The 57,671-nt window shown below is 61.9% G+C and carries 50 protein-coding genes and 1 pseudogene (2 of these 51 cut by a window edge); 32 read left to right on the forward strand and 19 right to left on the reverse strand.

All coding sequences use genetic code 11. The annotated features are described in order from the left end of the window. Window positions 1-206 carry the 5' portion of a 1,4-dihydroxy-2-naphthoyl-CoA synthase gene (locus H290_RS0116215; protein ID WP_020107874.1) on the reverse strand. The gene continues 730 nt to the left of window position 1, outside the view, so the window shows 206 of its 936 coding nt (coding positions 1-206); its start codon is at window positions 204-206; its stop codon lies off the left edge, out of view. Between the two features lie 87 nt (window positions 207-293). Here H290_RS0116215 and H290_RS0116220 point away from each other — a divergent pair, with 87 nt between their 5' ends. From H290_RS0116220 to H290_RS28775, 6 genes are all read left to right on the forward strand, one after another. After that, a complete protein-coding gene (locus tag H290_RS0116220; RefSeq protein WP_051122089.1) occupies window positions 294-965 on the forward strand; it encodes a PaaI family thioesterase in 672 nt (223 codons plus the stop codon). Window positions 966-1,139: 174 nt separating this feature from the next. Continuing rightward, on the forward strand, window positions 1,140-2,579 hold the full coding sequence (locus tag H290_RS28770; protein WP_155976874.1) for an O-antigen ligase: 1,440 nt from the start codon (window positions 1,140-1,142) through the stop codon (window positions 2,577-2,579). Beyond that, window positions 2,576-3,328: a hypothetical protein gene (locus tag H290_RS0116230; protein ID WP_020107877.1), complete on the forward strand. Its 753-nt coding sequence runs from the start codon at window positions 2,576-2,578 to the stop codon at window positions 3,326-3,328. The genes H290_RS28770 and H290_RS0116230 overlap by 4 nt, the downstream gene beginning before the upstream one ends. A gap of 9 nt (window positions 3,329-3,337) precedes the next feature. After that, window positions 3,338-4,810, forward strand: coding sequence for an oligosaccharide flippase family protein (locus H290_RS0116235; RefSeq protein WP_196809554.1), 1,473 nt, complete (start codon window positions 3,338-3,340; stop codon window positions 4,808-4,810). Beyond that, window positions 4,807-6,075 (forward strand): glycosyltransferase, encoded by a 1,269-nt coding sequence (locus tag H290_RS0116240; RefSeq protein WP_028463282.1) that lies wholly within the window; start codon window positions 4,807-4,809, stop codon window positions 6,073-6,075. The genes H290_RS0116235 and H290_RS0116240 overlap by 4 nt, the downstream gene beginning before the upstream one ends. Continuing rightward, window positions 6,072-7,244, forward strand: coding sequence for a glycosyltransferase (locus tag H290_RS28775; RefSeq protein WP_020107880.1), 1,173 nt, complete (start codon window positions 6,072-6,074; stop codon window positions 7,242-7,244). The genes H290_RS0116240 and H290_RS28775 overlap by 4 nt, the downstream gene beginning before the upstream one ends. 5 nt (window positions 7,245-7,249) lie before the next feature. Here H290_RS28775 and H290_RS0116250 read toward each other — a convergent pair whose 3' ends face one another. After that, window positions 7,250-7,516 (reverse strand): hypothetical protein, encoded by a 267-nt coding sequence (locus H290_RS0116250; RefSeq protein ID WP_020107881.1) that lies wholly within the window; start codon window positions 7,514-7,516, stop codon window positions 7,250-7,252. Between the two features lie 138 nt (window positions 7,517-7,654). Here H290_RS0116250 and H290_RS0116255 point away from each other — a divergent pair, with 138 nt between their 5' ends. After that, complete coding sequence (locus H290_RS0116255; protein ID WP_020107882.1) at window positions 7,655-8,728, forward strand: enoyl-CoA hydratase/isomerase family protein; 1,074 nt, start codon at window positions 7,655-7,657, stop codon at window positions 8,726-8,728. Next, on the forward strand, window positions 8,725-9,501 hold the full coding sequence (locus H290_RS0116260) for an enoyl-CoA hydratase (RefSeq protein ID WP_020107883.1): 777 nt from the start codon (window positions 8,725-8,727) through the stop codon (window positions 9,499-9,501). The genes H290_RS0116255 and H290_RS0116260 overlap by 4 nt, the downstream gene beginning before the upstream one ends. A 22-nt stretch (window positions 9,502-9,523) precedes the next feature. Here the strand turns inward: H290_RS0116260 and H290_RS0116265 are convergent, their stop codons facing one another. The 7 genes from H290_RS0116265 to H290_RS0116295 form a co-directional block, all read right to left on the reverse strand. After that, window positions 9,524-10,894, reverse strand: coding sequence for a cytochrome P450 (locus H290_RS0116265; RefSeq protein ID WP_020107884.1), 1,371 nt, complete (start codon window positions 10,892-10,894; stop codon window positions 9,524-9,526). A gap of 270 nt (window positions 10,895-11,164) precedes the next feature. After that, entirely contained in the window at window positions 11,165-11,431 is a 267-nt protein-coding gene (locus tag H290_RS30230; RefSeq protein ID WP_081631603.1) for a LuxR C-terminal-related transcriptional regulator, read from the reverse strand. A 112-nt stretch (window positions 11,432-11,543) separates the two neighbouring features. Further along, window positions 11,544-12,539 (reverse strand): hypothetical protein, encoded by a 996-nt coding sequence (locus H290_RS28785; RefSeq protein ID WP_155976876.1) that lies wholly within the window; start codon window positions 12,537-12,539, stop codon window positions 11,544-11,546. Then, a complete protein-coding gene (locus H290_RS0116280; protein ID WP_020107887.1) occupies window positions 12,536-13,741 on the reverse strand; it encodes a sensor histidine kinase in 1,206 nt (401 codons plus the stop codon). Before H290_RS0116280 ends, H290_RS28785 begins: the two co-directional genes overlap by 4 nt. Beyond that, window positions 13,708-14,370, reverse strand: coding sequence for a response regulator transcription factor (locus H290_RS0116285; RefSeq protein ID WP_020107888.1), 663 nt, complete (start codon window positions 14,368-14,370; stop codon window positions 13,708-13,710). The genes H290_RS0116280 and H290_RS0116285 overlap by 34 nt, the downstream gene beginning before the upstream one ends. Window positions 14,371-14,605: 235 nt before the next feature. Further along, a complete protein-coding gene (locus tag H290_RS28790; protein ID WP_020107889.1) occupies window positions 14,606-15,499 on the reverse strand; it encodes a WecB/TagA/CpsF family glycosyltransferase in 894 nt (297 codons plus the stop codon). 56 nt (window positions 15,500-15,555) lie between these two features. After that, entirely contained in the window at window positions 15,556-17,181 is a 1,626-nt protein-coding gene (locus H290_RS0116295; protein WP_369758828.1) for a sugar transferase, read from the reverse strand. Between the two features lie 427 nt (window positions 17,182-17,608). Between H290_RS0116295 and H290_RS0116300 the strand changes: the two genes are divergently transcribed. The 11 genes from H290_RS0116300 (at window position 17,609) to H290_RS30235 (ending at window position 30,287) form a co-directional block, all read left to right on the forward strand. After that, on the forward strand, window positions 17,609-18,676 hold the full coding sequence (locus H290_RS0116300) for a Gfo/Idh/MocA family protein (protein WP_020107891.1): 1,068 nt from the start codon (window positions 17,609-17,611) through the stop codon (window positions 18,674-18,676). After that, the gene (locus tag H290_RS0116305; protein WP_020107892.1) at window positions 18,673-19,665 is read left to right on the forward strand and encodes an NAD-dependent epimerase/dehydratase family protein; all 993 of its coding nucleotides are present in this window, start codon (window positions 18,673-18,675) and stop codon (window positions 19,663-19,665) included. Before H290_RS0116300 ends, H290_RS0116305 begins: the two co-directional genes overlap by 4 nt. After that, window positions 19,662-20,795, forward strand: coding sequence for a DegT/DnrJ/EryC1/StrS aminotransferase family protein (locus H290_RS0116310; protein ID WP_020107893.1), 1,134 nt, complete (start codon window positions 19,662-19,664; stop codon window positions 20,793-20,795). Before H290_RS0116305 ends, H290_RS0116310 begins: the two co-directional genes overlap by 4 nt. After that, entirely contained in the window at window positions 20,795-21,442 is a 648-nt protein-coding gene (locus H290_RS0116315; RefSeq protein WP_020107894.1) for a NeuD/PglB/VioB family sugar acetyltransferase, read from the forward strand. Before H290_RS0116310 ends, H290_RS0116315 begins: the two co-directional genes overlap by 1 nt. Continuing rightward, window positions 21,439-22,575, forward strand: coding sequence for a DegT/DnrJ/EryC1/StrS aminotransferase family protein (locus H290_RS0116320; protein WP_020107895.1), 1,137 nt, complete (start codon window positions 21,439-21,441; stop codon window positions 22,573-22,575). Before H290_RS0116315 ends, H290_RS0116320 begins: the two co-directional genes overlap by 4 nt. 52 nt (window positions 22,576-22,627) lie before the next feature. Then, the gene (locus H290_RS0116325) at window positions 22,628-23,905 is read left to right on the forward strand and encodes a glycosyltransferase family 4 protein (protein WP_036519240.1); all 1,278 of its coding nucleotides are present in this window, start codon (window positions 22,628-22,630) and stop codon (window positions 23,903-23,905) included. Next, window positions 23,902-24,507 carry an acyltransferase gene (locus H290_RS0116330; RefSeq protein WP_020107897.1) on the forward strand — a complete coding sequence of 202 codons (606 nt, stop codon included), beginning with the start codon at window positions 23,902-23,904 and terminating at the stop codon, window positions 24,505-24,507. Before H290_RS0116325 ends, H290_RS0116330 begins: the two co-directional genes overlap by 4 nt. Next, window positions 24,504-26,408, forward strand: coding sequence for a glycosyltransferase family 2 protein (locus H290_RS30705; RefSeq protein ID WP_020107898.1), 1,905 nt, complete (start codon window positions 24,504-24,506; stop codon window positions 26,406-26,408). Before H290_RS0116330 ends, H290_RS30705 begins: the two co-directional genes overlap by 4 nt. A gap of 57 nt (window positions 26,409-26,465) precedes the next feature. Next, window positions 26,466-27,707, forward strand: a complete 1,242-nt coding sequence (locus tag H290_RS0116340; RefSeq protein ID WP_155976879.1) for a hypothetical protein — start codon at window positions 26,466-26,468, stop codon at window positions 27,705-27,707. Window positions 27,708-27,764: 57 nt separating this feature from the next. Next, the gene (locus H290_RS0116345) at window positions 27,765-28,484 is read left to right on the forward strand and encodes a class I SAM-dependent methyltransferase (protein ID WP_231373718.1); all 720 of its coding nucleotides are present in this window, start codon (window positions 27,765-27,767) and stop codon (window positions 28,482-28,484) included. A 615-nt stretch (window positions 28,485-29,099) separates the two neighbouring features. Next, window positions 29,100-30,287, forward strand: coding sequence for an acyltransferase family protein (locus tag H290_RS30235; protein ID WP_020107901.1), 1,188 nt, complete (start codon window positions 29,100-29,102; stop codon window positions 30,285-30,287). Window positions 30,288-31,761: 1,474 nt separating this feature from the next. Here H290_RS30235 and H290_RS28810 read toward each other — a convergent pair. The 6 genes from H290_RS28810 to H290_RS0116400 form a co-directional block, all read right to left on the reverse strand. Then, window positions 31,762-33,390, reverse strand: coding sequence for a polysaccharide deacetylase family protein (locus H290_RS28810; RefSeq protein WP_020107903.1), 1,629 nt, complete (start codon window positions 33,388-33,390; stop codon window positions 31,762-31,764). A 100-nt stretch (window positions 33,391-33,490) separates the two neighbouring features. After that, a complete protein-coding gene (locus tag H290_RS28815; RefSeq protein WP_020107905.1) occupies window positions 33,491-34,147 on the reverse strand; it encodes a glycosyltransferase in 657 nt (218 codons plus the stop codon). 810 nt (window positions 34,148-34,957) lie between these two features. Then, entirely contained in the window at window positions 34,958-35,383 is a 426-nt protein-coding gene (locus H290_RS0116380) for a DUF4190 domain-containing protein (protein WP_020107907.1), read from the reverse strand. 176 nt (window positions 35,384-35,559) lie between these two features. After that, window positions 35,560-36,351 carry a glycoside hydrolase family 16 protein gene (locus tag H290_RS0116385; protein ID WP_020107908.1) on the reverse strand — a complete coding sequence of 264 codons (792 nt, stop codon included), beginning with the start codon at window positions 36,349-36,351 and terminating at the stop codon, window positions 35,560-35,562. A gap of 186 nt (window positions 36,352-36,537) precedes the next feature. After that, window positions 36,538-36,720, reverse strand: a complete 183-nt coding sequence (locus H290_RS31180; protein ID WP_155976880.1) for a hypothetical protein — start codon at window positions 36,718-36,720, stop codon at window positions 36,538-36,540. 3 nt (window positions 36,721-36,723) lie between these two features. Continuing rightward, window positions 36,724-37,887 (reverse strand): glycosyltransferase family 2 protein, encoded by a 1,164-nt coding sequence (locus H290_RS0116400; RefSeq protein ID WP_020107911.1) that lies wholly within the window; start codon window positions 37,885-37,887, stop codon window positions 36,724-36,726. Between the two features lie 1,067 nt (window positions 37,888-38,954). On the opposite strand from H290_RS0116400, the gene H290_RS31475 reads away from it, so the two are divergent. The 4 genes from H290_RS31475 (at window position 38,955) to H290_RS0116420 (ending at window position 40,834) form a co-directional block, all read left to right on the forward strand. Next, window positions 38,955-39,173, forward strand: a complete 219-nt coding sequence (locus H290_RS31475) for an ABC transporter permease (RefSeq protein ID WP_196809555.1) — start codon at window positions 38,955-38,957, stop codon at window positions 39,171-39,173. Further along, window positions 39,149-39,523 (forward strand): ABC transporter permease, encoded by a 375-nt coding sequence (locus H290_RS32035; RefSeq protein WP_081631605.1) that lies wholly within the window; start codon window positions 39,149-39,151, stop codon window positions 39,521-39,523. The genes H290_RS31475 and H290_RS32035 overlap by 25 nt, the downstream gene beginning before the upstream one ends. Before the next feature lie 53 nt (window positions 39,524-39,576). After that, window positions 39,577-39,744: a hypothetical protein gene (locus H290_RS31185; protein WP_020107913.1), complete on the forward strand. Its 168-nt coding sequence runs from the start codon at window positions 39,577-39,579 to the stop codon at window positions 39,742-39,744. A 199-nt stretch (window positions 39,745-39,943) separates the two neighbouring features. Continuing rightward, complete coding sequence (locus tag H290_RS0116420; RefSeq protein ID WP_020107914.1) at window positions 39,944-40,834, forward strand: sensor domain-containing diguanylate cyclase; 891 nt, start codon at window positions 39,944-39,946, stop codon at window positions 40,832-40,834. Between the two features lie 18 nt (window positions 40,835-40,852). Here the strand turns inward: H290_RS0116420 and H290_RS28835 are convergent, their stop codons facing one another. Next, complete coding sequence (locus tag H290_RS28835) at window positions 40,853-42,100, reverse strand: GGDEF domain-containing phosphodiesterase (RefSeq protein ID WP_081631607.1); 1,248 nt, start codon at window positions 42,098-42,100, stop codon at window positions 40,853-40,855. 400 nt (window positions 42,101-42,500) lie between these two features. On the opposite strand from H290_RS28835, the gene H290_RS0116430 reads away from it, so the two are divergent. Continuing rightward, complete coding sequence (locus H290_RS0116430; RefSeq protein ID WP_155976882.1) at window positions 42,501-43,559, forward strand: GGDEF domain-containing protein; 1,059 nt, start codon at window positions 42,501-42,503, stop codon at window positions 43,557-43,559. Here the strand turns inward: H290_RS0116430 and H290_RS0116435 are convergent. Beyond that, window positions 43,520-44,275 (reverse strand): hypothetical protein, encoded by a 756-nt coding sequence (locus H290_RS0116435; RefSeq protein WP_020107917.1) that lies wholly within the window; start codon window positions 44,273-44,275, stop codon window positions 43,520-43,522. The genes H290_RS0116430 and H290_RS0116435 overlap by 40 nt on opposite strands. A 357-nt stretch (window positions 44,276-44,632) precedes the next feature. Between H290_RS0116435 and H290_RS0116440 the strand changes: the two genes are divergently transcribed. Beyond that, entirely contained in the window at window positions 44,633-46,744 is a 2,112-nt protein-coding gene (locus H290_RS0116440; protein WP_028463286.1) for an Rv1355c family protein, read from the forward strand. An 8-nt stretch (window positions 46,745-46,752) separates the two neighbouring features. Here the strand turns inward: H290_RS0116440 and H290_RS0116445 are convergent, their stop codons facing one another. Further along, window positions 46,753-48,003: a trans-acting enoyl reductase family protein gene (locus H290_RS0116445; protein WP_020107920.1), complete on the reverse strand. Its 1,251-nt coding sequence runs from the start codon at window positions 48,001-48,003 to the stop codon at window positions 46,753-46,755. A gap of 43 nt (window positions 48,004-48,046) precedes the next feature. After that, on the reverse strand, window positions 48,047-49,141 hold the full coding sequence (locus tag H290_RS28840) for an AbrB family transcriptional regulator (protein WP_020107921.1): 1,095 nt from the start codon (window positions 49,139-49,141) through the stop codon (window positions 48,047-48,049). Window positions 49,142-49,219: 78 nt separating this feature from the next. Between H290_RS28840 and H290_RS0116455 the strand changes: the two genes are divergently transcribed. The 7 genes and pseudogenes from H290_RS0116455 to H290_RS0116490 all read left to right on the forward strand — a co-directional run. Further along, window positions 49,220-49,687, forward strand: coding sequence for a MarR family transcriptional regulator (locus tag H290_RS0116455; protein ID WP_020107922.1), 468 nt, complete (start codon window positions 49,220-49,222; stop codon window positions 49,685-49,687). 111 nt (window positions 49,688-49,798) lie between these two features. Continuing rightward, a pseudogene (locus tag H290_RS28845) lies at window positions 49,799-50,631 on the forward strand (type IV toxin-antitoxin system AbiEi family antitoxin domain-containing protein). A gap of 109 nt (window positions 50,632-50,740) precedes the next feature. Beyond that, window positions 50,741-52,378: a 2-succinyl-5-enolpyruvyl-6-hydroxy-3-cyclohexene-1-carboxylic-acid synthase gene (gene menD / locus H290_RS0116465; RefSeq protein ID WP_020107923.1), complete on the forward strand. Its 1,638-nt coding sequence runs from the start codon at window positions 50,741-50,743 to the stop codon at window positions 52,376-52,378. 208 nt (window positions 52,379-52,586) lie between these two features. Then, window positions 52,587-53,057, forward strand: a complete 471-nt coding sequence (locus tag H290_RS28850; protein ID WP_020107925.1) for a DUF3592 domain-containing protein — start codon at window positions 52,587-52,589, stop codon at window positions 53,055-53,057. A 25-nt stretch (window positions 53,058-53,082) separates the two neighbouring features. After that, on the forward strand, window positions 53,083-54,243 hold the full coding sequence (locus H290_RS0116480) for a glycosyltransferase family 1 protein (RefSeq protein ID WP_028463287.1): 1,161 nt from the start codon (window positions 53,083-53,085) through the stop codon (window positions 54,241-54,243). 24 nt (window positions 54,244-54,267) lie between these two features. Further along, window positions 54,268-54,957: a demethylmenaquinone methyltransferase gene (locus H290_RS0116485; RefSeq protein ID WP_020107927.1), complete on the forward strand. Its 690-nt coding sequence runs from the start codon at window positions 54,268-54,270 to the stop codon at window positions 54,955-54,957. Between the two features lie 87 nt (window positions 54,958-55,044). Further along, window positions 55,045-57,671: the 5' portion of a DEAD/DEAH box helicase gene (locus H290_RS0116490; protein ID WP_020107928.1), read on the forward strand. Its footprint extends 601 nt past the window's final position; 2,627 of the gene's 3,228 nt are visible here — the first part of the coding sequence; its start codon is at window positions 55,045-55,047; its stop codon lies beyond the right edge, outside the window.

A 57,671-nucleotide genomic window follows, 5' to 3' on the forward strand; every position in this document is an offset into this window, starting at 1 on the left:
GCGTGGTCGAAGACGCGGTACAACTCATCGACGGTGTGGGGCCGGAAGGCGTTGCGCACCTCAGGGCGGTCGAATGCGATCCGCACGATGCCGTGTGCGCGACCCTCGCCTGCGTGGCGGTGATAGGTGATGTCGGTGAGGTTGTCGAAACCTTCGACCGATTTCCACTGCGTTGGATCGAAGGGCTGATCTGGTGAGGCGCTCATGGATTCTGAGCGTAGTAGGGCAAATCCCGGACGCTGGTCCGGAGGTCGGGTCGCGCCAGGTCGACACTGGTCGATACTGTCGTGACCATGACTGAGGGAAACCCACTCGAAGCGACCGCCACGGCCTTTGGCGACGCCGAACCTCTCGAAGAGCGTCACGAGGGTGGATTTCGCCCCGATTTCGACTTGGACCTGACCCGCGGTGGCCCGCGATACGGGGAGTTCATCGAGCAGGTGCGGACGTTCATGGACCGCGTCAAGGCAGCCTGCCCACCGGAAGATCTCGTCGACGAGCTGATCGATGAGCTGAAGGTGATGAACGACCGGCTCGACGCCGTGGCCATCGACGAATGGCGTGCTCCCTCGGGTGGGCGAATCGACCTGCCGGCACGCGGCAACATCACGCTTCCGCCCTATGAGGTCGACGAGGCCACAGCCGAGATGGTGAAGGCGCGGATCACGTTCCGGCGCTACCACCTGGGCGGCAACAAGGCGGCCCACGGCGGTCAGATCGCGGTGGCGTTCGACGATCTGCTGGGGATGTCCGGTGCACTCGGATCCGGCGGGATCACCCGCACCGCCTATCTGACGGTCACCTATCGCGCGATCACCCCGCTCGACAAAGAACTCATCTTCAGGTCATGGGTCGACCGTATCGAAGGCCGCAAGGTGTTCCTGAAGGGCAGCCTGCACGACGGCGACACTCTGTGCGCAGAGGCCGACGGGCTGTTCATCAAACTGAAGCCCGGCCAGCCGTAGCAGTCGATGTAAGTCACTTTCGATCGTGACAATCATTTTGAATCCGCCTCGGGATGAATTTCTGATCGTCACGATCGAATATTTCCCTTTTGTCTGTTAACGAATTATGAGTCGGGTGTTTGGACTACTCGAAGTCGAGTAGTTATTTCGGACAGTAGTCCGAACAGATTCAGTTTGCTTTTCGGGTTCTTATTCACACGTGAATTGCCGGATACTCGACTCGTGATCGATACCAGTACGTCGCCTTCGGTCGCCCCCCGACTAGCGGCTCATCGACGGGGCGAAGCGCCGTGGCTGCTTCGCGCTGTCGCGGTAACCGTCTTTGTGTTCCCCGCCAATATCATCTTTGATCCGTTGGGTGCCAACGGGTTTGTGGCCATGGTGTTGGCGCTGATCCTTGTTGGAGTGTGGGTGGCATCGGCTCTCTGGGGTCTGCACGACCCAGTGATTCAGCGGCACCCGGCCCGTCTTGGATTAGGAATCCTGTGGCTTGTGACCGTTGCATCGTTTGTTGCAATGGGCGGCGGCCCGGCAACCGTCCAGGGAAAGTTGAGTGCCGAGCGCTGGGTTATCACGCTTCTCGCAATTACCGGAATCGTGTGCGTGACTGCGGACTTTGTCCGTACCCGAGAGCAACTGGCATCGCTCGTCCGTGCATTGGTGCTCGGCGCGACCTTCTGTGCGGCTGTCGGTATCTACCAATTCTTTCTGCACACTGATCCGGTCCACTACTGGACCGACCTGATGGTCGGTATGACGGATAACGGTGGGCGGACGACGTTTCAGCAGCGGTCCCAGTTTGTTCGTGTTGCTGGTACGACGTTTACGCCCATCGAGCTCGGTGTCGTGATGGTCATGGTCTTTCCGCTGGCGGTCTGGAGATGCATCTACGACCCCTCTCGGCGTCGATGGGTCGCTTGGGCGCAGTGCCTGGTGATCCTCGCCGCAGCCGTATTCACGGTGTCCCGTTCGATGATCCTGAGTCTTCTCGCGGTGACGATCGTCATGGTGCCGTTCCTTCCGGTCGTCGCTCGGAGGTGGGCGTACATTCTTGTCCCGACAGGCGTGGTAGCAGTGTTCGCCCTGGTTCCCGGAATGGTTGCCACGATGCTTGCGACCATTACGATCACCACAACGTCCAACGATCCGTCGATCACTACTCGGCTGAACAACTACCCGCGTGTGGAGGCCATGGTCCACGACCGTCCGCTGCTCGGCAGCGGACCCGGTACCTATCTGCCCGTCAATGCTCTGAAGATTTTGGACAATGAGTACCTCAAGGTGGCGGTCGAGATGGGGTTGCTGGGTGTTTTCGCGTTGATTGCATTCTTGGTGTTGCCGACGTATGCAGCGTTCTTCGCCGCATGCAATCTCCGTGACCCTGCGATGAAGGCGCTTGCCGGCGGCGTTGCTGGAGCGGGATTAGCCTCTGTTCTGGTGTCGGCGACTTTTGATTCGTTGTCCTTTCCCACCTTCACCATCGTATTCGCATTTGTTGCCGGCCTGTCTGGATCGGTCTGGCTGGTCGCGCGAAATCAACCGGAAGAATCAGAGATCGATCTGGAATCTGATCAGTACCGGACCAAAGGAACTGAGCGAGAGTCAATTTCATGAATCCACTATCCCTCTTCAAGACGCTGTGGGCCCACAAGCTCATCGCCATTCCGATGGTCCTACTGATTGTGGGCGCCTGCGGATACGCGCTGTTCTTCGGACCAAGGTCGTACGAGTCGTCGGCGTCCTACGTTCTAATTACGCCGGGTATGCCGTCTGAAAGTCAGATGGAGGCAGACCCAAGCCTCGCCCAAAAGGCCGACAATCCTTATCTGCGGGCTGTTGATCCGTCGCTTGCTGCGCAGGTTGTTGTCGCTCGTCTCGGTGCTGCAGATATCGGGGACGCTCTTGTCGGTGCCAACTTGTCCGCCGATTACGCGGTATTGCCTGCAAGCGAGTTCGGCAGCGGGCAGATCATCCGGGTGTCGTCGAGTGCTGATACCCCAGAGAAGGCGGAGGCCACCACCGCCAGACTCGGAGAGATGCTGGAGAGCGAGTTGCGATCGATTCAGGTCAAAAATGGGGGTGATCCGTCCTATTACTTGACGGCTCAAGCGATTACCAGTCCGGCTGCTGCAGTTGAACGTGTATCCAGTCGCCTGAGGACTGTCGCGTTTATCGGGATCGCCGGGGTGGTGCTGCTGTTCGGAGCTGTCAGCTTTGCTCGTGCTCTCGACGATCGCAGGCGGCGCGACGACGGACGTCACGAAATGGATCTCCCGAACCGCGATCGCTTGAACGGTGACCGAGGACCCCTAACCACTGACGTTGATATGTTTCCGGTCGGCGCCGAGATGCGCGGCGACTGAAGTGGCATCGTGACTTTGCGTGATTCACAGGTTGCTGATCACGGTGAGCTGGGGCAGCGCACATCGCGCGCGCTGATCTGGAGTTTCGCCAATACTGCGTTGGCCAGATTGGGCACTGTCGGAATCGGGATCGCGCTCGCGCGACTGCTCGGTCCTGAAGAGTTCGGCACATTTGCCATAGCGACGGTTGCCTTGCTGGCGGTGTTGTCGTTCAACGAGTTCGGGGTCAGCCTGGCGATCGTCAGGTGGTCCGGTGACCCACAGTTGCTCGCACCGACCGTCGCGACCCTGTCCACCGTTACGAGCTGCTTGCTTTATGTTGGAACCTTTTTCGCAGCACCGGTATTCGCCGGTGCCATGGGGGACCCGGATTCCACCGGCGTGATCCGCCTCATGTGTCTCTGCATCGTCGTCAACGGGATAGTCGCGGCGCCCGCCGCATTGATGCAACGGGCATTCGCCCAACGGGAACGCTTTGTGATTGATCAGGTGAACATCTGGGTCGGGGCTGTGGTGTCGATCGGATTGGCCATCATCGGGTGCGGTGCGATGAGCCTGGCGATCGGTCGGGTCACCGGGACCGTTCTCTCCGGATTGATGTTCATCCGCTGGGCCCCAGGCGGATTGAGATTTGGCTGGGACGCCCACTTGCTGCCTTCATTGTTGAGGTTCGGTTTACCGCTGGCCGGAGCGAGCGCCATTGTGTTCGCGGCCGGTAACGCCGACCAGCTTGTGGTCGGCACCATGCTCGGACCGACGGAACTGGGATTTTATGTGCTGGCTTTCAACCTTGCATCGTGGCCGGTTGCGTTGTTCTCCGCGCCGCTCCGATCGGTTGCCCCTGCGACACTTTCGCGTCTCCAGCACATACCGGAAGCAATGAACGATGCGTTCACGGACCTCACGCGTGTACTGGCGGCCCTGTCGATCCCGGTATGTTTCCTCTTGGCTGGCGCCGCCGAGCCGATTGTGGCCCTCGCCTATGGTTCGGAGTGGGCCCCGGCCGCAGATGCACTGCGCTGGCTGGCACTACTTGCAGCCCTGCGGATCATGTTCGAGCTCGCCTACGACTATCTCGTTGTGGTGCGTCGTACCGGGTCAATTCTGGTGATACAAAGCAGTTGGCTGGTCGTTTCCGTTCCGGCGCTACTGATCGGAGCAACCCAGTGGGGAATCGGTGGCGTCGCAGGTACGCAGGTAGTTGTCGCAGCGGTGGTTGCCCTTCCGTTGTACGTCGGGGTGCTGGGCAGATCGGGTGTAGATATCAAAATGGTCGGACGCGCGATGCTGTTACCTGTCCTGATCGGTGTGGCAGTAGGAACAGTGTCGCTGTGGGTGTCCTCCGGAGTTCAGATGGCCTTTGTTGCCTGCCTGGTGGCAGGTGCCCTCGCCTGTCTTGGGGTGGCGCTGGCGAGCTACCGACAGCGTGATGTAGTAGCGCGATTGCGGAATCTGCGAGCCGATGAAGTTGGAGCATCGTGAAAATACTTGTGTACCCACATGATCTGGCCATCGGTGGCAGCCAGATCAATGCGATCGAATTGGCGGCAGCGGTATCGCGGCTCGGCCATGAAGTGATCGTATTCGGTGTGCCGGGGCCCTTGGTAGGCCGGATTCGCGATTTGGGTCTGGAGTTCATTGCGTCTCCGCAGCCACGTCGGCGGCCGTCATTTGCTGTCTTGCGGGCCCTGACGCACGTGATTCGCGAGCGTGAGATCGAGGTGATCCACGGTTACGAGTGGCCGCCGGCCCTCGAATCATATTTGGTGGCAGCTCGAATGGGCGCGCGGGTGTCGAGTGTGTCAACGGTGATGTCGATGGCGGTGGCGCCATTTCTGCCACGAACCGCGCCATTGCTGGTTGGTACCGAGCAAATTGCCTGCGTGGAACGTTCGGCCGGCCGACACCTGATCGGTGTGTTGGAGCCACCCGTCGATCTTGACCAGAATCGCCTGGTGGATGGGCAGCAGACAGACGATTTTCGAAGTCGCTGGCAGCTGGACAACGACGCGACAGTAATTGTCACCGTCACCAGGTTGGCGCATGAACTCAAACTCGAAGGCCTGCTCACGGCCATAAGCACCATCGGCGAGCTGGTCTCCAAAGGTCGACCGGTGCAGTTGGTCATCGTCGGTGCGGGACCGGCAGGAGAGGAAGTCGCCAGGCACGCATCGGTCATCAATCAACAGCACGGCGATCGGACGGTTGTGCTCACGGGCGAACTCGACGATCCTCGCCCGGCGTATGCCGTGGCCGACATCGTGCTTGGTATGGGAGGCTCGGTCCTTCGTGCGATGGCCTTTGGCAAACCGGTTGTGGTGCAGGGTGAGAACGGGTTCTGGAAGGCGCTCAATGAAGACACGGTCGGCCAGTTCAGGTGGACAGGCTGGTATGGCGTCGGAACGGGTCCCTCCGACGGACCTCGGGCACTGCTGGAGGCCCTCACTCCTTTGGTCGACAGTGAGACGCTCCGTGGCTCTCGAGGTGACTACGCGCGACAAATCGTTGAGGACTACTCGCTCGACATTGCTGCCGTCGCACAGCTTGGCGCCTACGTCACCGCCACCCGAAACTTCCCGGGACGGCGGAGAGCCTTCCTGGAAGGGGTCCGGGTATCCGTGTTGTACGCGACGTTCGCAGTGCGTGAACGTTGGAATCGGTTGCGTGGCAGGCGTGTGAGCGACGATTTCAACAGCAAACCCGTAGCAGCCAAAGGAGTTTCGCGTCCCGAGATGAGTCGATCATGAACGACGGCGTGATCTATCTCGCGGGTGTTGCGTGGGACGAGATTCCAGGAACGGACCGGAAGCTGGCTTCAGCATTGGCTCCGGAGCTAGAGGTCCTCTGGGTTGACCCACCGGTCTCGGCGGTGCGGTACGCACGTGGGCTCCGGGCCGGGAAGTCCTGGGACCTCGGCGTCACGGGCGTTGCTCCGGGTATTGCGCGACTGCAGGTTCTTGTTCCACCGGGCACCACGCGCTTGTTCGCACGTGACGTCATATCGCGCTACCTGTCATGGAAGATCACCACCACGGTATCGGCCATGTCCGAGACGTTCCGTGCCACAGCGATCATCAACGCATCGCCTGAAGCGGTGTTCCCAGCAGGTGTGAAGGCCCGACGACTGTTTTACATCACCGACGACTGGGTAGCCGGTGCATCGCTCATGGGGATGAGTGCGGACCGCGTCCGGGAGCGCATGCGCCGCAACGCTGACGACGCCGATGTCACAGCCGCGGTATCGGCCGGACTTGCAGAAAAGTTCGGCCGTGTGGACCTCGACGTGGCGGTGCTCCCCAACGGTTGCACGCCATTCGAACTGACCGAATCAACGGCAGCGAGTCCCCAGCCCGGGGATCTCCCCTCGGGACCTCTGGCCGGCCTTGTGGGCCAAGTCAATGAGCGCATCGACGTATCGCTGGTTCGAGCAGTTGCCGATGCCGGCACGACGGTTGTTGTCATCGGCCCCCGCACAGAGCGAGCCCCCGACGCGACGATTGCACTCGATTCGCTGTTTGCGCACCCACAGGTGCATTGGCTCGGTAGCAAGGTCCCAGATGTGTTACCGGACTATCTATCGGCTTTTGCGGTGGGGATGACGCCATATGTCGACAACGAGTTCAACCGGCTCAGTTTCCCGTTGAAGACTCTCGAGTACCTCGGGGCCGGACTGCCGGTGGTGAGCAGCGACCTGCCGTCGGTTCGGTGGCTCGCTACTGAGCACGTCAGGACTGCCAGTACTCCACAAGGTTTTGCCGAATTGGTTGGCGAATCGTGTCGCAATACCAGCGCTACTGCCGCACATGAACGGATTGCATTTGCCCGGCAGCACAGTTGGGGTGCCAGGGGGTCTCAGGTACGTGGACTGCTGGGCGTCGACCTTGTCGACAACGCGACAACGGAACATGGCGGTTGACAAGCTCACCACCGTCGCCGTTTCCGCAGCGTGTAGATGGCGATTCCCAGTCCGGCAACACTGAGTAGATCTGATTCGGTCAGTCCGTTGGCCGGGGTGAACGAGTAGAGCACAGCGCCTTCGATCGGGCCGTTGAACAGGATCCACAGTACCGACACAGCGATCAGGACAAGGGCCGCAGGACGGCTCGGCTTCGCCAAGGTCCATGCCCCGCTGACAAACAACAGGATCAGCAGCACGAGTCCGTGAAAGAGCTCGGGCGTGATGCGCATCTGTGCAGTATCTCAAGTGTGCTGGTGGGAACGCAGATTCGAACAGGTGATTCGCGACACCAGATGTGCGCTCTGGACTGGCGTTACTAGGATATGCAAGTATTGTGAGCGGCCGTCGCAGTCGATCATTGGAGAGTCATGTCAGACGAGAGCACCGTCCTGGTCCGGACGGAAGGCCGCATCGGCCGGATCACGTTGAACCGCCCCAAGGCCATCAATGCCATCACCCATGAAATGGTGCTCGAAATCGATGCTGCGCTGCGCAAATGGGCTGACGACGACGCCGTTGAAGCAGTGCTACTCGACGGAACCGGTGAGCGCGGTCTGTGTGCGGGCGGAGATATCGTCGCGATCCACCGCGACGCAACGCTGTCGGCCACTCTCGACGACGCGATCGCCTCTCCTACGGGCAAGTTCTGGTATGACGAGTACATCCTGAACGCCTACATCTCGCACTACCCGAAGCCCTACATCGCGCTGATGGACGGCATCGTGATGGGCGGTGGAGTCGGTGTCTCGGCACACGGCAACACTCGGATCGTCACCGACCGCACCAAGATGGCCATGCCCGAGGTCGGAATCGGCTTCGCTCCCGACGTGGGCGGCACCTACCTGCTGGCCGAGGCGCCGGGAGAAATCGGCACGTATCTGGCGCTGACCGCGGCGCAGATCAACGGCGCCGACGCCGTCGCGATCGGATTCGCCGATCACTACCTGCCCGCCGAGAAGATCGACGACTTCACCTCGGCGCTCACCACCCGGCCGGTCGCCGACGTGATCACCGAATTCTGCATCGAACCGCCGGCCTCAGGGCTGCTTGCCAAGCAGCGCTGGATCGACGACGCCTTTGCCGCCGACACGGCGGTCGAAATCGTTGAGCGGCTGCGCGGCCACGACGAGTCCGATGCTCACGACACTGCCAACGTGGTGGCATCCAAGTCGCCCACCTCGGTGGAGGTGACCGTGCGGTCGCTGCGTGAAATCACCTCGGAGACAACGTTGGAGACGGCGCTGGAAACCGAGTACCGGGTGTCGATCCACTTCCTCGTCCACCACGATCTCGCCGAAGGCATTCGCGCGCAGGTCATCGACAAGGACCGGTCACCCAAGTGGTCGCCGCCGAGCCTCACCGCCGTGGAGAAGGCCGACGTCGACGCCTTCTTCGCGCCGGTACCCAAAGCACTCGTACTGACGAACGGAGTCCAGGCATGAGCAACTACGAAACGATCCTCACGGAACAGCGTGGCCGGGTGGGTATCATCACCCTCAACCGTCCGAAAGCGTTGAACGCCTTGAATTCTCAGCTGATGACCGAGGTCGTGACGGCAGCGGAAGCGTACGATGCCGATCAGTCGGTCGGTGCCATCCTGATCACCGGTTCCGAACGCGCATTCGCCGCGGGTGCTGACATCAAGGAGATGGCCGACAAGTCGTACGTGGACATGCTGGCGGTCGACTTCTTCAGCGCATGGGATGGCCTGGTCAACGTTCGGACGCCGGTTGTCGCGGCTGTCGCCGGGTTTGCGCTCGGTGGTGGATGCGAGCTGGCGATGATGTGCGACATCATCATTGCCGCGGAGAACGCCGTCTTCGGACAGCCGGAGATCAACCTCGGTGTGATCCCGGGAATCGGTGGCTCGCAACGTCTCACGCGTGCGATCGGAAAGGCCAAAGCCATGGACATGGTGCTGACCGGCCGCCGGATGAAGGTCGACGAGGCCGAACGTGCCGGTCTGGTCTCTCGCGTGGTTCCCACCGAGTCATACCTTGACGACGCACTCGAGGTCGCCACCACGATCGCCGAACTGTCGCTGCCGATCACGATCCTCGCCAAGCAGGCGGTGAACCGGTCGCAGGAGATCGGCCTCACCGAGGGAGTTCTGTTCGAGCGCAGGGTCTTCCACTCCACCTTCGCCACCGAGGATCAGTCCGAAGGAATGGCCGCGTTCGTCGAAAAGCGCGGGGCAAAGTTCAACCACCGCTGAACGCTCACCCGGCCCGGGCGGGCTACGTCCGGACCTCTATCCGGGCCTGGATCGGGCCTTTGGGAACCAGCGTGAACGGAAGAGCTACCGGGAAATTGCTGTCGAGTGACTCGATGCGGCGCCGGCCGATGATGGTTGCCAGGGCCAAAGTGGCTTCGAGCATTGCGAAGTGAGATCCGATGCAGCCCCGCGCCCCACCGCCGAATGGTAAATACTGCCAACGGTCGAGTTCTGCGAAGTTCTCCGGGCTGAACCTGTCGGGGTCGAACTCCAGCGGGTTGTCCCACAGCGTCGGGTCGCGGTGCATCGCGTAGATACCCACGACCGCCGCGGTGCCCGCCTCGACCCGATAGCCGTCCACGTCGATGTCGGTGACTGTTTGCCGGGACAACATCGCCGCCGGTGGGCACAGCCGTAGCGCTTCATGCAGAACCTGCACGGTATAGCTCAGGTTCGGAACGTCGGACGGAGTCAACGTTCGCCCGCCGAACGCGGCGACCTCGCCTGCGACCCGATCCTGGATGTCAGTGTGGTGTCCGAGTGCCCAGAGTGAATACGTCAGTGTTGTCGACGTGGTGTCGTGCCCGGCGAACATGAAGATGATCATCTCGTTGCGGATCTGTATGTCGGAGAGCGGTTTACCTGTGGCCGGATCCCTGGCGTCGATCAGTGCGCGAACCAGCGGTGCGTCGCGTTCGGGGTCATCCCGGCACTCACGCAGAATGGTTCCGGCCAGAGTGTGCAATCTCGCCGCCGCCGCCCGTGCCTTCTGGCGTGCCGGAGTCGGCAACCATACCGGGGCTTTGAAAGGGAGTGTGGATCGTCTGGTCACGTACCCCATCGCAATGGTCAGGGATTCGGCAAGCTCCGCGATGTGTTCGTCGAGATCGAGTCCGAACACGGAACGCCCGAGGGCTCGCAGCGTGAGTGAATGACACATCGCGTCGAGGTCGGTTGTCTCGCCGGCCCCGTAGGCGTCGACGGCTGTCACAGCGGCCGCTGCCATGTCGTCGGCGAACTTGTTGACGCGATTCTTGGTGAATACTGCTTGGGTGGCCCGCCGGTGGGGCAGCCATTCGTCGTGCTCGAGGTTGAACAGGTTGCTGCCGATCAGGGCTCGCTGTTCGCTGTAGAAGGGGAGTTTCTTTTCGACAAACGTATGAGGCCGGTCGAGGATGTCGTGCATGCCTTGGGGCGAGGTGGCCACGACGATCTCGGGCAGCAACCAGGACGGAGCGAGTCTGTACCGGGTGACCGGTCCACCCGCATTGCGCAGTGTCTCACTACCGACGTGAAGTCTTCGGGTGGCTTTGTACCGCCGACGGTAAGGCAGTGGGTTCTGCGGTGGGAGTGGGAGCGTGGCCACGTCTTCCGGGATGACTGATTCGACCATGATGCAACGACCTGTCAGGGATTGTGTTTCTCGGATATGCCTGAGTCCGAGTATTGACCCGCAGGTCAGAGGTGTCGAGAGTAGCTGGCTACCTCAATCGGCAGCCTCACGACGGCAGACGTGGCCATCATCGAGAAGGAGTCGCCTGTCCCGCCACCACCATCGTCATCCGGTTCGGATGGCGATGGTGGGGTAGCGACTACCCGTTTATGGGAGCCGATCGACCGCCACACTCAACAACGGCGGTGCCGATGCCGGCGATGTGTCGATTCAGAATTCGTCGAGCGTGACGTAGCCGTCTTGGAGTGCCCGGGCCAACAGGGCAGCTTTGGTGTGTGCGGGCCGGCCGCTGGCTGCATATTTGCCACGTATGCGATTGACATGGGTATTGACCGTGGCCGCAGTGATGAACAGTTCGCTCGCGGCGCTGGATTTGGAGTCGTGCTTCACCCAACTCCGCAGAACTTCGATCTCCCGTGCGGTGAGTCGTGGCATGGCAAGCGCTCTGATGCTGAGAGGCGCAAGTGACAGCGTCATTGTGGAATCTCCTGGTCTTGGGTTCCCGGCCCAGGTTCATCCTCTTACGTCGCGCAGAGTTCGGGTAGCCACCTCTTTTGGTTACACCAAAAATGCCTCACCGTTACCTCTGCTAGCTAGCGAGGTCGGAGGCTGGATCGCCGTGCACGTCAAGATCAATTCTCATAGTGCCAGACTTTTCGTCACTTCGATAGATCGAAATTAAACTTGATCGTCCCGGCGGTAGAACACGGATTCGCAGACGCCCACCGTGCGAGGTGTGGAGAGCCTCGTTCACGTGCTGTGTGACGCGGCGGTGGACCTCAGGTGACGTATCGATCAGCCCGCCGTCGTCGATCATCACCACGTCGACACCGCGGCGCCGAGCCGCGCGAGCATTGCCCGCGACAGCCGCGTTTGCGAGCGCAGCAGCCTGTATCTGATCGCGGAGCTGACCTTCGAGCAATCCGCAGGCCTTCATGTCTGCAGCCGACAGCTGCTGCCCCTCGGCGATCCGGATGAGCATGGGCCGAACCATCGATTCGAGATCGGCGAGCCGGGAGACTCGTTCCTCGCGCGCGGCCCGGACCGCGGCAGCTCGTGCAGCCTCGTCTGCGTCGGCGCGATTGAATTCCTCGACGGCGAGAATCGACCGACGCAGGACCAACGCAAATGCGGTTCCGATGAATAGTCGGGCCGGTAGGAACAGCAACAGAAGGAGGTCAGGAAGTCCCCCGGAGAACACCGCGTCCCACGCGATGACCAACACGTAGCAGGCCATCAAACTCAACCAGGCGAACACAATTCGTCCGCGGAGACACAGAACGATGCCCGATATGACGACCGCGCTCAAAAGCCAAGGTGGCCGATTGCTTTCGACGATTTCTGGTTCAGCGATCAGCATTGTGAGCACTGCGAGCGGCAGTGCTGCGCATGCGATTGCCGTAGACCGGGGCGAAAGTGGATCACCTCGACCGAAAGTGACCGGGGCAGCACCGACAAAGAGTATTACCAGGGTCACGATTACAGGCCAGAGCGCTACATCGGGGGGCAGGCTCCCGATGGCAACAAACCCGGTGATCGTGGCAAAACTGACAAACGCCAGGCCGGCGACTATTCGGGGGGTCATGTCTGCCGCCGCCAGCGCAGGATCACGCGGGTACCGTCGCCGGGCGCAGAGGTGATCGTCGCCGTCCCTCCTGCGATCTGTTCCATCCGGCCACGAATCGACAGGGCGATCCCCAATCGGTCCGCGGGGACGTGATCTTGGTCGAAACCAGCTCCGTCATCGCAGATCTCGGCCGTGAGGGAGTCTTTCTCCATTGTGAACAAAACCGAACGGGTGGCGTCGGGTCCGGCGTGCCGAACACTGTTGTGCAGCGCCTCGGACATGGCCGAGACGATCGCGTGAACAGTGTCGAGCGGGTAGGTTGTCGACGGTTCGTTGGTCGCGGTGTTGTGCACCTGCACGCCTGGGTCCACGATTGCAGCGGCAGACCCTGCTTCCGAGATCAGCTCTTCCGGTGACACAGCGCGATGGAGTTCGTCGTCGGCTTGGAGTGCGTCGAGTTGCTCGAGCGTGGCGAGCGCTTGGATCTGCATTTCGGCGTTCGTGCCCTCGTGGGACGCGGCCCACATGATCGACATGATGCGGTCATGGGTGATGGCGTCCAATTTCGCGCGTTCGCGCCTGCGGCTCTGTTCGGCAGCGGCGGCTTCCGCCCGGCGACTGGCGCGTTCCTGGGCGTTGTCCCGAAGGCGGCCGGTCTCGATGGCGAAGATTGCGATGACAAACGGCACCGCCGCCACGAACAGACCCCAGGCGAGATCGGTGACGAACTCCGATGGGCTGGTTCGTTCTGCCACGGAAGCGCCGATCAGGCGGGTTGCCGTCACAGATGCGAGGAGATAAGCGATCGCGGCCGGAATCGGCATGGCAACCACTGCCGCGACACTCACCACGCCGGCCATCGCGGTCAGCCATGCACCGGAGCCATCGTCGGTCGGTAGTCCGGTCCAGACGAATGCGAATGAGGTGATGATTGCGGCGTAAGAGATCGACACAGCCCAGGCCGTACGGACCGTCCACTGGCTGTCGGTGACGAAGGTGGAGACGAGCATCGCCAACCCGGGCACCACGACCGCTGCCAACGCGGCAATGGTCCACCACAGCGGAACAACATCTGCCAGGGCGTCGATCGAGGATATGAGTAGCAGGGGGTAGAGGCACAGCGCGATCGACCCGAACCGGCTGACCTGTCGGGTTGTGAGATCGGCGGCCGAGGTCGGCGGAGATCTCAGTGACGAAAACGCCGCGGCATTGGTAACCACCCGTCCTCCAAAGCCCGTTTGTATAGGTCGGTCTTTGTTTGGGCCGGCCGGCCGGCCTCGGAGTACTTCTGTTTGATCCGGCCCACGTATGAATTGACTGTCTCTGCGGACAGACCGGTGATCGAGGCCACCCGGGATGCCGGTTCGCCGGCGGCGTACAGCTCGAGAATCTGCCGCTGGCGGGGGCTCAGATCGACTGCCGCGAGATTGGGGTCAGAGTCGATGGCGGTCGCCCATTCCATCGTGGGTACCACCTGGCCGTCGATCGCTGATCGGATCGCGCCGATGAGTTCGTCTACGTCCACCGATTTCCGCAAGATACCGAGGACCCCCGATGTGAGCGCCTCGCGGATCAGGTAGGGCTCCGATGCCGATGTGAACACGAGGATGTTGGTCGTTAGGGTTCGCAGCAGCTCGATGTTGCCGCGGGGCGTCGAATCGTCGGACAACCGCAGGTCCAGGAGAGCCAGATCGATCGGTTCGCCTTGGTCGATCAGCTTGGGCACTGTCGGAGCATCGGCCACCACCGACAGTCCGTCGGCCTGATTGATGATCGTGACCAGACCCCGGCGCGTGGTCGCGAAGTCTTCGACAACTCCAATTCGAGCAACGGCCCAAGACTCATCCATGGGCTGCACGGAGCGTGATTGCGGAGCCTCCATCGGTGGACCTACTGGATCAATGTGACAGCTGAGCGAACGCGACGTACTTTCCGTTGATTTCGGCCTGACTCAAGCCCACTTCTTTGAGCAAGGTCAAATGTGATCTTAGCTGATCACCGATTCAGGCCGCAGGTTTCGCGCACGAGGATCAGGCAGCCACCGGGTCGTGTGGTTGCCGCGACATTTTGGGATCGGGGGTAGTTCAGGAGGCGCTGGCGGGAATAACGGATCGTTTCGGCGCGGTGCTGGTCGCGTCGATGACGGCCGACCGGAAGTCTTGTGTCAGCTGCGCATGGCGCAACGTCAGCAGTTCGGGTGGTCCTTCGATCAGATATCGGCGGGCCAACCGCCGAGGATCGGAGGAGAGGCGGTGGAGCCATTCGAGGCCCAGGCGCTGCAACTGAACTGGTGCGCGTTCTGCGGTTCCGGCAAGGAAATCGGCGGCAGCACCGAACGCCAGCATGGCCCGGGACCCGGTTTGGGTGCCGAAATGTTCGATCCACATTTCCTGGCGAGGCTTGCCCAAGCCGACCACGAGTAGGTCGATCCCGGTGTCACGGATCTCGTGGGCATCACGCAGACACTTGCGAGGGTCAGCAAGATCGGCGCGTTCGGGAGACCAGTAGTGGACCGGGCCAAGACCGACGAAATCTTGGCGGATCCGCGCATCCAGTCTCTTGTGCAGGTCGGGGAAGCCTCCGTAGAAGCCGATGTGGCTACCGGTGCGCTCGGCTTCGCGGAGTATTGCCGGCAGCAGATCAGAACCGGTCAGGCGGGGCCACGCCTGACCTGTCAATTTCGCTGCCCGAGCGACGATGGGGGCTCCGTCGGCGAGCAGTACCCAGTCGACGCCGTCCTCACCGTGGCGATCAGGGTGGTCGAGTCGCGGGCCATCCGGTGCGGTGAAGTGATGGAGGTGATCGAGATTGACCGATCCGATGGCCAGCGGTGTGTTGCGTGAGCCGGTCAGGCACCGCTGCACGGCATCGAGCACGAGGTCTTCGGTACAGAGGTCCACGGCGACCCCGTCGATCATCATCGTGACGGTCTGTGGTTGCCGCGCTACCTCGCTTGACCGCGTCGATTGTGAGTTCATCGTTTCTCCCTCCGTGACTGCGCGAGATCGGCTTGGGAGCATCAGGAATGGGAGCATCAGTAGGCGCCCTGCCCGTTGATGACGGCACGCATTGTGCGCCAGAGGATTACGAGGTCTTGCATGATCGACCAGTTCTCGACGTACAGGAGATCGAGTCGTACCGATTCGTCCCAGGACAGTTCCGATCGGCCGGAGATCTGCCACAGTCCGGTGATCCCCGGGCGAACGAGCAGTCTCCGGACCACGGGCCCGCGATACTGCGCGACCTCTTCGCGAAGTGGTGGTCGCGGTCCCACGAGGCTCATCTCGCCGGTCAGAACATTGATCAGCTGGGGGAGCTCATCAAGGCTGTAGCGGCGGAGAAAAGCGCCGACGCGAGTAACCCGTGGATCCTTGCGCATCTTGAACAGGACGCCGTTTCCGTCCGAATTGCCGACCAGTGAGGATTTTTGACGGTCGGCGCCGTCGACCATGCTTCGGAATTTCCACATGAGAAACGGACTGTTGCTCAAGCCGATACGTTCGGCTCGATAGAAGATCGGACCGGAGGAACTGCATTTGATCGCAATCGCGCAGGTGACGAGAACCGGTGTCAGGAGTATGAGCATCGTCAACGCACCGAGTCGGTCGATGCCGGCCTTGAGGAACCGATTTGCGCCGGCATAACGGGGTTTGTCGATATGCAACATCGGGAGGCCGGCAACGGGGCGCAACATCATTCTGGGCCCGGCGATATCGGTGACGCCAGGAGCCACGACCATCTCGACATCCATCGACTCGAGCGCCCAGGATAGTTCTCGCATCACCGAATACCCCAGTGCGGCAGCGGATGTCACGGCGACCGTGGTGGCGCCGGTCTGTTTGACGGCTTTGGTGAGGCCATCGAGGTCTGCGGCGGGCGGATTGCAATGCCCCCAATGCGCAGGTGCTGAACCCGGGGGGCGCGGGGACTTTGAAACCGTGCCGCTGGTATTCACCAGGCCAACCACTTTGTAACCAAGAAAGTGGTTGTCTTCAATGCGATCGATCAGGGGAATCGAAGAGTCCGAATCTCCGATTATCAGTATTCGCTGGAGTTTCGTACCGTTCGCCCGCTGACGGGTCAGATTCTTTCGCCACGCCCACCGTCCGGCGAGTAGTCCAATGGTTCCGATTGGTAATGCGACGGCGACAAATCCGCGCGCAATATTCAGTTTGAAAACAAGATCGAAGATGGCGAGAAACCCAAATGTCATAAAACATGCAGACGCCACGCGGCTGTATTCTGTTGCGCCGGATCCGATGATTCGCTTGTCTGCACTCTGTGTCGCATGTAATGCGAGGATCCATGCAATTGACAAGGCAATAGTCTCGATGGCGAGATGATTTCGTTGAGCAATTCCCAGGCCGCCGCCTCCGGCGAATCTGATGACGACGGCGCCGGCGACTGCTCCGAGTACCAGTGTGAGGTCGGTCCAGTGGACTCGGCGTACGTAGGACGCCGACCATCGCTCAAATGTGCCATTTACCAGCTCAAATGATGTGCGCGTGGCGGGTGCTGACGCTGCATGTGCTTCGTCCAACATGACCTTCGGACTCCCTCTGGGCTGTGCTGATCTCACTTGTGGTCCGACGTCGCGGGCCACCTCGGATCCAGTATTGGCGAAATTACAGCCGTTCTTGCAGTGGGTGAAATAGGCCATTCGGGTTACCGAGGTTGGAGAGAAATTGGGCACGGGAAATATATTAAAATGTAAATAGGTTCTAGCGCTTGGAAAATCAACTGACGATCATATTTAGGTGAGCTCACGATGAGCGTTACGTGCAGAACTGCACCTAAAGAGCGATCCTGAATCGGAGGCTCGTTATCAATTCTTGACATTGACGTGCAGGCCACGAATGAAATGTTCAACCATTCCGACTACGAACGTTAACAATCCTAATCACAAGCCGATCGTCTGAACGGATTCAGTTTCGTTTCTGGCTCGCGGTTGCAGCGTCATGCGCCGCATAATTGACCGGTACGCCCGAATTGTTGTTCGGGTTGCGGCGCCTACGCTGCCCGGCTCGAACAAAGGTCCGGGTCGCGGCGAGTGGTCGCCCTGCGAGTGTGCAATCAAGGAGCAGTTGATGAAGAAGCAACTCGGCGTGGCCGTCGTCGGTGCCGGATACTGGGGCCCGAACCTGGTGCGCAACTTCCGGGCATCGCCGGACTGGGATCTGGTCGCGGTGTGCGATCTGGACGAACAGCGTGCTCGCAAGGTGATCGGTCCGCGGTCGACTGTGGTCGCGGAGTCGTCGTTCGAACGTCTCTTGGAGCGCGACGACATCGATGCCGTCGCGATTGCGACGCCGGCGCAGACACATGCATCGCTGGCAATGGCCGCATTGGAAGCCGGCAAGCATGTGCTGGTGGAGAAGCCTCTGGCGCCCAGTGTCATCGATGCTGCGGTCATGGTCGAGGCAGCTCGCGACGCCGACCGGGTGCTGATGATCGATCACACCTACTGCTACACACCCGCCGTGCAGTACATCGCGCAGACAGTGCAGTCGGGGACGCTCGGCAACATCATGTACATCGACTCCACCCGCATCAACCTGGGTCTGGTGCAGCCCGACGTCGACGTTTTCTGGGATCTTGCCCCGCATGACCTGTCGATCCTCGACTTCATCCTGCCGGGAGGGCTCAACCCGGTAGAAGTGAGTGCCACCGGCTCCGACCCACTCCGGGTCGGCAACGCCTGCGTCGGCCACATCTCATTGACCATGCGCGACGGCTCGACGGCGCACATCAACGTCAACTGGCTGTCGCCCACCAAGATTCGGCAGATGGTCATCGGTGGCAGCCATAGAACTGTGGTGTGGGACGACCTCGATGCCCAACGCCGGGTGGCCGTACATGACCGGGGTGTCGATCTGGCCTTCGGCCGATCCGAAGACGAACGGCAAGCCGCCCGTGTCTCGTACCGGTTGGGCGACATCACGGTGCCGGCACTCACCGAGAAAGAAGCACTCTCGTCGATGGTCGGTGAGTTCGCCGACGCGATCAGATCGGGACGGCCGGCGAGGACGGATGGGGCGGCGGGACTGCGAGTTCTGTCGGTCCTCGAGGCGGTATCGGAGAGCCTCGCCGCCCGTGGAAAACCGGTCGCTCCGCACCAGTACACCAACGCTCTGGCTTTCCGGAGTGCGTCATGAGCGCGCTGCGGGGAGCGTCTGTGCTGGTCACCGGCGGTGCGGGCACCATCGGATCGACCATCGTCGACCAGCTGCTCGATCAGGGCGTTGATCGGATTGTGGTCCTGGACAACCTGGTTCGTGGCCGAGAGGCCAATCTGTCTGTGGCCCTGGATGACCCCCGCACCGAGTTGGTGGTCGGCGACCTGCGAGATCGGGATATGGTGCACGATCTGACCAAGGGCGCCGATGTGGTGTTCCACCAGGCCGCGATTCGGATCACCCAGTGCGCCGAGGAGCCGCGTCTGGCGCTCGATGTGCTGGTCAACGGTACTTTCACGGTTCTGGAAGCTGCGGCCGAACACGGTGTCGACAAGGTCGTCGCTGCGTCGTCGGCATCTGTCTACGGAATGGCGGAGCAGTTCCCGACCGGAGAACGCCACCATCACCACAACAACGACACCTTCTACGGTGCTGCCAAGAGCTTCAACGAGGGCATGCTCCGGAGCTTCCGGGCGATGTACGGGATGCGGTATGTCGGGCTGCGGTACTTCAACGTCTACGGTCCGCGGATGGACGTCCACGGTCTGTACACCGAGGTCCTCGTCCGCTGGATGGAGAGAATTGCCGACGGACTGCCACCGCTCATCTTCGGCGACGGATCCCAGACAATGGATTTCGTGTACACCGAGGACATCGCCCGCGCGAATATCCTTGCTGCTCTCAGTGATATCGATGAAGGTGTCTACAACATCGCCAGTGGTGAGGAGACGTCACTTCTCGAATTGGCCCACTCTCTGTTGCGCGCCATGAACTCCTCGCTGTCGGTCGAACACGGACCGGAGCGCGCAGTGAACGGGGTGGCGAGGCGCCTCGCCGACACCGGCGCTGCCTGGCGCGACCTCGGCTTCAAGTCCGAGATCGGCGTCGAGGACGGACTGCGTGAGCTCGTGCGCTGGTGGGAACCGCAACGTGAAGCGATCGCTGCCGGACGGGCGGTGGCGTCATGACCGCCGTGACCCGGCTGAACGTGATGCAGCCCAATCTCGGTGAAGAAGAGATTGCCGCCGTGGCCGATGTCATCGAATCGGGCTGGATTGCACAGGGACCCAGGGTCGCGGAGTTCGAAACCCGTTTCGCCGCGCTGGTGGACACGCGCAACGCGGTCGCCGTGTCCAATTGCACTGCGGCCCTGCATCTGGCGATGGTGGTGGCGCGCGTTCAGCCAGGCGACGATGTGGTGGTTCCGTCGTTCTCCTTTGTGGCAACAGCCAACGCGCCCACGTATGTCGGCGCCCGGCCGGTGTTTGCCGATGTGGACCCGGTCACCGGCAATGTCACCGCAGAGACAATCGAGAACGTACTGACGCCGAAGACCACCGCGGTCATCGCCGTGGATCAAGGTGGCATACCTGCCGACATCGCGGGTATCAGAGCAGTGTGTGAACCGCGGGGCATCACTCTCGTGGAGGATGCGGCCTGTGGTGCTGGTTCGCGGCTGGGCAACCGTCCGATGGGTGTATCGGCAGATATCGCGGTGTGGTCGTTTCACCCGCGTAAGTTGCTGACCACCGGTGAAGGCGGAATGCTCACCACCAACCGTCAGGACTGGGCCGACCGGGCGCGCAAACTGCGCGAGCACGGGATGAGTGTCAGTGCCGCGCAACGCCATCAGAGTGTGCTCGCCCCGGCCGAACAATACCTCGAGGTCGGGTTCAACTATCGGATGACGGACCTACAGGCCGCCGTGGGCATCGTGCAGCTGGGCCGCCTCGCCGAGATGGTCACCCGACGTCGTGTCTTGGCCGGGATGTATCAGGATGCGCTCGCCGACGTCCCGGGTGTGCGGTGCGTGGCCGACCCGGCCGGCGGACGTTCGAACTTCCAGTCGTTCTGGATCGAAGTCAGTGCCGGGCATCGTAACTCGCGGGAGGAGCTGCTCGGCGAACTCGCCTCGGCCGGGATCTCCGCACGGCGGGGAATCATGGCTGCGCACCGGCATCCGGCGCACGCGGGACGCGATCACGCTGATCTGACCGTGACAGAACGACTTACCGATTCGACGCTCATCCTGCCGCTGTTCCACCAGATGACCTCCGATGACCTGTTCCGGGTCGTAGATGTGATCAGGAGGTCTTGATGCGGCCGGTGATTCTGATCGGTGCCGGCGGGCTGGCCAGAGAAGTCGTTGCGCTGCTCGAAGGCTCGGCCGACCACAAGCCGATCGGCCTGCTGGACGACGACACGGCGTTGCACGGTAAGGACATCGCCGGACTACCCGTGCTCGGTGGAATCGACTCGGTACGAGAGCACACCGACTCCGACATCCTGGTGTGCACCGGGTCGGGCCGATCGCGCAGACTCATCATCGAACGGCTGGTTCGGCTGGGAGTCGACAGTTCTCGGTATGCGACGGTGATCGCGCCGGATGTCCGGGTGCCTTCGGATTGTGCCGTCGGTTCGGGGTCGATTCTTCTCGCGGGTGTGGTTCTCACCGCATCGGTGTCGATCGGACGTCATGCGGTACTCATGCCACATGCGGTCTGCACACACGACGATCGTGTCGGCGACTACGCAACACTGTGTGCCGGAGTAACTCTCGGTGGATCCGTGGAGATCGGTGATGAGGCGTATCTGGGGATGAACAGTGCCGTAAAGCAGAACGTCCGCGTCGGGACGTGTGCGGTCCTGGGAATGGGTTCGGTGTTGCTGGCCGATCTGCCCGCCGACGAGGTCTGGGTGGGCAATCCGGCCCGCGCGATCGAATATGGAGAAAGTCGGGAATGACAATAGAGAGACTTGCACCGCGCACGGAAGTGCCATTTGTGGACCTCGTGGCACAATTCGACGAGATCGCCGGCGAGGTGATGCCGCAGCTCCAACGCGTCTTGCAGAGTGCCGCATACATCGGCGGAACTGCGGTTGCAGACTTTGAATCGGCATACGCAGGGTTCTCCGGCGCCCGCCATTGTGTTGGAGTCGGCAACGGCACCGACGCAATCGAACTCGCACTTCGCGCAATCGGTGTCGGGAGCGGCGATGAGGTGATTTTGCCGACCAACTCATTCATCGCGACCGCCGAGGCAGTGAGTCGCGCCGGTGCGACGCCGGTTCTCGTCGATGTCGACCCGCACTATCTGCTCATCGATCCGGAACAGGTGGAGGCTGCGATCACGGCGCGTACGCGTGCGATCATCCCGGTGCATCTGTTCGGGCAGAGTGCGCCCGTCGAGAAGCTCGTCGACATTGCCGCCCGACACGATGTGGCGATCATCGAGGACGCCGCACAGTCCCAGGGCGCGAGTCGATTCGGTGTTCCGGCCGGAACCACCGGAATCGCAGCCGGCACCAGCTTTTATCCCGGCAAGAACCTCGGCGCGGCCGGTGACGCCGGCGCGGTCCTGACCAATGATGAATCTGTGGCAGAACGCATCCGGACCATTGCGGCCCATGGGAGCCGGCAGAAGTATGTGCACGATGTGGTGGGCCTGAACTCCAGGCTCGATGCGATTCAAGCAGTGATCCTGCAGGCAAAGCTGGCCCGACTCGAGGGCTGGAACAATCTGCGGCGCAGCGCAGCCGAGTGCTACAGCGAGATGCTTGCGCCGATCGAGGGAGTGCGGACACCGACGTCGGCGCCTGGCAATATCGACGTGTGGCACCTGTATGTGGTCCAGGTGGAGAACCGCGACCGGGTGCTCGAGGACCTCGGGGCGGCCGGGATCGGCGCGGGTATCCACTATCCGACGCCCATCCACCTGACCGGTGCCTACGGTGAGGGATACCGGACCGGGCAGTTTCCGGTGAGTGAACAGGCGGCGCGCCGTATCCTCTCGCTGCCACTGTTCCCGCATATTTCGACAGCTCAGCAAGAGTTCGTCGCGGATCGTCTATCGCTGATCGTTGGCGGCACCAGGTGACGCGGCCGAGTCTGCCACGAGGTCGCCCTGCGAATAGACGAGGGTGATCCGAATGCGAGTTCTGTTCTATCCCAAAACCCTCCGTCTCGGTGACAGCGAGCGAGGCGCTGTTGAAATGGCGGGGGCGATGGTGGCGGCCGGTCACGAGGTGATGATGATCGCCGCTCCCGGGATCCTTGCAGCGCGTGTCCACGAACTCGGAATCGAACTGTTACTGATACCCGATAGGCCAGCCGACGGCACGTTCCTTCCGGTACGACGGTTGGTGAAGGTGATTCGGGAGCGATCCATCGAGGTGGTTCATGCATTCGAATGGGAAGCGATCGACGAAGCATTTCTCGCCGCCAACCTGTCTCGCCGGCAGGTGGCTGTGACCGGCACAATCCATGCCAGAGGTGACTCGCCGATATTGCCGCATTCGGTGGCGTTGCTGGTGGGTTCGAAGAGCGCTGCAGGGGAATTGCGTACGCAGGGTTTCACCCGGGTCAGCATTTTGGAACCGTGGGTGGACACTGAGAACAACGGGTCCGGACGCGTGGTGGTCGGCGAAGAATTCGTGCAGCGCCGGCATCTCGACAGCAACGGATTGGTTGTCGCGCTGGCAATTCCACTCGACGATGAAGCATCACTGGTCACCCTGGTGACGGCCATCGAGTCGGTAGGGGAGATCGCGGCCGAAGGCACACCCGTTCAACTCTTGGTTGTGGGTGACGGATCACTGCTCGGGACGGCGACGGAGTGCGCAGCCGATTTCAATGCGCGATCAGGTCGTGAGGTGGTCGTCGTTGCCGGTGAGATGATCGATCGTCGAGCGGCACTTGCGGTTGCTGATGTGGTTGTGGCATCGGGTAGTTCTGTGGCACAGGGCATGGCTTTGGGTAAGCCGGTTGTGGTTGCCGGTGAACGCGGCTTCTTCAGGCCGTTGAGTCACGCCACGATTGACGAATTCTCTTGGAGCGGTTGGTACGGCGTCGGGAGTGGAAATCGCCTCGGAAAAGTGGATCTGCTGGCGGCATTGGAACCGTTGCTCGAGAGTTCACGACTTCGCGATTACCGAGGAGCGTACGCGCGAGAAGTGGTGTCACGCTACGGGTTAGATCATGCCTTTGAGCGGCAGCTCGAGGAATACGGTGCTGCGTTCGATACCAGAGTCGGTCGGCTCACGAGACTCATCGACATGTGTCGGGTGGCGGCGGCACTGATTGTTCGTCGTAGGCTGTGCGTGCGCCGCGTTACCCGTCGTAGAACATCTGAAATTCAGACCCCAGCCGTGCAAGCGCGCGACAAGCCTGTCGACCCCATTCGGAGAGCGAGGTGTGGACACTTATGAACGCACTTGACGTAACAGAGATCAGTGAGAAGCAGATTCAGGTTCACCCGCAGGCGCTGTGTGACAGCAACGATGTCGGTGCGGGTACACGAGTCTGGGCATTTGCGCACATCCTGAATGGAGCTCGCGTCGGCCGCGACTGCAACGTGTGCGATCACGCTTATATCGAGTCCGGCGCGGTGGTCGGGGACCGTGTGACCGTCAAGAACCGGGTCCTCATCTTTGATGGCGTCACCATCGAGGACGATGTCTTCCTCGGGCCCGCAGTGGTCTTCACCAACGACTTCCGCCCGCGCGCTCATATCAAACGCGGTGGTGACGCCCTGGCGTCCACCCGAGTTCGCAGCGGAGCAACGCTCGGTGCCGGCGTAGTGGTGGTGTGCGGAACAACAATTGGCGAACATGCTTTCGTCGGGGCCGGTGCGGTTGTTGTTGCCGACGTGCCCGCCCACGGTTTTGTCGTCGGGAATCCGGGCAAGAGGATCGGTTGGGCGTGTATCTGTGGGCAACGCCTGCCTGAAGACCTGGTCTGCGATGAATGTGGTCTGACCTATCGACCCAAAGGCGATGAGATCGAAGCGACCGGAGGTTCTCCGTCATGACGACCGGCAATTTCGCAGGGCCCGAGGGGCACGTAGATGTGGCAGTTGTCGTGGTGACCTACAACAGCGCTGACGACATCGGACATCTGCTCACCGACCTTCGGTACGAGGCTCTTGACCAGTCGATTCGGGTGGTGGTGGTCGACAACGATTCATCCGATCGCACAATAGAACTCGTATCAGAACACCCTGACGTGGTCTTGGTTTCCGCCGGTGCCAACATCGGGTACGCCGGCGGGATCAATGTTGCGCGCGGGCACGCAGGTGATTGTCGCGCAATACTTGTCTTGAACCCCGATCTACGCATTCGACCTGGTGCGGTCGCGGTCATGCTCGATGCACTGGACAATCGAAATGTTGGAGTGGTTGTCCCGCGAATCGTCGGAGACGATGTAACGTACCCTTCGCTGCGTGCCGAGCCGACAGTGCGGAATGCATTGGGAGATACTCTATTCGGGCACCATCTCGCTCGTCGGCCTGCGTGGATGTCGGAGACGGTGTGGGATCCGGCGGAATACGGATACCCACATGCAGTCGATTGGGCAACCGGCGCGGCATTGCTGGTGCGTTCCGACGTGGATCGGGCCGTCGGGGACTGGGATGAGCGCTACTTCCTGTATTCCGAAGAGGTCGACTATCTCCGTCGGGTTCGGGAATCTGGATACGCGGTGTGGTTCGACCCGGCTGCCGTAGTGGCACACCGCGGCGCGGGATCGGGTAGTTCGCCGGCATTGTCAACCCTGATGGTGGTCAATCGAGTTCGCTACTTCCGTAGCCACCACGGCAAGATGCACTCCGGAGGGATGCGGGCGGCAGTCGTCCTGGGGGAGTTGTTGCGGTCGTACGACCGCGGCCACCGAGCGACGTTGGGCGTCCTCTGCAACAGTGCCCGGTGGACCGAGTTGCCCAGTGCAGCGCCAGTCCCGTCTCCGACCGGTCGGCGTGGTCTCGGAGCGGTGATCGTGCCCGCGCACAACGAATCTGCCGTCATCGGCCGAACCCTCAAGCCCCTGGCGGCCGCAGCTGCCCACGGAACGATCGAACTCATCGTTGTCTGCAACGGATGCTCGGACGACACTGCAGAAATCGCCAGATCCTATGTCGGAGTCACTGTAGTGGAGACCGCAGAGGCATCGAAGGTCGTAGCGCTCAACTTGGGGGATACAACAGCGACGTTGTGGCCGCGTCTCTACCTCGATGCTGACACGGAGGTCACAATATCTGCTGTGGCACAGGTGTTTGACAAACTTCGAGCGGGTTCGGTGCTCGCAGCGCGGCCATCGTCGAAATTTGATGTCGACGGCGCAGACAGAATTGTTCGCTCGTACTATCGGGCTCGATCGCGTATCGCCTGGTTCCGAACCGCACTGTGGGGCGCTGGTGCCTATGGGCTCAGCGAGGCAGGACATGACAGGATCGGCAGGTTTCCGGCGCTGACTGGTGACGACCTGTGGGTCGACGCGCAGTTTGCCACGGACGAGAAGTCAGTTGTTGCCACCGAACCGACCACGGTTGTGGTCCCTCGCGACCTCCGTAGCTTGCTGCACATCCTGCAGCGCGGATACCGCGGTAAGTCTGAAATCGCAGAGGCGCCACCGGCCGGTCGCACTCTGCGAGCCATGCTCGGTTCGGCTCGCGGCCCGCGATCGGCGTGGGATGCCGGCGTCTACATCGTCCTGACTCTTGTGGCTCGGCGACGGGCGGGACGAGCCCGTTCCGATTCATGGGAGCGTGACGACAGCAGTCGAACGGCGTATGGAATCCGAGTCCCGAATCAGCCCGAGCGCAGCACGTCTCCACCCCTGGCTGGTGACACCGGAGGTGTTGGCGAACAAGATCTGGAGTCATCGATCGCATCTCTTGAAGTGGCCGGATCCTCATCCGGACAGCAGTTTCCGTAACGAATGGCGCACGTCATGCATCGATTCCAGTCCTCAGTGGTCCGAGTGTGCTGCAGCATGGCGGTCGTTGCTTCATTGATAGCAGGATGTGGGGGACCATCGGACGCAGACATCGATCCCGGACGCAATGTCCTGAGTTTGCCGAGGATCGCATGGGAGGGCGGATCTGAATACTGGCGCCAGTTCGCCAACGCATCGGACTGGACGTCTCCCGACTTCTTTCCGATCGGCCTTTGGTATGGATCATTCGACACTGCTGAGCAGGTCCGCTGGGATCAACACTTGGGCATCAACTTCTACACGGGAGGTCTTTGGAAGGCGTCTGACTTCGAGATTCTCAAGAGTACTGGAATGTATTGGGTTGGCGGGAAAGTCAACGAGGGGTTTGACTCCAGCTCGAAGAACTGGCCCGGCCGGCTGACCGACGATGAGGTTGATGGGCGTTTTCCAAGTCCGGCGGCCGGGCGTGCCCACCTTCAAGAGCTTGAGGACGAACTACGCGGCCATGGTCAGTTTCTCTACGGGAACTACACGCAGATGGTGGTCGGAAAGGATCTTGCCGTCTCTGACCAGGAAAAGTATGTCAACGACTACACCGACGCGGTGAGTCTGGACCACTATCTCTACACGAACTCGTTTTGTGACTTCGACCCGTACCGGGGAGATCAGTACGTCAACCCTATTCCGCAATCCACCTGTCGGACAGCATCGAGCTATGGGCGGATGACCGATTCACTTCGTGCCCGTGATGCCGCTGATGGTCGGCTCCAGGCGATTTGGAACTTCATCGAAGTCATCACAGGTGTCGGGGACGAGAAGTCCTTTGTGCGCAACATCGCGCCGGCGGAAATCAAAGGCGCGGCAATGGCATCGGTAATCAACGAAGCGCGGGGGATCGTATGGTTCCAGCAGGCGTTGGGCGGGGACTGCCTGACCACGCAACCGTTGCGAAATGCGCAGGACCAGGGCGAAAGCTTCTGCGGCAAGAATCAGGTGGCCGCGATGGGAGAAATCAACAATCTTCTCCACTCGTTGGCTGCTGTATTGAATACGCAGAGCTACGATTGGGATTTCGGTAGTCAGATTGACACCATGTTGAAAGTGATTGATCGGCAAGCGTACATCTTTGCCATGACTGACGGCGGAAGTGGTGAACGGACTTTCACGGTGCCAGCAGGTCTTGCGGGGAGCGCTGAGGTAGTGGGGGAAGGAAGAACCCTGGAGATCCGTGACGGAAAGTTCCGAGATTCCTTCCCAGTAGAGTCGACATACCACATCTACAAGATCGCTCTTGAGTAGGAGTGAAAGTGTTCAATTTGGCTCTCGCATATGAAGTTTCGCTATGGGTAGGCGGTCGTGGTTGCCGTGACCGATCAATCCTATTATCAACCAGGCGACCAAGAGGTGGTAGGGACCTTGATTTCAACTGACGATTTCAGTGCGCATTTTGTGGGTCTGGATAGGCCGACATCGCTTTCTTCGCGGGCCCGTCGCGGCCGCTGGAAAAAGTTCGCGGCTACATTCCCCGACATCACAGAGTGGCGCATCCTCGACCTCGGGGGAACGCCGGATTACTGGATGAGTGCGCCAGAAATGCCGAGGCACGTCACTGTCGTCAACCTGGTGCGATTCGAGGAGAGATCTGAGGCGGTCACGTCTGTACTGGGAGACGCCTGCGATCCGCCGGGCGACGTATTGGCTCAGGACTACGATTTGGTCTATTCGAACAGTCTTATCGAACACGTCGGCGGTCACGCCCAGCGGGCACGACTGGCTGAGGTGATCCGCAAATCGGCAAGTCGGCACTGGGTGCAGACGCCGTACCGCTATTTCCCCATAGAGCCGCATTGGCTTGCACCGGGCATACAGTTCCTTCCGTTTGAAGCCAGGGTGCGGGCAACGATGCTGTGGAAGCCCGGGTACATGCACACCAAAGATCGTCAGACCGCCATTGTCCGAGTGAACGAGGTCGAGTTACTGGGCCTCACTCAGATGGACTGCTACTTCCCGGATTCACACATCTGGACCGAGCGATACGCCGGGCTGATCAAATCCATGGTAGCGATTCAGGGCTAGTAGACCACGGCGACACTCGCAGCTCGGTCCACGCGGCAAAGGAGCGGATGCCGTCAGTGTGTAGTCGGTCCACTGGTCGGTCCGTTGTGCCGCCCACAGCGCTTCGGGACGCAGCCCAGGCCGGTGGGGTGGCTGCTGTAGTCATCGAACGGGCCGCGGAACTATGCCGACACAATCACCGAATGACATCGTTGAATCACCGCAGGCGCAACCGAACCCGCCCGTAGCCAGAACCCGTTTGCCATAATTCCTGGCGCGGCACGAATCAAATTATGCCCACGTCGGAATAGATTGACGAGCTGGGGTATCTGCCGTTGCCGGCCGAGGCCGCTTGAGCACTGTCTTAGGTGTGGCACAACGTCATTTGAAAACATTGATCGTGATCACCACCAATTGCAGCGTCTCCGAATGGCGAAGTATTCGGCGGCACCACCTTCACCGCAGCCATGCTCGACCGCCTCCCGCACCGCCTAGTAATGTCAAACTCGGCGGGTGCTCGGGCAGGGAAATCAATCGTGCACCTCCACAAGGGGAGTCGGATGGTGGCTACTCTCCCGCTGCGTTCCCCCAAAGAAGCGACATACAGTGGGAGCCCGCATAGTGCAACATATTGACATGACTCAACCCGAGGGGTTGCGGGCGCTTGGCAAGCCGCATAAGGATATGTCGATCCAGGCGCTACGCGGAATCGCAGTTCTACTGATGGTCGCAGGTCATGTCATTGGAGATAAGGCCACACGTGGAATGACCGTTACGGATGACTCGATTTGGAGGTACAGCTACATCCTCCTAGAAGACATCCGTATGCCCCTCTTCTCGGTGATCTCAGGCTTTGTCTACGCATACCGGCCTATCCGGCCCGGGGCGATTCAAGGTTTCCTTCGCGCCAAGAGCCGGCGCCTTCTGTTCCCATTGGTCACTGTCGGAATCTTGTTGTTCGGAATGCAGTTAGTCGTGCCAGGGATCAATTCCAAGCCCGCGGTCACCGACGCCTGGATGATCGTCATCTATGGACATGACCACCTGTGGTTCCTTCCCTCGATCTTTCTGATCTTCGCCGTAGTTGCAGTACTCGACAACACGTCCGTCACCACCACCCGCCGTGGCTGGCTGATCGCGACAGTTGTCTCCGCGGCGCTGTTCGTTGTCCTCAGATTCTCCGGCACCTGGAACATCTTCAGCATCGACGGCGCCATCCGTTTGATGCCATTCTTCTTGATCGGCTACGGCATGCACCGATACATGCTGTTCGACCTGCGCGGGTTCGGCGCTGCCGCAGCTGGTGCTGTACTGGCAACTCTCCTTATCCCGCGAATCGGCATATCCGTCGACGGATGGGACGTACCAGTTGGGGTTGACCGGCTTTTGAGCCTCGCGATCGGTGTCGTCGGCGTGACGCTGATTTACTCTGCCAGGAATGCGGTTCGATGCCGAGCCCTCGCATGGATCGGCGGGTTCTCGTTCGGTATCTACCTCCTTCATGTCTTCGGCGCCGCCGCGACCCGCATCGCGCTCAGCAAAGTCAGCTTGGACACGGATATCGCGGTATTCACGATCGGTATGATCGCGGGAGTTGGCCTCCCGATTTTGTTCCAAAAACTGTTCGGATCCTGGACACCAGTTCGTGTCGGCATTCTCGGGGAGAAGCCCATCCGCGGCGACCAGCCTGCTGACGCAGATCCGGAGTTGTGTACAGACGGAAGTCACCGGCGCCACCATAGTCGAGTTCGGGAGGGTGGCACCCCAAGCGATTCCCGGTCGACAGGTCGGTCACCAGAGTCTCCGCCGCAATCTGCCCGTTGATCAGGCTGAATTGTGCTGTCCATGACCCGCGAGGTCGACGCGTTCTCCAAACCCGATTACTCCTGTCCGGATGGCAGTACCGAATAGTGATGCGGGTTTATTCGCCGCCGTCTGCGATAGGAACGCACCACCGAACGGACTGACCCCAACACCAATTCTTCAGCTGCCCCAGCCGGCTTGTCCGGCGTAGCCGCTATCGTCGTACCCGGCCACGTCTTTGCGAGGGTCGGCCACCCCTTGGTGCTTAGAGTGCTTAGGCAGCGTCTTCCACGTGATCATCCCGGACAACATGAAACCGATTGTCCCCCAGGCTGATGCGATCAATCCACGGCTCTTGCGCGGATGGCTGGACTACACCGGGGCACGTCGGGTTGGTCACCGATACTGCGCGGGTGCGCACTCTGCGGGACTGGCCGTGGGTGGAGCAGGCCATACATTATGTGCAAAAAAACTTCTGGACCGGTGGGCCGTTGCCTTCCTCGAGGCAGCCCAACAGGCGGCGAGCATCTGCTCTTCCCAGACTGCTGGGATGCGGACCATGGCACCACCGCAGAGTCAGTGGTCCCGTTCGACGCCGCCGAGCACTCCCACCGGCTGCCTGTGCCTGCCTCTATTATGTCCGATATTCAAGACAGTGAAGGTGCACAAAGACTTTCACGCCTCGGTCTGCAAATATGAGTACTCGCTGCCGGAAACGTGGATCGGATCGGTACTCGATGTGAGGTCGCAGAGAGCGTGAAGTTTTCTATCATCGCGGCACCCTGGCCTGTTGGCAGTCACGGAATCCCCACTGAGGGATGTCCGTCACGTAAGTCTCCCTAGCCGTCATATATTTCCCGCCTGGGGCGGCGCGCACAAAGTCGTGGGCCTCGCACACAGGTTCGCTTTTCCTCACGGGTTACCGCCTGGAAGGGCCTTGCTGGTGAGGCGAAGTTTCGACATGCTCGGCTTGATCGAGCTGTTCACCCACTGGCGTGCGGGGCCGCTCCCGGCGCCAGATGGCAGAGAGCCTCAGGACCGACCGCAAGACCATCGCTTATGCCGACGTTGGCATTTCGGACCCAATGCCGCGGTGTTCGTTATGCCGCATGGGGATTGGATCGTCATGTGGGGAGGACTGACACCATGGCGATCTCGGTGACTAGCTCTCGATGGCGAAGACGAAAGAACTATCTGTCGACGACGTGAGGGTGGATAGGTTTCGACACGTGACCTCCTGCGCTGTAGTCTCCCTCAGCTCTCCTTCAACTGGGCCCACAACGGGGGTACGCATCACGGGGTCCGACTATCGGGCGGGAGCAGGCCAGATTCCTGTGCTTACGCCAATGTTGGTGCTGCGGTGTCTGTATCGGGCAGCTTGCAGGACAGTGAGCTGCCGTCGCGAACGGTGGTGGGTAGATCGATGCCTGGGCCGGGTCCGGCGGCGGGATGCAGTGTTCGCCGGCGGGGTGGTAGCCGGCCGAGCATAGGTAGGTCACCATCGAATCGTCGATATCTGCAGTTCGGTCCACGCGGCAAAGGGTTGTGCAGGTGTGTTGCGACTGCCGATCACACTGAAGCCACCGCGACCGTCGTCGGACGAAACCGTGGCAATGGCGTTCCCATCGACCCAGATCGTGGTCTGTTGGGGAGTCACCGTCATCCGGACACCGTGGGTGCCACTGGTTTGTAGTTCCGACGCAGCGATGACGCGGTCGGTGATGTCGGTGATCGTGGCCCGGTCGCGGCTGACCATCAGGCGGACGGATTGATCAGGGCCGGATCCAGTCCGGACCCGCAGGCCGGTGGAGTTGCCTTGAGCGAGATCGATCGCTGTCGCCGTCAGCGTGTAGTCGGTCCACTGGTCGGTCCGTTGTGCCGCCCACAGTGCTTCGGTGTAGGTGAGTGTGTCGGCTTCGAAGCGCACAACGCCGGCAGACAGCTCGCTGTCATGGATCGGTCCGCGGGTATAGCGGCCGGGCTCGAGCCAGGTGCTGTCCACCGCGGTCGGATCCATCGACGCCACCGGGAGTGTTTGTGCTGAGCGGACACGCTCGAACACCTCGCGGGTGGTTTCACCCTGGGTCACCTCGAGTCTCTCCAGTGGCATCACCTGTTGCGAGGCGACCGGCGTCGGCGCGATGGGGTGCCCGTGGTTGGTGAATGCGGCCACGTAGTGGTCTGCGAACACCTGCGCTGAGATCGCGACCGCGTCATTGGAGATTCGAGAACTCGGTGCCGAGAACGGGTAGGAGAACAGTGTGGGCGTCGGCAATCCGTGGTCGGCGAAGTGCGCGTCGACGGCGGCGATGTCCTGGCGCATCCGGTCGGCGAACTGCTCGCCGGTCTCCTTCACTCCGTTCGGTGACTCGAGTGCTGCCATCGCAGGAAGTTCTTGTCCGTCAACATCTGTGCGGTAGTGCAGACCGTCAGTGTGTGACTGGAAGGACCACCGACCGGAGTTGCTCATCCGATCGAGTTGCTGCCACGTCAGGTAGTAGGGGCGTTTGGTCGCGACCGACGACGTGATGAGGAAGCTGACGGCGGTGAAGCCGTTGTCGTGCAAGATCGTGTCGGCGTACTTGTAGAGCCCGGAGGTGCCGTCGTCGAATGTGATGACCACCGACTGCTCGGGTGGTGTGTAGGTGCCCTGGAGGTAGTCGGAGTATTGCGAACCCGTCAGTGTCCGGTAGCCGGCGTCGTGCAGCATCTTCATCTGCGACGCAAAGGCTTCGGGGCTGATCACATAGTGCCCGGCGTCGGGGTCGGTGCTGATGTCATGGTAGGTCAGGACGATCGGGGCGGCGCCGTAGCCGGAGCCACTTCGGGCCGCGTTTTCCGCCGCCCACCCGGTATACACCTGACTGTCTTCGGCACTGAATGCCGTTGGGTCAGTGTCCTCTTGGAACCCGATGTACGACTTCCACCACCAAATGCCAACGGCCACGGCCACCAATGACAGCACGATGGCGAGTGCCAGCACTCGTAGGCCGACGGCCGAGAGTCGGTGGCCCACATGGCCACGTCGAGCGGCCGGTCCGAGTTCGGGCATGAGTGCAGAGCCGTGGGAGCGGGTGATCGCTGCTTGCTCTTGGGCGTCGCGGTGTCGATCCAGCAACTTCATAGGAGCGTGCCTCGGCTCAGGACGAAGACATACAGAACAACGGCCAGCACGACGAACGCGACGGTGAGGAAGAAACGCAGGATTCTTCTGGATTTCAGGCTCATAGTGACCTCGACCAGATGCTGCGACGAATCGTCAGCAAAGAGTAGGGGAGTAGCCACGACAGGCAGAGCGCGGAGATGAGCCCCATCAGTGGGCGGTAGCGCCAGCATGTTGAATGTGGGTTGTCGATCGCGAAGGCGAGCGCCCAGGCGCAGCCCTTGATGAAGATGCCGGCGAGATACAGGGCGGTGAGTAGCCACAAACCGTTCATCGGCGCCCAGATCATGTGCCGTATCGCCATCAGCGGCGCGGCCGCAACCCACACGGTGTGGCCGTAGTAGAGAATTGATGGCTGAATGCCGCGGCGCCACATGAATGTTCCGGAAGAGCACAGGTTGCGGATGAAGCTCTTCTTCCAGCGGACCTGCTGCTTGAAGAATGCCTTCCGCGATTCGGGCACCACGGTCCAGACTTTGGCCGACCGGACATATCCCACGCGCCACTTGCGCTCGGGATAGTCCACCTCGGACACAAAGGGGGAGTCGGGGTACTGCTTCTTGAGCCCTTGACCGCGCCACTTCTGGCCGAGCACATACCCGGTGAGTTGGCGGTCGGTGGCGAACTTGAACTCGGCACCCAAGAAGCGGTCGTTCGCCCATGCCGGCAGGTAGTTCCAGATGGCATCGCGCCGGAACACGGCCAGCGGACCGGACACGCAGGTCACCGATCCGACCGATGCCTCGGCCGCCTTGGCGACGCGAAATAACCCTCGTGCAACGCAGCGCCGCAAGGCATCTGGTGCAGTGCACAGTCGCGATTTGTAGACGCGATGACGTCCCCCCGCGCGACCGTCGCGCCCCGGACCAGCGCGTCCTTTCTGCCGACATCCTGCTTGAGTGCGATCAAGGTGAAGTTCAGTTCGGTCTTGAGTTCTCGGTGATGCCGTCGGTGGAGGCATCGTCCACAACCATGACCTCGAGGTCCGGGACGCGAAAATGAACGTGTAGATCGTCGAGGACAGCACCAGGAACCCGTACAGCAGTTCCGTGGGTCGAAGGTTATCTGTGGAAATGCCGTGCGAGCAGTGCGGTGAGTGCGAGAACAGCGATCAGCAGTGTGGCCCGCCCCTGGCTGCGCTCATCCACAATGTCGGCGCCATATAGCCGGTCTGCGTCGTGGGTGGGCTCGTGTTGGCCCGATGCTACGTAGGCGCGGAGGCGTGCGAGGACATCCTGGGGAGGTCGATGTCATCTGCGGCAATGTTCGTCCGTTGTTTCAACCGCGACGTCGAGATCGATCACAGGGTGGTCGACGGAAACCGGTGACATTGCGGTCGGAGGGCCCCCATGACGGAGACGGCGGGAGAAGGCTGTGAAGGTCGATCCCGATGCCCGCTCGGTGATTGATACCCACCGGACTCTGGCCGCGCCCGCGTACGTCCATGAGCTTCGCCTTTGGTCGCTCGCAATTCCCGGAAAAGCCCTGTGCTACAAGCTAACAGGGCTAAACCGGATCGCGTGCTCGATCAGCAGGCGTCGATCTCTGCGGATGTCTGCGCCTGGTCGAGGCAGTCAAAGCCTTCGTCGATGTCGTTGACTGCGCCGAACACGATCACGATGCCCCAGATGCCTCCGGCGATGGCGAGGATGGCGAGCACCACTGCGGAGATGGCGGTCTTCTTATTGGTGGCTTTGTTCTTTCGGACGCGTGACCATCCGGCCAAGCCGAGGATCAGCGCGGTGATTCCGAGTGCCAGGCCAATGAAGCCGGTGAAGGGGACGAGGCAGAAAAGCAGTCCGATGAGTGCGCAGATGATCGCAGCGATGCCCAGGCCGTTTTTCTCAGGGTTGATCGGCGCTGGCTGCTGGTAGTAGGGCTGTGGTGCCGGAGTGATGGGATGTTGCGGGCTCACATTGATTCCTTGGGTGATGTTGTGGTCGTTCTGAGTCATGCTGCTCCTTTGGTCGGGTTACTTCTGTTTTGTCGGTGTAGTTCGTTGATTCCAACGAACCCTTCTTTTGCGTGCGGTCACTATCGGCGCGGACTTTGTATCTCCGGTTAGTGAAGCCAGCCGCCCGATACTTGTGGCGGAAGCGGGCGCGATGTGAGTGCCCAGGGGAGATGGGCTCACGGCGTGTACCGAAACCAGTCAACGATCATGGTCGCTGGGAAAGGCGTGGCGTCCGTTGGTGGACCAGGCCAATCCCCGCCGACAGCCACGTTGAGCACTGCATACATGGGGTGGTTGAAGACCCAGCGCCCCCCGGCGGGCAGTGACGCCGGCCCGAATACGGCGAGGACCGTGTCATCAACTCCTATGGTGATGCTGTCGGGTTGCCAATCGAGCCAGTAGACATGATAATCGTTCGCGAGATCCGGGAAGGAACCGCTGGCGCGCACTCCGTCGTGATCTGAGTAATCGGAGTTTCCCTGTGGGCCGTGCAATGTCACGTAATACGTCGTACCGACGTTGACGAGCTCCATAAGATCGATCTCACCGCATTCGGGCCATCCGACGTCCGGACAATCGGAGCCCAACATCCAAAATGCAGGCCAGATACCTTGTCCTGAAGGCATTTTGATGCGGGCGCTGACTTTGCCATACAACATGTCGAGCGTGCCCCGTGTCACCAGACGGCCGGAGGTGTAACCGTTGCCGGTTGTCTGTGCCTGGATGAGGAGATGACCCTCGCCATCAAGTCGGACATTGTTGGGGGATGAGGTGTAGGTCTGGGCTTCGTGATTCGCCGAATGAGGGTCGCCGAAATCGTAAACCCACAAGTCTCGGTTTGGGGGTGACCCTGCGGGACCGTCGAAATCATCGAACGTCTCGGTGGATGTCGAACCAGATATCGCCGAACAGGAACACAGCATGAGGACCAGTGCGACGACGAGTGCCAGATTACGCGACTGCTTCATGATTCCCGTTCCCGGATCACCTGCTGGATCGCCCTGCGACGGAAACGTCCTTGACCCGCCCAGGCAGGATGATCCTGTGTGCCACCCTTACCTCCTTGTCCGTGGGGAGCGGACCATGCGCCTTTATGTAGTCAGACATCTGCCGATAGTCCTCAAATATCATGGTGCACATCATCTCCCACCTGCTTACGGCCGTGTCTTCTGGAATGTCTGCTGCGCGATCGTCACGGCGGTGATGACCATCGTGACAATCACGCACGCGGCGAACAGAAACCAGACCTGGTAGAAGTACACCGCGCCCGACGCGCTGGCCCCGGCGACTTGGGCATGTGCCCCACCGAAACTGACTCCTCCTGCATGGCTACTCATTTCTTACACTCCCTCGGATTGGTACTGGCCACTCCAGCGGTCCTTTTTGCTGCCGGATAAAGCTTCGATCCATGCATAGATGAACCACCCTGCGCGCATATAGGCGAATAAGTCTTGGGGCACCAAGGCGAGGGCGGTGACGCGGTCGCGCCAAGTGCGGTGTGGGATGCGGGCGGCCATGATCCAGTCGGTCACCGCGAAATACACCGGACACAACAGCCAGATCGGGCGGAACTCGAAGGTTCCCAGCGCCAGCGATGCGATCAGCGCCAGCGGCCACCCGATGCGCACGAACGCTTGGAGGAACCCGGCGAACTGCTGCATCCAATCAAGTGCGGTCAGCCGGTTGAAGCCTAATTTCATCAGGTCGCTGACCGTTCCGGACTGCCACTTCATCCGCTGACTCCACAGGGATCGCACACCCTTCATGGCGTCGGTGTAGGCCCGCACGGTTGGCGATACCTGGCACAGATAGCCGGCAGCTCGCAGGCGGTAGGTCAGCTCGAAGTCCTCAACCATGCTGGCGTAACACCACGGGCCCTCGTTGTGCCCACTGGTCGTTGCTGCCTCCACCAGAGTGACTCCCCTGATGGCACAACCGGTTCCAGCCAGCACCGACGTCCAGCCCCGGCGCAGGCTGGTGTCGGTCCATCGCGCGAACTCGGCGCGCTGCACCTGCACGATCGCCTGATCGCCGTTGCGCTCGTCGCGCATTGTGAACTTGCTGGACGACCCGCCCAGTCGTGGGTTGGCATAGAACTCGCCCACCCAGTCCCCGACCGCGTTCTGCGGCAGCCGGGTATCGGCGTCAATGCACACCACAATGTCGGCCAGCCGGGCGTGATGGAGCCAGCCGTGATTGAGTGCGCGGGATTTGCCGTGCGTGGTGCCAGTCGGGAACACCAGATCTATCGCGGTGACCTCCGGAAAGCTCTCGGCAATCTGGTGGGTGCGATCGGCGACCTTATCCGCGGCGCGATTGGTGATCACCACGATCTTGTTCGGCGGTCTGTGCTGCGCGAGAAGGCTTCTGATGGTATTACCGATCTCAGCCTCCTCGCGGTGCGCCGCTATCAGCGCGACAACGTAGGCCCTCGTCGGCTCGGCAGGCAGGCAGGGGTTCGGCACCTCAACGTCGACGTTGTAGGCGCACTTCTCAAAGCGCATGTGTCTTCCTGATTTATGGCTGGATGGGGCAACGCGGGAAGCGCCGGGACGAGGGTACGGATGGCATTGACGGCTCGCCAGAAACCGATCGACCGATCGACTCTTTAACTCAGGTGACCGCCCGCGCGTGCATCATCCACCACAATGTCGAGATGGAGATAATTGCAAGCGCGAACGCCACAAAGAATGATCAGGATGTTCATAACGATTACACGAGGCCCCAATTTATCTGTTAGCAGCTATAGGAAATACAGGCCCACTGCGACCAAATTGATCGACCAGCGAGCAGTCAAGTGATGTAGGGGTTCATATCCCGCCATCGATACCGAAATCGTGTCACACTCCGACCGATTTGGACGAACGCAGAAGCGTGGACTGTGAGTCGAATCACGCGAAATCGACTGTCCTGTAATCTGTTCGCACTAATTCTCGACACTACGCAGTAGGCGCCCCGGATGCCGGGATGATTGTTGAGATCAAAAGTGAGTTCTACGTGCAGCGGCCACCGACTGTTTGGCCCTAATGCCCAACAATCCGTCCGAATCAACGTGACACTGAAGATCTCGCAGGCACATTCCGGAGTGCTGTAAGCCGCGCAGTGGATTAGTCCGACTTGATTTGCCAAGCAGTCATCGCGTGTAGTAATAGGCCATGGGAAATGGCTCGGGTGAGTTTCTGTCGCCCGTTGCCCGGTTGACTCACCTTGGTGTGTCACCTCGGCGTTCGCAGCGTGATTCGAGGCATGAATACAAGATGTTGTGTGAGGTGCCTTGAGGTTCCGACTCGCATCAGAACTATCGGTATCGATCCGCACAAGGTCGCCGATCGCGCCACGCCGCTTGATGCGGCGACGAACCCTGATTTGGGATCGAAGTGCATCGACACGTCTATCGCAGATACAAACTACGCATCGCGTGTGCGAGGACCCGGCGAAAGCGTGTGGCGAATGGAAGGTTCAGATGTCCTTGGCCGCCATCTGGGCCTATCCGACATCGAATCATGACGCAGGCCGTCGCTTTCAACGCCGCGTTCAGTGCGCTCGGACTCGCGACGGAAATATCGGACGTGTGATCGACAGATTTCGGGTGATGCCGATGTCCCGTCTTGCGCTGGTGGTGGGACGGACCCTCTCGGATTCGGTGATCCAAATTCTGGCTCTGCTTGTGATGAGCCTGACAGGGCTCGCGATCGGGTGGCGGATCCATGAGAGATTCTGGTTGGCCTTGGGCGGCTATGTCGTCGTGCTGTTCTTCGGTTTGCCATGTCGTGGGTCGGCGCTGTCGTAGGTCTGTTGGCCGGGTCACCCCGGGCGGCGCAGAGCCTGAGGGCCTCGATCCTCTTCCCGCTGGCGTTCATCTCTTCGGCCTTCGTCCCGTCTGAGACCTTGCCGGGCATTTTGCAGGACGTGGCGAACTGGAATCCGGTGACATCGGTGGCCGGCAGTTTGCGTGAGTGTTTCGGCAACCCGACCTCCGTGAACCCGCTGTTGCCAGAGCCTGTGACCTGGCCTCCGCGCATTCGGAGGTGTACTAGTTTGTCGTGCCTGGTCATAGTGCTGGTGTGCATACCGCTGGCAGGACAACTTTGGATCGTTCGAAGTCTTGACAATAATGCCTCGATCGGAGAATTTTGCTGAGAATCTTCGTCCAAAGGGTGCTTTCGCGGTGTCGATTTGGCACGATGGCAAGCATGTTCGCCCTCCTGACAACAGTCGCCGTCGTGGCCTGGATCGCGGTGTCCGTCGTGGTTGCCCTCGTGATCGGGAAGTCGATAAAGCTGCGCGATGCTAAGGAAGGCCTCCGGGAAGCGCCAAATCGCCTTCAAGGCGAAAGCGGATTGCGGCCCAAAGCGTCCTGAATTGTCGGCTGAGCGCACGAATTCTTGCTAGATTCTGCACGCGTAGTGCAATTGTTGCGCGATCCCCCGGTAGATGTGTGATCGTAAAGGTCATAAGTATGGGGTTGGGGTTGTCGAGGAACGTGAGATGCGGTTGACCGAAACAAGGGGTGGAGAGCCGCAGGACTGGCCGGCTTGGGATGCGCAGTCATTGACAACAGTGTTTGACTCGCTCGCCGGTGGACTCGTTGTTGTCTCTGCCGATGGCAAGATCGAGCAGGCCAACGAGGCCGCGGACCGGATCCTCGAACTGTCCGAGAGGCGAGGTTCGACGCTCGAATTCAACGCGTCGTGCTCCCTGACGTTCCGTAGTGATTCCGGCACGCGACTACCGGCCCGTGACTTCCCCAACCGCCGTGCCGTCGATACCAGGGGACCGGTGTCGGGAGTCGTTGTCGGAGTCGACCGTATCGACGGTTCGCGGACCTGGCTCGAGTGCAACGCCGTCCTCCTCCATCCCGAAGATCCGGAGTCACAGGTGGTCGTGTCGTTCAACGACGTCACCGAGATTCAGACGATGCGCGAGCGCCTGTCGATCGACGGCGAACGCGACGCGCTCACCGGGCTTCCGAACCTGAAGTACGTGATCCGGTACATCAACGAATTGTTGGGGACCGTCCGCTCGATGGATCGCCACAAGGTCGATGTGGTGATGGTCATCAACTTCGACAAACTCCGGCAACTCAACGCCTCGCTGGGACACCTTGGCGGCGACATGGCCCTTGCGATGACGGCCGAGCGGCTACGCCAGGAATTGCCCGAACCGCATCTGATCGGGCGCGTGGTCGGAGCAGAGTTCATCGCTGTCCTGCGGGATGTCGACGAGGAAGCCGTCGAAGACGTGTCGGACTTCGTGCACGTCCTGCTGACAGAGCCTTCGGAGATCGACGGCACACAGGTACGGCTGCGGGCAAGTGTCGGGATGGCCCGCATCTGGCCGGGTGATCAACGCAGCGCCGAAGACATCATCAGCGCGGCCGATACCGCGATGTATCACGCCAGGACCAAAGGCGGCGGCCACACGGTGGACTTCGACGCCCTGCCCGGCTGACGTGATCTGATCAGGCCGTCAGAACTCGAACTCGTTCTCGGGCGCGGGTTTTCCGAACAGGAAGCCCTGGGCGTGGGTGAAGCCGAGCTCGCGGAGTTTGCGTACCTCGTCTTCGCTCTCCACACCTTCCGCGACTGTGCGGATGCCGAGCGACGCCGACAACGTACACACCGCGCCGACCACACTGCGTAGCGGCTCGACGATTCCGACCTGGGACACGAGGGATCGGTCGATCTTCACCACCTGCACCGGCTGTTCCACCATGTACCGCAACGCAGCGAATCCGGTCCCGAGGTCGTCGACGCAGATTGTGCAGCCGAGGGCGTCGAGCTCGGAGACTGTTTGTGCCGCCGGGGAACCGATCTCGATCAGGTTCCGTTCGGTCACTTCGACCCACATCGTGTCGGCGGGAACACCGGACGCCGCGATCGCAGTTGCGACATGATCGACGAGCCCGCTGTCGGCCAGCTGACGCGCGGAGAAGTTGATCGACATGAACAGCGATGTATCACCGGACTTTCGCTGCCACTGCGCCAATTGGTCCAGTGCGGCGCTGACGCCCCAACGCCCGATCGGGACGATCAGCGAGGTCGTCTCGGCGGCGTCGAGGAAGTCGGCAGGAAGGCGGAGTTCATCACCGACCTGCCAGCGCAGGAGCGATTCGAATCCGACGCGCTTTCGCGATGTCAGGTCGACGATCGGCTGATAGTGCAGCGAGAAGTCGCTGCCGAGGGCCTTGGCCAGCTCGGTGGTCGCCGCCACCTCCTTCTTGAGCAGTTCCACCGACTCCGACGACGCACGAACAGACGGCGTGGAGGTCTGTATTGCCTGGTGGACGGCTGCGCCGGCGGCTCGGACCAGATCCGGTGCACTGAGTGCGGTGGACACTTCGGAGGCAACCGCGACACCGAGGCTGGTCGGCACGAAGACGGGTCGACCGTCAATGTCCACCTGGCGCGACATGCGCTCGACGAGCCTGCGCTCGACCGTCTGCGCATCGACCTCGGCAGCGTTGAAGAACACGAGCACCAGATGATCGTGGGGACCTTCCCAGACAGCCGGATCTTCGCGGAACGTCTCGCTCAGGGCTTTGGCCACGGCCGGTCGAAGTTTGCTGACGAAGTTCCATCCCAGAGCGGCGGCGAGCAGACCGGTCGGGTCGATACAGACGAGCACAACACCGAGGTCCGGGTAATTGAAATGTGCGGTGAAGGCGCGTAGGACATCGCGGGCTGCCACCGGCGGTGGCGGGGTTGACGCTGGCATGCACAACTCCCGATGATCACCAGCGCGGAAGTCATCCCGTTGTGTGACTCTCTGCGCCTCGTTCGATGGGTGAGTTTACCGCGCTCGCGCGATTCTCGACTTGCCATGGCCGGATGCACCTGATCTGTCTAGACTGACTAACGTTGTTCCCAAGTTGGGGGCCGGCGCCTGAGTGAAGTTTCGCGCCTTGAAGGTTCATCAGCGTCACATATCAACTCGGGGCTCACGCGCCTGGGCGGTGGTGTCGCTGCATGTTGGATTCGGATAACTGATCGCTGTGGGCAACAAATTCTCTGAGCGTTTCGACTCACGATCAACCGCGGTACTGATCAGTACAGCGGGCGCTTTCGCATTGCCGTTGTTCGCGTTTCTGCAGCCGGGATTCATTACCGACGGCGGTATGAAATACCTCGTTGCGATCTGGCTATTCAGCACATTCACATTTGCGCTCACATTTTATGTCGGACGGTTGTCCAACACGCAATTCGCGATACTCGGATTCGGTGGAATGCTGGGTGTCGCATGGTCTGCCTATCTGGTGACCGACCCGGCCGCGGCCCGTGCCGTCGTCGCCCTGCTGGCCGCGATACCGGCCATCGCCGCGATGGGGTCGTCGCGTCGGGTGACGGTCTCGTTCACCCTGTTCGCAATGGTGCTCGCGTTGCTCCTGTCATCGGTCAACGCGACGTCGGGGGTAGCGCTCGTCGTCGCCGGCGGTGCTGCGGTCACGACTGTGTTTGTGCCGGTGTTCATGGTCGCGGCGCTCCGGCAGTCGCTGGGGTCCGTGCTCCGCAAGGTCGCCAAGCTCGGCGACACCGACCCTCTCACCGGTGTCCTCAACCGGCGGGGACTGCTGAGCCGCAACAGCGACCTCCTCGACCGCATCGCCAGAACCCGTCAGTCGATCGGGTTCATGATGATGGACTTCGACAACTTCAAGTTCGTCAACGACAACCACGGCCATGCCGCCGGCGACTCCGTGCTCATCGCCGCGGCAGCGGTCATCGAGGAAACGGTTCCGCCGCGTTCGATCATCAGCCGATTCGGTGGCGAAGAATTCGTGGTGATGACCGAGTCCGCCGACCCTGCCGAACTGGTCCACCTCGCCGAGCAAGTCCGAAGCCGAATCCAGACCGAATGCGGAGTGACGATCAGCATTGGCGCCATCTACGCCCCGCTGATCCGATCAGCGACCGGTCGCCCCAACATCGACGAAGTGATCGACTTCCTCACCCGGCAGGCGGATCGCTGCATGTACGCGGCGAAAGACGCCGGCCGCAACAAGGTGATCTCCCGAACATGTGCGCCGATCGTGTGGGTTCCAGGCCCGCCGAACGAGCCCCAGATCGAGTTCGTCGCGGACGAACGCCGGGTCGGCAGCCTCGACCTCGTTCGCCGGCGGAAGGCTGCCTCGCGCGATCAGGCCGCCAATCCACTGGTCGACGACCAGACGTTCTGAGTGGCACCGGAGGCGAGAATCCGCGTGTCCTGCACCATGTGAGCCAGCACCTTCGGCTTGGCGTCGGCGGCGATGCGCTGGCGATCCCACCACATCAGGCTGGTCTGGTACCGGGCATCCGGGTACGGCGAGGCTGGAATGTCTTCGGCGACTCGGCCGCCCGAGGACTCCCAGCGGCGAAGAACGTGGTCGGCGGCGGTGGCCATGATGTAGCGCGCGCCGGTCAGGGTCATGGTGGGAAGCGCGACGCGGGCAAGCATCCCCGCAACCGCGGCAGCAGTGGGACCATTGGCAGCCCAGGCTGTCTTCATCTCCACGACACCGTCTTCGAGACGCGAATCGATCGCGTGGCTCACCATCTCCAGACCCGGCTGACCTGCCCATTCGAGCAACGCATGGGACTCGTGGGCGGCGGAGTACGGACCCTTGGCGCGAACGCCGCCGATGACCGTGCCGGTGGTGTCGAGGGCTGCATAGAACAGGGTTGTGCACTCGCCGCGTATGACGTCGTCATAGTCGAGGGCCATCTCGACTCCATGCTTGGCGTAGCTGTTGCGGGCGCCGTCGAGGTAGTCGACCCACACGTCGGGAACCGACTGCGGCGTACCGACGATCAGCGTTGTACCACTGCCTTCGTCGATGACCTGAGCGGTGAAGTCACGCGCTGCGGCGGCGATCTGTGCCGTACGACGGTCGTGGGCGAATGAAGTGGTCAAGGGGGTCCTCCTGGCTGGGCACGTGCGCGCTATTGGTATCTTGCCATTTGCGATAGCTAGCGATTGATATATCGAGTGTATTGCTGGTAACAAATACGACGATGAATTGTGTCCCCCCTCGTTGTATTGTCCCTTGTTGGTGGCTGCTATGCGATGGCGTGTCAATCTCCCTCGCCGATAACAGTCCGTCCGGTTTGTTTTTGACTCCGGCCCTTGACGATTGGCATCGAATGTCGAGATTCGGCGGACCGAATGTGGCTTGCGCCCAGGGATGTGGGATGCGAGCGGGCCGTATACCGTCAGGACATCGGTGTTCGGGAATTACGACTTGTGCCGAAAATAAAACAGGATGGTGTAGTGAATAATCAGGCTGATGAATCTCTGGCTGTTGTCGAGGTTTTCGATGACCAGAATCCGGAGGGGCACAGCAGGCTCGAAAATCTGCGTGCCACGCCAGGAATTGACTTCCTGGATGCCGTGGACCATCAATTGTCGGCAGTGGGTGAATTGATTCCGCCACTGGGCCAGGAAATTGTCGACGAGCCGGCGCGCTGGATCTACTATCCCTGGCGAAAGAAGGCAATTCGACTGCTCGGTCCGGTCGGGTACCGGCGGCTGCGCCTCGACCGGAATCGCAACAAGCTGACGGTCGATGAGCAGGATCGGGCCGGTGTTTTGCGGGTCGGTGTCGTGGGGCTGAGCGTCGGGCATGCGGTCGCACATACCTTGGCACTCGAAGGTTTGTGTGGCCACTTGCGGCTCACCGATTTCGACGACATCGAGCTGTCGAACTTGAATCGGGTGCCTGGCTCGGTGTTTGACATCGGCCTCAACAAAGCGGTGGTCGCTGCGCGGAGAATCGCCGAGATCGACCCCTATCTCGAAGTCCGGGTGCATCAAGATGGGGTTCAGGAATCGACCGTCGACGATTTCCTGTCCGGCCTCGACATTGTCATCGAAGAATGCGATTCATTCGACGCGAAGGTGCTGGTCCGGGATAGGGCCCGCGCACTGGGTATTCCGGTCATCATGGAAACCAGCGACGGCGGAGTTCTCGACGTCGAACGATTTGATCTGGAGCCGGATCGACCGTTGTTCCACGGTCTCCTTGGCGATTTCGACGCGGCCTCGCTGTCGGGGTTGTCGGCGGCCGAGAAAGTGCCCTTCGCGCTACAAATTCTCGACGGTGACCGATTGACTGCCCGAATGGCGGCGTCGGTCTTCGAAATGGGCCGGACTCTGTCTGCCTGGCCGCAACTCGGCGGAGATGTCGCCCTCGGAGGCGCGACGGTCGCGGCTGCCGTCCGGCGGATCGTCCGCGGTGAACCCTTGCCCTCCGGCCGTATTCGCGTCGACCTCGATTCCATACTCGACGAACTGGCCGAACCGGTTCCGGCGGCCGAGCCCGCCCGGCGGGTCGCGGTCGATGTCCGGGCCGAGTTCGCGGCGCTCGATACGCGAGATGCGGTGGTGTACGCCGGATCTCGGGCACCTTCGCTGGGAAACGCGCAGCCCTGGCGTTTCGATGTGGACGACACCGGGGTGACGGCCGTGCCGGACGTGTCGCTGCTGTCGACAATGGATGTCGGGGGACGGGCGTCGGCGGTGGCACTGGGTGCGGTGCTGCACAACATGACTATCGCCGCCTCGGCTGCCGGCGTGCTCGGAAAGACGGCCATCACGGGGACTGGCCTCGGGGTTGAGGTCCGGCTCGAATACGGGTCGGGCGGGGATCTGGAGACTGCGGCGCAGTTGGGAGCGATGCTCGATCGTCGGACCAATAGGGGATTCGGTGATCGCAGCGAACTCGGCGACGACGTCGTGTCTGCGCTGTCGACGGGGGTGTCCGACGGGGTACGGACCCGGCTGATCACCGATCCGGAGACCCTCGCGGCGTTCGGGGTCATCGCCGGAGCGGCCGAACGCCTGCGGTACCTGGATCCCGACCTGCAGGCTGAGATGATGGCGGAGATCGTCGCCGCCTCGGATGCCGCTTCCGACACCGGGATCGAGGTCGGTGACCTGGCGCTCATGCCGCAACAGGCTCCACTGCTCGCGCTGCTTCGTCGTCCGGATGTGATGGCCCACCTCGATGCGTGGGGAGCCGGGTCCGCGCTGGGTGCGGACGCACAGGGGCGGGTGATGACATCGTCGGGCCTTGCGATCGTCATCATCGACAATCGCAATGCCGACGCGTACGTGCGCGGCGGCATTGCGATGCAAGACTTCTGGATTCGCGCACAGTCTCTCGGGTTGGCGGTCCAACCGGTCACACCGCCGTTCCTGTATGCCGAGGGTCTCGACGAATGCTTTGCGGTCTCGGCGAGCAAAGGCGACGAATTGTTCGGTCTAGCAAAGCAGTTCGACGAAGTGTTTGGTCTGAAAGATGGCGAGGCCGTCGCGGCGGTGTTGCGATTGTCTCGGTCACCTTTCACGCCGTCGGTGAGTCGTCGGCGTGCGGTGGTCTAGGGTCAGGGTCAGTTGAGCTGTTCGGCTTCCAGTTTGAAGCCGGCGGCGCTCAGGCGTTTGATCAAAACGTCGCCGATTGCGGCGGCCGGGGTCAAAATCCCTGAGAGCGGCGGCAATTCGTCTCGGTTCAGTGCCAGCGACAACGCACACTCCGACAACATCACCGCGGTGGCCTTGTATCCCGGGTCGCCCTTCGCGGAGATGCGCGACCGGTAACGCTTGCCGGTGGTGGTGGTTGTGTAGGTCTCGGTGGTGAAATGGCCTGCTTCCCGGACCTTTTCGCTGGGTCCCTCGCCGGGCTTTGGCAATAGTCGGTCGAGGACATTCCGGACGGGGCCGATGGACATCGCGCCGAGGAAGAGTCCGGTGCCGGCGGCGACGGCCGCGGATATCACCGTCGAAACGATCGGGGTGCTGCCCACGTACATCGCTTCGCCGTAGCGGAAGTTGTCGCCGTAAGCATTGTTGAGCAACGCATTCGACCGACGAACGATGCGGGTGTTGAAACTGGCCATGAAGAATGGGGCCAGGGTGCCCTTGAGGCTCGGATCCACCTTCGACGCGTCGACCATTGCCATGTCGCTCGGTTCGGCGCTGCGCTTGATGCCGGCGTATTCGCCGGGCCCGGTTGACAGCGCGTGCGGGTCGAGCAGAGTGCGCCGCGTATCGGCCTTCGACGCCTCCTTCGCGATCACCCGCATCGAATCGATCGTTCCGCCGCTGACGCCGCCGCGGAAGCTGCGGACGATCATCGTGGTGTCGCCGAGGGTGCCCTCGCCGTCCGCGCTGATCTTCTTGTACAGCAGGTAGGCACCGAGATCGGAAGGGACAGCATCGAATCCGCACGAGTGAACGATGCGCGCACCATTCGCCGTCGCCTGGTCGCCGAACTTGTCGATCGACAACCGGACGAAGGGGACCTCGCCGGTGAGGTCGACGTAGTCGGTGCCGGAATTGACGGTCGACGCCAGGACTGCCTCGCCGTATTTGAGGTAGGGGCCGACGGTGGTGCAGACAACTCGCGTGCGGGCTGTCATCGCGTCGAGCGACGCGGGTGAGTCGGCGTCGGCGACGATCAGGGGCCAGGTGTTGGCAGGTTCGGGGAGGTCGAACCGCATCTGCGAGAGCTTGTGCTCGCTGCGGCCGGCCAGGGCGATCTTGGTTCCGGCGGGCGCATGCTTGGCCAGGTATTCGGCCGTCAGCGCACCGACGAAACTGGTCGCTCCGAAGACAACAATGTCGAACTCGCGATCACTCATGACCCGACCCTACTGAACGCGCTTGTTGCCGACTTGGGTTCGCTCAGCTTGCCGGGGTGAGGGTCCGTGATCGCGCCTGGTGGCGGCGCTGCAACCACCAGTGATAGCCCCGGGCGGCGAATGGAGCGATGAACAACATCAGCAACACCCGCAGCATCTGTGCCGCGACGACGAAGGCGATGTTGCCGCCGGTGGCCGACGCGGTCGCCAGAACCGCGTAGATCCCGCCGGGTGTGGTGGCCAGGTAGCTGTCGAACATCGACTCTCCGGTCCACATACTCAGCAGCGCGCCCATGCCGGCGCAGGCGGCCGCAATGGCAACGATGAGGGCCGTGGCGAGGGGCAGCAGTTTGCCGATGGCGATCATCGATGATCGGGTGAAACCCAGTCCGGCCTGCCAGCCGATGGCCGCATATGCCAACTGCACCAAGATGATCGGGACCGCGGCGGACGTGGTGATGTCGAGGAGCTGGCCGGCCACGGAGAAGATCAGGGGTCCGAGGAGTCCGGCCGCGGGTAGGTGGGCCAGGTGTCCGAGGCTGTAGCCGGCAACCATGCAGACCGCCAGCATGAGCAGGCCCCACCACTGATTTCCGGTGTTGCCGGCGAACTCCCCGCCGCCGTCGGACACCGATTTGTCGAAGACGAAAATCGCGACCAGCGGCATGGACATCGTGATGATCGCCACCCGCAGATACTGGATGACGGCAACAACCCGTTCGTCGCCGCCGAGTTCGCGAGTCAGCGCCACCAATCCGGAAGCGCCACCGGCGACGAGGGCCAGCGACCCGGTCAAGGGATCTACCTGTCGATGTAGCCCCAGGAGGGCGCCGCCAATCACCGAAAGTGCCAGCGTGCCAAAGGAAACCGCCACCACGGCCGGCCAGTGCGATCCGAGGCCGGAGAGGGTGTCGGGGGAGATCAGCGTTCCGATGTAGACGCCGAGCACACCCTGAGCGGCCAGTCCGAAGGCGCGGGGCATCGGTGGTTTGTCACCGCGGGGCAACGGCGCCCGGCCGGCGAGCGCCAACGCTGCTGCCACCACCAACCCGGCAAACAATGCCGCAGAGGGAATGCCCACCGCGGAGAGAGCAAGTGTCGCCGCGGTGGTGAGTCCGACCAATCCGATCCAACGCATCACTTTGGCAATCCTACTCTTGTGAATTAAATCTGCCGAGCTGGTGATATCTGGCTAGAACACAAGTACAGTCTTGGTATGACCGGGGATGAAACCCAGCCGATCGACGTTGAGCAGGCCACCCGACTTCGGGAGGCGATGGTCGCGGTGTCACGACGCGCCCGCCGACAGCGGCCGGCACATGGCCTGACGATGACACAGGTGGCCCTCCTCGGCGACCTGGAACGCCACGGTGCGAGTTCCGTCGTCGACCTGGCCGAACGGGCACAGGTCAAGGTGCAGTCGTTGACGTTGAGTTTGAATCGGCTCGAAGAACTGGAACTGATCACCCGACGTCCGGACCCGACGGATCGTCGTCGGGTGATGGTCGAACTGACCGCCATCGCCGGGCCCCTCCTCGAAGAGGATCGGCGGCAGCGCGACGAATGGCTCGCCGCGGCGATGGCCGGATTGACCGAGACCGAACGTGGACTGCTGATGCTGTGCATCCCGGTTCTGAGCCACTTGGCCGATCACCCGGACCGAAACGACACGGTGCGCCGCTAGGCGTGGTCATTTTCGGTCCCGACAGGGGTCACCGAGGGGAATGCACCCTCGGTAGGGGTTCACGGGACCGATTCTGGCGACATTGAGCCGTGGCACGATCTGGTGCGTCTCATACCCGTGGAGACAGGAGTGTTCAGCGCGGCCGAGCTGCGGCAGTTGGGGTGTAACCGGTCGAATCTGCGTCAGCGGTTGTCACGTGGCTCGCTGATCAGACTTCGTCCAGGCTGGTACGCGACACCGGTTGCGGATGCGGTTGTTGCGGAGGCCGTCAGACGCGGCGGCGCGTTGAGTTGTGTGTCGGCGCTGCGGTTTCACAAGGTTTGGGTTCCGCCTGGTCCTGGGCAGGTACACGTGCGTGTCAGCAGGCACGGCAAAAAGGCGGGGAGTCGGTCCTGTCAGGGCTACGGCCGGCCGGTTCCGGTCACGACAGCGGTCGATCCGATCCCGGTGGCGTTGGGGTGCGCGGCGCGTTGTCTGGGTGACGAAGACTGGATTGTCGTGTGTGATTCGGTGCTGAACACCACCGAAGTGGATGTGCCGACCCTGCAGGCTCAGATGGGGGTGCTGCCGGTGAGGCTTCGAGAGTTGATGGCCAAGTGCGATCAGTCGTCGCAGTCGGGTACCGAATCGATCACGCGATTACGTTTGCGCGCAGCGGGATTCGCTGTCGAGGTCCAACCGAAGATCCTTGGCGTCGGGCGGGTGGACCTGCGTGTGGGCAGGTTGTTGATCGAGTGCGACAGCAAAGCCCACCACACGTCCCTGGCGGATTATCAGAATGATCGTCGCCGCGACCGCAAGGCTTGGTGGACAGGTGGCTCACCATGCGGATCACCTACGACGACGTCCTCTACGGCTGGAGTGAAGTACTGGCTGACATCCGGTCGATCACCCGGACCGATCGTCATCGAATCCGCCGTCACAATCGGTCCCTGGAGCAGTAGTGGAGGGAAATCTGCCCTCGGCGACCGCTGAGGGGGATGAAGGTGGGGCGAGGTCGAATGTTGGATACGTCATGAGGCCGGTTTTTTGCCGCGCCGCTAGCCTGAAGGAATGAACCCTTCGACCCTGCAGGCGCGTGTGATCGTCGACGAGATGATTCGCGGGGGCGTCCGGGAAGCCGTGTTGTGTCCCGGCTCACGAAATGCCCCCTTTGCGTTCGCGCTGCATGCCGCCGATGCGGCCGGGCGTCTGCGACTGCACGTGCGGGTCGATGAACGGACCGCCGGATATCTGGCGCTGGGGTTGGCCGCGGCGTCCAGGCAGCCCGTCCCGATCGTGATGACCAGCGGTACCGCGGTCGCCAACATGAGTCCGGCGGTGTTCGAGGCGAACTACGCCCGGATACCGCTGGTCGTGATCAGTGCCAACCGGCCGTATGAACTGCTGGGATCGGGTGCCAATCAGACCATCGAACAGTTCGGGATCTTCGGAACCCAGGTGCGTGCGGCGATCAGTCTCGGGCTGGCCGAGCAGGATCTCGATACCAACAGTCAGTGGCGGTCCGCGACCGGACGCGTGCTCGCTGCGGCGCGCGGAGCTCGAACCGGCAATGCCGGACCGGTCCAGTTCGACATTCCACTACGTGAGCCGCTGGTCCCGGACCCGGGGACCGCACCCAGCGACGATCTCGGCGTCTTCGCCGGCCGGCCCGGCGGTGCGCCCTGGACGGTGACAGCTGTCGGGAAGCTGGACGTCCCCGTCGACATCGACATCACCGAACCGACCGTGGTTGTCTCCGGCCACGGCGCCGGGCATCGGCCCGAATTGGCCGCATTGCCGACGGTGGCAGAGCCGACCGCCCCGGCCCCCGAGAACCCGCTGCATCCGCTGGCGTTGTCGGCGCTGCGTCCCACGCAGGCCATCATCTGTGGTCGTCCGACGCTTCACCGCGAGGTGTCGTCGCTGCTCGCGGACCCCAACGTCCAGGTGTACGCACTGACCACCGGTCCACGCTGGCCCGACGTCTCCGGCAACGTGCTGGCCACCGGGTCGCGCGCGGAGGTTGTCGGGGAAGCGGACGAGGTCTGGCTCAAGACGTGTGCGGAAGCGCACCAACGTGCCGTCAACGCCGTCGACCTCGAACTCGATGCCACCGAGGCGGTCACCGGCCTGCACGTCGCGAAAGTCGTCAGCGCGGCGATGGCACCGGGCGAACAACTGGTGGTCGGTGCGTCGAACCCCATCCGCGACGTCGCATTGGCAGGTCGGGTCGGACCTGATGTGCGTGTCCTGTCGAATCGCGGCGTCGCGGGTATCGACGGAAACGTCTCCACCGCCATCGGCGCGGCACTGGCGACCGGTGTCCGCACGGTTGCGCTGATGGGCGACCTGACATTTGTGCACGACGCGACCGGCCTGCTGATCGGTCCCGCCGAACCACGTCCCGACCGGTTGACGATCGTTGTCGCCAACGACGACGGCGGTGGCATCTTCGGCCTTCTCGAACAGGGCGACCCCCGCTTTTCCGGGCCCGACTACCTCGGCGCCTACGAACGGGTCTTCGGCACACCACACCAGACCGACCTCGCCGCGGTCTGCGCCGGTTTCAAAACCCCACACCGCCTGGTGACTCTTGCCGAGCTTCCCGCCGCGCTGAACGAATCCCGCGAAGGCATCGAAGTGATCGAGGTCCGGACCGACCGCTCGACACTCCGATCCCTCCACACATCCATTAAAACCCGCCTCTGACCGCGCGCCGTCGAGCGTGCCCATCGAACCGTCGACCGTGCCCATCGGGCCGTTGACCGTGCTCATCGGGCCGTTGACCGTGCCGAAGTTGTCGTCAGTTCGTCCTGTTGCGTGCAACGACGGCCCGCTCGGCGGTTCGTTCGGCCCGCTCGGCGGGGTGGGGCGTTGAGAAATTGGGGTGTCGTGGCCGGGTGACTATTGTGGCGGAATGTCTCCGACCGTGCTGCGCCGTGTTCAGATCGGGTTGCTCACGGTCGGGATCATCATCACCACGATGATGGCGATCATGGTCGCCGGGCCATATCGGAACGACGCGTTGATCAACTCTGACAAGGCGACCACGGTGGCCGAGGTGGTCAATGCCGGCCCGACCAAGGCGTCGGTCAGTTTCTCCACACCCGACGGCATGTTCCACAACCCACGCCTCGGTGTCTTCTATCCCGGTGGACTGACAGAGGGTCAGCGCATCAGCGTCGACTACTCGAAGTCGGACCCTGAACTCGTCCGCGTCACCGGTCGTCACGCGAGTTTGGCGATTCTGCCGGCATTGTCGGTGATCGTGTATTCGTGGCTGGTCATCGGCGGGATCATGGTGTTACTCGCCGAGATCAACCGAAGGCAGCGCAATGGACGTTCATCTGCGGTTTCTGCCCCCGTCACGGCGTCGAACACAGCCTGACAACTTCACGTCCGACACTGGCTGTGTGCGAGTGGCAATTGTTGCGGAGAGCTTCCTCCCGAACATGAACGGCGTGGTGAACTCGGTCCTGCGGGTGACCGAGAACTTCGAGCGCCACGGACATGAGGTCATGATCATCGCGCCCGACATCCCGTGGTCGGTGAAGCGGTCGGGGCGACAGGCGTCGGGACCCGCGGAGGTGTCGGGGGCGACGGTGAAATACCTACCGTCGGTGATGGTTCCCAAGGTCAGCTCGCTGCCGATCGGAGTACCTGCGCTGTCGATGTATCGAGAGCTGGCCGACTTCCACCCCGACATCGTCCACCTCGCATCGCCGTTTGTCGTCGGTGCGGCGGGAGCCGCCTGCGCTCGACGGCTCGATGTCCCGACGGTCGCGGTGTTCCAGACCGACGTCGCCGGATTCGCCGCCAGCTACGGGATGAAACTCGGCACGCGGGCCGCCTGGGCCTGGACCCGGAAACTGCACACTGCCTGCGACCGCACTCTCGCCCCGTCGTCGGTCTCGGTGAAAGCTCTTCGGGACCGGGGTGTTCCGCGTGTTCATCACTGGGGTCGCGGCGTCGACGACCTCCGCTTTCACCCCTCCCGCCGCGACAACGCCATGCGCGCCCGCTGGAGCCCGGAGGGCAAACTCATCGTCGGATTCGTCGGCCGGCTAGCACCGGAGAAGCATGTGGAACGGCTGGCGGTGCTGTCCGGCCGCGACGACGTGCAGTTGGTGATCGTCGGCGACGGACCGCAGCGCCGAGCGCTCGAACAACTGATGCCCGATGCGGTATTCGCCGGTGAACTCGGCGGCCTCGAGCTCGCGCGGGCCTATGCGAGTCTGGACGTGTTCGTCCACGCCGGCGAGCACGAAACGTTCTGCCAGGCAGTTCAGGAAGCGCTCGCCAGCGGCGTCCCCGCCATCGCACCGGACGCCGGTGGACCCCGCGATCTCATCAGCCACTGCCGAACCGGATACCTGCTCGGGCTGGACGGCTTCTCAGCGCGCCTCTCCGATGCGATCACCACCCTCGGCGACGCGTCGGTGCGCGCCGAGATGGGCGCCGCCGCGCATCGGAGTGTGCAGGGCCGGACGTGGTCGGCAATCACCGACCAGCTCCTCGCGCACTACGACGCAGTACTCGGACGAGATCGAGCCACGCGGCGACGAGCGGCCTGAGACGCAGCCGGTACGGTTGCGGTCATGTCACGTGCATCGCTGGCCAAAAATCCCAAAGACGTCGCGGCCATGTTCGACGGTGTCGCGGGACGCTACGACCTCACCAACACTGTGCTCTCCTTCGGCCAGGATCGCGGCTGGCGGGTGGCCACCCGCAAGGCGCTGGCACTGGGTCCCGGCGATGTTGTGCTCGACCTCGCGGCCGGCACTGCAGTGTCGACCGTCGAGCTCGCGAAATCAGGCGCCGAGTGCATCGCGGCGGACTTCTCCCTCGGCATGCTCAAGGCAGGGGCGAAGCGCCCGGTGCCGAAGGTCGCTGCCGATGCATTGCACCTGCCGTTCGGCGACAACACTTTCGACGCCGCGACCATCTCTTTCGGTCTCCGCAACGTCAACGACGTCGACGTTGCATTTGCCGAACTTTTCCGTGTTCTGAAACCCGGTGGGCGCGTAGTGATTTGCGAGTTCTCCACCCCGGTTTTCGAGCCGATGCGGGTAATTTACATGGAGTACCTGATGAAGGCGCTGCCCGCGGTGGCGACCAAGGTGTCGAGCAACCCCGAGGCCTACGTCTACCTCGCCGAGTCGATTCGCGAATGGCCGAATCAGCCCGAACTCGCCCAGCAGATGCGCGACGCCGGCTTCGAACAGGTCCGCTGGCGCAACCTCACCTTCGGCATCACCGCCCTCCATCGGGGCGTCAAGCCTGCATAATCCCGATGATGTGCTGTTCTGGCGGGGCCCACCTGGGCTTTTGTTCGCCAAAAGCCCACATCTTCGGGGTTGGCTAACCTGCAACCAATGACCACCGACTGGGCGCACCTGATCACCCCGGCGTCGCTGATGAGCGACTTCGACCCCGGGTCGCTCAGTCGTGGGTCGTCGTATGCCAAGCAGCGGCGGATCAACGCGGTGAATTGGGATGACCCGAAACACCGGTTGACCGGACGCTGCGTGGGCTCTGGGATCTCCACGTACGACGTGGACGTTGTTTTCAGCAGTCTGGGTATCGACTGGAAAATTGCGGATGCGTCCTGCACGTGTCCGGTCGGCTACTTCTGCAAACATGCTGTGGCGCTGTTGCTCACGTTCGCCCAAGAGGCCGGCTTGCCAGGTTCACCCGCCGGGCAGGTTCCGCAGTGGGACCGCCGGTTGCGGCCGCTGCTTTCGGAAAACAGGCCCAAACCTTCCGAGCCGCTGGCGTTGCAGGTCTTCTACAGCGAGGGCGTCACCAGAGGTCGCCGGCCCAAACCGTCGCAGCTCGCACTGCGGCCACTGCGACCTGGGACGCGGACGCCATGGATCAGGTCGGGTATCGACTGGCCGACGATCGTGGGGCTCGCACCCGAACGATTCGAGACGGACCAGGTCTCGGTGCTCCAGGCGATGGCGCGCGATGCCATGCGGACGATCAGATTCGGGCTCCCGTACGGGTTGATCCTCACGACGGCACCGCCCACCATCTGGAGGCACCTGGAAGCTGCGGTTGCTGCCGGAATCCCGATACTCGGTGACGGCGCGGCCGGAATCGACACCGTGCAGATCGGCAAGCGCGCCGGGCTCACCCTGGACATCGTCGGTGGCGAGATCGGCGATGACGCGCGGGTCGAGGTCGAGATCGATGTCGATGGCGTGGCACTGCCGTCGGGCGGGGCTGAGATACTGGGAAGTGCTGCACCGCACGGTATTTCGTATATCGATGACGATGGTTTGCTCACGCTGGCTCCGTTCGACCCCGACAACGGTGCCATTGCGCAACTGCTCGACGGTCCACCGATTGTCATACCCGCCGCCGATGCCGCTGCGTTTGCCGAAGAGATGTTGCCCCGATTGCGCGAATCGGTGCCGGTGCGCGTGGACGAGACAGTGTTCACGCCACCCGTCATCACGGGGCCGGTTGCCGTTCTCACCGTCCGGATCATTCACGACGTTGCCCACACCCATTGGGCCATGCGCTATTTGGTCAACGGCACGGTCAAGGACTTCGACGATCTCTCGGGGACCGGGCTGCTGTGGCGCGACATGAGCGCCGAACACCATCTGTGGGAAGGACTTCGCGGCGTGATGGGGTCTGTCGCCTCCATCTCGCAGGATGCCACGATCGGAACGTTGCGGCGCGACCTGCAGTTGACGCCGGTGGAGACTGCGCGCCTGTTTGCAGAAATCCTGCCCGACCTGGCAGGCCGCGACGACCTGGTGCTCGACATCGCCGAGGTCAATGCGCACTACCGGCCGGTCACCGAGCCTGCGCAACTACGGTTCAGTACCGCGGGCACGGGGGAGTCGGACTGGCTCGATCTCGCCATCACGATGGATGTCGACGGCGAACAGGTTCCGGTGGCCGAGGTGCTGGCCGAATTATCCACTGGTGCAACGCATATGTTGCTGCCGTCGGGAGTCTACTTTCCGCTGGACACGCCCGAGCTGACCAAGCTCAGAGAACTGATGACCGAAGCCGAAACGTTGGGGGAGTTGGACTTCGGACGGGTTCCGTCGGTGCCGGCGAACGTGACGTTGTGGGAAGAGTTGCTGCAACTCGGTGTGGTCGACGAGCAACTCGGGCAGTGGCAGGAGCGCGTGCAGAAGCTCAGTGCCGCACGACCTCCGGAGCACATCGAGCCGCCGTCGACGCTGCATGCCACCCTGCGCGACTACCAACGGGACGGCCTGAATTGGCTGTCGTTCCTGTGGGACAACGGACTCGGTGGGGTCCTCGCCGATGACATGGGACTCGGCAAGACCCTGCAGACCCTCGCGCTGTTCGCGCGGGCCCGCGAAAACGGGGAGACCGGGACGTTTCTGGTGGTGGCGCCCACCAGTGTGGTCGGCAACTGGGCGTCGGAGTGCCACCGCTTCACCGATCTGAAGGCCGTGACGGTCGCTGCCACGCAGGCACGAAGTCGCACGTCGCTGGCCGAACAGATCGCGGATGCCGATGTGGTGATCACCACCTACGCCCTCCTGCGGATCGATTTCGACACCTACGACGATCTGCCCTGGGCGGCACTGCTTCTCGACGAGGCGCAGTTCGTGAAGAACCACAACTCCAAGGCGCATCAGTGTGCTCGACGCCTGAAAGTGCCGTTCAAACTCGCCATCACCGGAACGCCGATGGAGAACAACCTGATGGAGCTGTGGTCGTTGCTGTCGATCACCGTGCCAGGTCTGTTCCCCAGCCCGAGGACGTTCACCGAATTCTTCCGCAGACCCATCGAAAAGGGCGAGAATCCCGAACGATTGCCGGTGCTGCGCAAACGGATCAAACCGGTGATGTTGCGCCGCACCAAAGACCAGGTCGCGCGGGATCTGCCGGCCAAGCAAGAACAGGTCATGCAGGTCGAGTTGTCGCCGAGGCACCGCAAGATCTACGACACCCGGCTGGTCCGGGAACGTGAGGTGGTACTCGGGCTGCTCGGCGACTGGGAGAA

Origin of the sequence: Nocardia sp. 348MFTsu5.1 (assembly GCF_000383535.1) — a bacterium.
Lineage (GTDB): Bacteria > Actinomycetota > Actinomycetes > Mycobacteriales > Mycobacteriaceae > Williamsia > Williamsia faeni.

What these genes read in the sequence shown, in the direction of transcription:
- H290_RS0116220 (WP_051122089.1), top strand. Translation starts at nt 294, where the DNA reads ATGACTGAGGGAAACCCACTCGAAGCGACCGCCACGGCCTTTGGCGAC.
- H290_RS0116230 (WP_020107877.1), top strand. Translation starts at nt 2,576, where the DNA reads ATGAATCCACTATCCCTCTTCAAGACGCTGTGGGCCCACAAGCTCATC.
- H290_RS28775 (WP_020107880.1), top strand. Translation starts at nt 6,072, where the DNA reads ATGAACGACGGCGTGATCTATCTCGCGGGTGTTGCGTGGGACGAGATT.
- H290_RS0116250 (WP_020107881.1), bottom strand. Translation starts at nt 7,516, where the DNA reads ATGCGCATCACGCCCGAGCTCTTTCACGGACTCGTGCTGCTGATCCTG.
- H290_RS0116255 (WP_020107882.1), top strand. Translation starts at nt 7,655, where the DNA reads ATGTCAGACGAGAGCACCGTCCTGGTCCGGACGGAAGGCCGCATCGGC.
- H290_RS0116260 (WP_020107883.1), top strand. Translation starts at nt 8,725, where the DNA reads ATGAGCAACTACGAAACGATCCTCACGGAACAGCGTGGCCGGGTGGGT.
- H290_RS0116265 (WP_020107884.1), bottom strand. Translation starts at nt 10,894, where the DNA reads ATGGTCGAATCAGTCATCCCGGAAGACGTGGCCACGCTCCCACTCCCA.
- H290_RS30230 (WP_081631603.1), bottom strand. Translation starts at nt 11,431, where the DNA reads ATGACGCTGTCACTTGCGCCTCTCAGCATCAGAGCGCTTGCCATGCCA.
- H290_RS28785 (WP_155976876.1), bottom strand. Translation starts at nt 12,539, where the DNA reads ATGACCCCCCGAATAGTCGCCGGCCTGGCGTTTGTCAGTTTTGCCACG.
- H290_RS0116285 (WP_020107888.1), bottom strand. Translation starts at nt 14,370, where the DNA reads ATGGATGAGTCTTGGGCCGTTGCTCGAATTGGAGTTGTCGAAGACTTC.
- H290_RS28790 (WP_020107889.1), bottom strand. Translation starts at nt 15,499, where the DNA reads ATGAACTCACAATCGACGCGGTCAAGCGAGGTAGCGCGGCAACCACAG.
- H290_RS0116295 (WP_369758828.1), bottom strand. Translation starts at nt 17,181, where the DNA reads ATGGCCTATTTCACCCACTGCAAGAACGGCTGTAATTTCGCCAATACT.
- H290_RS0116300 (WP_020107891.1), top strand. Translation starts at nt 17,609, where the DNA reads ATGAAGAAGCAACTCGGCGTGGCCGTCGTCGGTGCCGGATACTGGGGC.
- H290_RS0116305 (WP_020107892.1), top strand. Translation starts at nt 18,673, where the DNA reads ATGAGCGCGCTGCGGGGAGCGTCTGTGCTGGTCACCGGCGGTGCGGGC.
- H290_RS0116310 (WP_020107893.1), top strand. Translation starts at nt 19,662, where the DNA reads ATGACCGCCGTGACCCGGCTGAACGTGATGCAGCCCAATCTCGGTGAA.
- H290_RS0116315 (WP_020107894.1), top strand. Translation starts at nt 20,795, where the DNA reads ATGCGGCCGGTGATTCTGATCGGTGCCGGCGGGCTGGCCAGAGAAGTC.
- H290_RS0116320 (WP_020107895.1), top strand. Translation starts at nt 21,439, where the DNA reads ATGACAATAGAGAGACTTGCACCGCGCACGGAAGTGCCATTTGTGGAC.
- H290_RS0116325 (WP_036519240.1), top strand. Translation starts at nt 22,628, where the DNA reads ATGCGAGTTCTGTTCTATCCCAAAACCCTCCGTCTCGGTGACAGCGAG.
- H290_RS0116330 (WP_020107897.1), top strand. Translation starts at nt 23,902, where the DNA reads ATGAACGCACTTGACGTAACAGAGATCAGTGAGAAGCAGATTCAGGTT.
- H290_RS30705 (WP_020107898.1), top strand. Translation starts at nt 24,504, where the DNA reads ATGACGACCGGCAATTTCGCAGGGCCCGAGGGGCACGTAGATGTGGCA.
- H290_RS0116340 (WP_155976879.1), top strand. Translation starts at nt 26,466, where the DNA reads ATGGCGGTCGTTGCTTCATTGATAGCAGGATGTGGGGGACCATCGGAC.
- H290_RS30235 (WP_020107901.1), top strand. Translation starts at nt 29,100, where the DNA reads ATGACTCAACCCGAGGGGTTGCGGGCGCTTGGCAAGCCGCATAAGGAT.
- H290_RS28810 (WP_020107903.1), bottom strand. Translation starts at nt 33,390, where the DNA reads ATGAAGTTGCTGGATCGACACCGCGACGCCCAAGAGCAAGCAGCGATC.
- H290_RS0116380 (WP_020107907.1), bottom strand. Translation starts at nt 35,383, where the DNA reads ATGACTCAGAACGACCACAACATCACCCAAGGAATCAATGTGAGCCCG.
- H290_RS0116385 (WP_020107908.1), bottom strand. Translation starts at nt 36,351, where the DNA reads ATGAAGCAGTCGCGTAATCTGGCACTCGTCGTCGCACTGGTCCTCATG.
- H290_RS31180 (WP_155976880.1), bottom strand. Translation starts at nt 36,720, where the DNA reads ATGAGTAGCCATGCAGGAGGAGTCAGTTTCGGTGGGGCACATGCCCAA.
- H290_RS0116400 (WP_020107911.1), bottom strand. Translation starts at nt 37,887, where the DNA reads ATGCGCTTTGAGAAGTGCGCCTACAACGTCGACGTTGAGGTGCCGAAC.
- H290_RS32035 (WP_081631605.1), top strand. Translation starts at nt 39,149, where the DNA reads ATGTCGTGGGTCGGCGCTGTCGTAGGTCTGTTGGCCGGGTCACCCCGG.
- H290_RS31185 (WP_020107913.1), top strand. Translation starts at nt 39,577, where the DNA reads ATGTTCGCCCTCCTGACAACAGTCGCCGTCGTGGCCTGGATCGCGGTG.
- H290_RS28835 (WP_081631607.1), bottom strand. Translation starts at nt 42,100, where the DNA reads ATGCCAGCGTCAACCCCGCCACCGCCGGTGGCAGCCCGCGATGTCCTA.
- H290_RS0116430 (WP_155976882.1), top strand. Translation starts at nt 42,501, where the DNA reads ATGAAATACCTCGTTGCGATCTGGCTATTCAGCACATTCACATTTGCG.
- H290_RS0116445 (WP_020107920.1), bottom strand. Translation starts at nt 48,003, where the DNA reads ATGAGTGATCGCGAGTTCGACATTGTTGTCTTCGGAGCGACCAGTTTC.
- H290_RS28840 (WP_020107921.1), bottom strand. Translation starts at nt 49,141, where the DNA reads ATGCGTTGGATCGGATTGGTCGGACTCACCACCGCGGCGACACTTGCT.
- H290_RS0116455 (WP_020107922.1), top strand. Translation starts at nt 49,220, where the DNA reads ATGACCGGGGATGAAACCCAGCCGATCGACGTTGAGCAGGCCACCCGA.
- menD (WP_020107923.1), top strand. Translation starts at nt 50,741, where the DNA reads ATGAACCCTTCGACCCTGCAGGCGCGTGTGATCGTCGACGAGATGATT.
- H290_RS28850 (WP_020107925.1), top strand. Translation starts at nt 52,587, where the DNA reads ATGTCTCCGACCGTGCTGCGCCGTGTTCAGATCGGGTTGCTCACGGTC.
- H290_RS0116485 (WP_020107927.1), top strand. Translation starts at nt 54,268, where the DNA reads ATGTCACGTGCATCGCTGGCCAAAAATCCCAAAGACGTCGCGGCCATG.